This is a genomic window from uncultured Azohydromonas sp., from assembly GCF_937926365.1.
Classification (GTDB): domain Bacteria; phylum Pseudomonadota; class Gammaproteobacteria; order Burkholderiales; family Burkholderiaceae_C; genus Azohydromonas.
On record NZ_CALAOH010000117.1, the window covers coordinates 1 to 44,610 of the forward strand.

The window sequence follows — 44,610 nt, forward strand, 5'->3', positions numbered from 1 at the left end:
CCGCCCGCCCCCCCGGCCCCGCCGGTCGAGGCCCCGCCCGCGCCGCCGGCGCCGGTGCAGCGCACGGCCCCGGTGATCAACTTCTCCGGCTGTGCCAAGCCCGAATACAACGCCGCGGCGCGCCGCGCCGAGGCGCAGGGCTCGACCCTGATCAGCTTCCTCATCGACACCGACGGCCACGTGCTGGAGAGCCGCATCGACCGCTCCGCCGGCCCCACGCGCGAGCACAAGATGCTCGACCGGCTGGCGGTGGAGGCGCTGTCGCAGTGCCGCTTCAAGCCCGGCACCGTCAACGGCCAGCCCGAGCGCTCCTGGTCGCGCGTGGAGTACGTGTGGAAGCTGGTGGACTGAGCTTTCACCCGACGCGCCGCCGACCCGATTCCTACCTCTCCCCTTCGCATCCGTTCCCGAACATGCCTTCCAAGAACCGATCCTTCTGGCCCCGGCTGCTGAGCGCGGGACTGCTGGCCGTCTGCCTGCACGCCGGTGCGCAAACGGCGTCGGCCCCGGCGGCCACCGCCGCGCCCGCACCGGGCGCCGTGCAGCAGGAGAGCGTGGAGAACCCCTATGGCTTCGAAGCCATGTGGCGCCAGGGCGACTTGGTGGCGCGCGGCACGCTGCTGCTGATGCTCTTGATGTCCATGGGCAGCTGGTACGTCATCTTCACCAAGCTCGCCGAGCAGCACCGGCTGATGAAGAGCGCCGAAGCCGCGGGGCGCAGCTTCTGGAACGCCGACAGCGTGCAGGCCGGCACGCAGACGCTGCAGGAAGGCAGCGCCTTCCGCTTCATCGCCGAGGCGGGGCTCAAGGCCAGCGAGCACCACGAGGGCAAGCTCACCGAGCAGATCGACCGCCACACCTGGATCTCGATGTCGATCCAGCGCGCCATCGACAACGTCGCCAGCCGGTTGCAGGACGGGCTGGCCTTCCTGGCCACGGTGGGTTCCACCGCGCCCTTCGTGGGCCTGTTCGGCACCGTCTGGGGCATCTACCACGCGCTCACCGCGATCGGCATCAGCGGCCAGGCCAGCATCGACAAGGTGGCCGGCCCGGTGGGCGAGGCGCTGATCATGACCGCCATCGGCCTCGCGGTCGCGGTGCCGGCGGTCATGGGCTACAACTGGCTGATCCGGCGCAACAAGGCGGCCATGGAGCGGGTGCGCGGCTTCGGCAGCGACCTGCACAGCGTGCTGCTGGCCGGCAAGCGCTGACCGCTGCGGAGCGCGGCCATGGCCATGGGCGTGGCGCCGCAGGACGGCGGCGACGAGGACGCGGTGATCGCCAGCATCAACACCACGCCGCTGGTGGACGTGATGCTGGTGCTCTTGATCATCTTTCTGATCACGGTGCCGGTGGTGACGGCCAGCATCAAGCTGGAGCTGCCCAAGGAGCGCAACCAGCCCACGCAGACCAAGCCCGAGAACGTCGTGCTGGCGGTGGACCGCGACGGTGCCCTGTACTGGGGCCTGGAGCCGCTGAGCGTCGCCGAACTGCAGGCGCGGCTGCGCGCCGTGGCGGCCAGGGACCCGCAGCCCGAGGTGCACATCCGCGGCGACATGGCCGCGCGCTACGAGGCCGTGGGCCGGCTGGTGGCGGTGTGCCAGAAGGTGGGCATTCGCAAGGTCGGTTTCATCACCGAGCCGACGCCCACGGGCGGGCGCTGAACCCGGCCCCAGGAGGAGACGCCGATGGCGATGCAGTTTCGCGACGACGGTGACAACGACGGCCTGATGGCCGAGATCAACACCACGCCGCTGATCGACGTGATGCTGGTCTTGCTGATCATGTTCATCGTCACGATCCCGATCCAGACCCACGCGGTGAAGATGGAGCTGCCGGTGGCCGCGCCCTCGGCGCCGCCCACGCCGCCGACCATCGTGCGCATCGACGTGGACGCCGCCGGCAGCGTGAGCTGGAACGGCGAGACGCTGGACCACGCGGCGCTGGAGGCCCGGCTGGGCGCCGCTGCGGCGCAGACGCCGCAGCCCGAGCTGCACCTGCGCGCCGACCGCGCCGTGCCCTACGCGGCGGTGGCCGGCGTGCTGGCCGCGGCGCAGCGCCAGCGCGCCACACGCATCGCGCTGGTGGGCAATGAGCAGTTCCTGCCCTGAGCCGCCGCGCTTTCAACCCGAACACCCCGACGAGATTGACCCCTATGTCTCTTCCCTCCTTCATCCAGCCCATCGGCGACGGCGTGTACGCCATCGACACCGGCTTCCAGCGCGAGGGTTTCGATGCCGCCTGGCTGCTGGTGCAGGATGGCCGCGCCGCCTTCATCGACACCGGCACCAACTTCGCGGTGCCGCGGCTGCTGGGCGCGCTGGAGGCGCTGGGTTTGCAGCGCGAGGCGGTGGAGATGGTGATCCCGACACACGTGCACCTGGACCATGCCGGCGGCGTGGGGCAACTGATGCAGGAGCTGCCCGCGGCCACGCTATGGGCGCACCCGCGCGGCGCGCGCCACCTGATCGACCCGCGCGTGCTGTACCAGGGCGCGCTGGCCGTGTATGGGCAGGAGGAGATGGACCGCTCCTACGGCCGCCTGGTGCCCGTGGACGCCGCGCGCGTGAAGACCACCGAGGAAGGCATGGCGCTGAACCTGGCCGGCCGCACGCTGCGGGTGCTGGACACGCCGGGCCACGCCCGCCACCACCACTGCCTGTGGGACGAGGCCAGCCGCGGCGTGTTCACCGGCGACACCTTCGGGCTGAGCTACCGGGAGTTCGACGTGGACGGGAAGGCCTGGATCTTTCCGACCTCCACGCCGGTGCAGTTCGAGCCGGGGCCGCTGTGCGAATCGGTGAACCGCATCGCGGCGCTGAAGCCCGAAAAGCTCTACCTCACCCACTTCGCCGCCGTGAGCGACGTGCCGCGGCTGCAATCGCTCTTCCTGGAACTGCTGGATGGGATGGTGGCGCTGGCGCACCAGGTGCCGGCGGGGGCCGGGCGGCATGAGGGGCTGAAGGCGCGCCTGTTCGACCTCTACCTCGGCAGCTTGCGGGCGCATGGGTGTGCGCTTTCGGACGCGCAAATCCATCAATTGCTGGAAATGGACCTGGAGTTGAATGCGCAGGGGATTGAGGTTTGGTTGGAGAAAGAGGCCAAGGGAGCAGGTTGATAGGCGACGCCCTGCATTTGCTTTCATGTATTTTCGGCCTTTCAGCCCCATTTCCCTGACCAATTGAAGCTTTCTCGTCACACCGGCGCAAGCCGGTGTCCAAAACCACCGGACTGCATTCTGACTTGGGTGGGCAACAGCTTTTGGTGACGTTACTGTTAGCCATCCTCAATTCTGGAGCTGGATTATTCCATGCTGGATTCCCTTGTACGCATTCTCGCCACTTGCGGCACAGGGCACGCCGTGATGCCCCCGACCGAGTTCTATAACGAGGGTTGGATGCTGAGACTCGTACTCGACTATGTGAGCCGACAGGACAAACATACTTCTCCGCTGTCATTCGCACCCGGGGCTGGCTGGTATTCAGAGGCACTCCTGCCCTCCCGCTTCCTGCGCACTTCTCGCTTCGTAATCGCACCGGCCTCTCGTATCGACATGAAGCTGTTCGACAGCTCGGTAACCAGGGAGAGTATTGAAAACAAGGTGCGCCGTCGTGTTGCCGCCTACGAAGGCAGTCAGGACGCATTCCTAGAAGTCTTCCTGCCCCTTATTGCCCGCATCCGGCTCGCAGTGTTGTCATGGGAAAGCATCCTGGACAGCTTTCCGCTGGACGACGACACAAACGGACTTGGGCACTTCTACCAGCAGTGCCTACGATTCAATCTGCCTGACCAATTACCTATCAAATAATCATTGTCGCCAGCAGTTGGCGCTTGACAGAGCTGCCGAATCCGAGCACTCGCCTACAACGCAGGAACGTGTAAGTCCTTGGAAACAGAATCCCGCCGACCCGGAATACACCCTCGCTCGGAATCCCATGAATTACGGATCTCTGAAATATAAGTTATCCGCATTCGCAGTACCGAAGTATTTGTTTTAAACTTTCCTGGCGTTTTGGAAATGGTCGCAAGAGGCCTGAAACCATTGAAGGCCAAATCAGGCTCGTATGCCAGCTGGGGCCATTGCAACTGGGGGCGTCCCCAGCCCTTTTCACCAGCCTCTCCAAACCCCTTCCTGCCAGCGCCTAGACTGGCCTTTCCGATCCATCACGGGAGGCAATGGACATGGCAGACATCGGCTTCGGCCTGGATGAACGGGTGTTCGTGGTCACGGGCGCGGCGCAGGGCATTGGCGCGGCCTGCGCGCGGCGGCTGGCGGCGGACGGGGCGCGCGTGGCGCTGTGGGATCTCAACGACGCCGCCGGCGCCGCGCTGGCGGCCGAACTGGGCAGCGAGGACGGGCGCGCGCTCTACCAGCGCTGCGACGTCGCCAGCGCCGACGAGGTGCAGGCCGCCATGGCGGCGACGCTGACCTTCTTCGGGCGCGTGGACGGGCTGGTGAACAACGCCGGCATCTTCCGCGCCGCGGAGTTCCTGGACATCACGGAGGCCGACTGGGACGCCGTCATCGGTGTCAACCTCAAGGGCGCGTTCCTGGTCGGCCAGGCCGTGGCGCGCGAGCTGGTACGCCAGGGCACGGGCGGCGCGATCGTCAACATGAGCTCGGTCAACGGGCGCACCGCCATCCCGACGATCGCCAGCTACAACGCCAGCAAGGGCGGCATCGACCAGCTCACGCGGGCGATGGCGCTGGGACTGGTGCGGCAGCGCATCCGCGTCAACGCGGTGGCGCCGGGCACCATCGCCACCGAGCTGGCGCGCCAGGCGGTGCTCACCAGCGAGGAGGCTAAGGCACGCATCCTCAGCCGCACGCCCATGGGCCGCCTGGGCGAGCCCGACGAGGTGGCGGACACGGTGGCGTATTTGCTGAGCGACGCGGCCAGCTACGTCACGGGCGAGATCGTCGTGGTGGACGGCGGGCGCATGGCGCTGAACTACACGATGCCGCCGATGCCCGCCTGAGGGCCGGGGACGGGAGCCGGCTGGCACACTCGCCGGCTTCCTTTGCAACACCAGAGCAGGACTCTCCGATGCGACTCCTCCACACCATGCTGCGCGTGGGCAACCTGCAGCGCTCCATCGACTTCTACACGCAGGTGCTGGGCATGGAGCTGCTGCGCACGACGAAGCGGCCCGAGCAGCAGTACGACCTGGCCTTCGTCGGCTATGCCGGCGGCAACCCGGGCCAGGCCGAGATCGAGCTGACCTACAACTACGGCGTGGACCAGTACGAGCTGGGCACGGCCTACGGCCACATCGCCATCGGCGTGGAAGACGTGGCCGCCACCTGCGCCGCGGTGCGCGAGAAGGCCGCGGCGCTGGGCGGCGCCATCACGCGCGAGCCCGGCCCGGTCAAGGGCGGCAGCACCGTCATCGCCTTCATCACCGACCCGGACGGCTACAAGATCGAGTTGATCCAGCGCGGCACCTGAAGGCTCACGCCCTCAACGCCTGCGCCTCCCGCGCCAGCTGCGTGATGCGCGCCCAGTCCCCCGCCGCCACCGCATCGGCCGGCGTGAGCCAGGAGCCGCCGCAGACCTTCACGTTGGGCAGCGCCAGGAAGTCCGGCGCGTTCTGCGGCGTCAGGCCGCCGGTGGGGCAGAAGGCCACGTCCGCGAAGGGACCGGCCAGCGCCTTGAGCATCGGAATGCCGCCCGCCGCCGCCGCCGGAAAGAACTTCAGGAAGTTGAAACCGTCGATGTTGGCGGCCATCACTTCCGAGGCGGTGGAGACGCCGGGCAGCAGCGGCAGGCCGATCTCCCGGCACTCCAGGCCGATCTCCGAGACATAGCCCGGCGTGACGGCGAACTGGCAGCCGGCGTCGCGCGCGGCGCGGGCGTCGGCCACCGAGCGCACGGTGCCCGCGCCCACGATGGCATCGGGCACCTCGCGCGCGATGGCCTCCATGCACTGCAGCGCCACCGGGGTGCGCAGCGTCACCTCCAGCACGCGCACGCCGCCTTCGACCAGCGCCTGCGCCATCGGCACGGCGTCTTCCAGGCGCTGCAGAACGATCACGGGAATGACCGGCCCGAAACCGGCCAGTTCGATGGGGTTGGTTACAGCCATGTGCAGGCGCCCTCCTCGGCGCTGTTGACGTTGCGGCGCATGCCGCCGAAGAGCTCGCGGCCCAGGCCGTGGGCGTTGTCCACGGCCTGCTCCGGAGAGATGGTTTCGGGCTGGCGCGCAGCCCAGGTGGTGTCGTCGATCAGCACTTGCAGCGTGCCGGCCTCGGCGTCCAGGCGGATCAGGTCGCCGTCGCGCACCCGCGCCAGCGGACCGCCGTCCAGCGCCTCGGGCGTGACGTGGATGGCCGCGGGCACTTTTCCGGACGCGCCACTCATGCGCCCATCGGTGACCAGCGCGACCTTGAAGCCTTTGCCTTGCAGCACCGCCAGCGGCGGCGTCAGCTTGTGCAGCTCGGGCATGCCGTTGGCGCGCGGGCCCTGGAAGCGCACCACGGCGATGAAATCGCGCTCCAGCTCGCCGGCCTTGAAGGCGTCCATCAGCGCCTCCTGCGAGTCGAACACCCGCGCCGGGGCCTCGACCACGTGGCGGTCCTGCGGCACCGCCGAGACCTTGATCACCGAGCGGCCCAGGTTGCCCGTGAGCAGCTTCAGCCCGCCGGTGGCGGAGAACGGCGCGCCATGGGTGCGCACCACGGCCGGGTCGATGGGCGACGGCGGCAGCGCGCTCCAGGCCAGCCGGCCGCTCTCGCGCACCGGCACTTGCGTGTAGGCGCCGATGCCGCCCTCGGCCACGGTCAGCACGTCCGGGTGCAGGCAGCCCGCCTCCAGCAGCTCGCGCAGCACGAAGCCGGGGCCGCCGGCCTGCTGGAACTGGTTCACGTCGGCACTGCCGTTGGGATAGACCCGCGCCAGCAGCGGCACCACGGCGGAGAGCTCGGCGAAGTCGCTCCAGTCGATGCGGATGCCCGCCGCGCGCGCCACCGCCACCCAGTGGATGAGATGGTTCGTGGAGCCGCCCGTGGCCAGCAGCGCCACCATGGCGTTGACGATCACGCACTCGTCCACCTGCTCGCCGATGCGCTGCTGGCGCTGCACCAGCGACAGCGCGGTGCGCACCGCCTCGCGGCTGAGGTCCTCGCGCAGTCCGTCATGCGGGTGGATGAAGGCGGCGCCGGGCACGTGCAGGCCCATGGCCTCCATGAGCATCTGGTTGCTGTTGGCGGTGCCGTAGAAGGTGCAGGTGCCGGGGCCGTGGTAGGCGGCGCTCTCGGCCTGCAGCAGCGCCTCGCGCCCCACCTGCCCCTGCGCGTACTGCTCGCGCACGTGCGACTTCTCGGTGTTGGACAGGCCGCTGCTCATGGGCCCGGCGGGCACGAAGACGCAGGGCAAGTGGCCGAAGTGCAACGCGCCGATCAGCAGGCCCGGGACGATCTTGTCGCAGATGCCCAGCAGCAGCGCCGCGTCGAAGACGTCGTGCGTCAGCGCGATGGCGGTGCCCATGGCGATGGTGTCGCGCGAGAACAGGCTCAGCTCCATGCCCGGCGTGCCCTGCGTGACGCCGTCGCACATCGCCGGCACCCCGCCGGCCACCTGCAGCGTGGCGCCGTTGCGGCGGGCCTCGTCACGCAGCAGCGCGGGGTAGCTCTCGTAAGGCTGGTGCGCCGAGAGCATGTCGTTGTAGGCCGTGACCACGCCGATGTGCGGCGCGCGCTCGGCCACGATGCGCAGCTTGTCGTTGCCCGGCAGCGCGGCGAAGGCATGCGCGACGTTGGCGCAGCCCAGGCGGTCGCTGCCGCGCTTGCGCTCGGCCAGGCGCCGCACGCGCGCCAGGTAGGCGCCGCGGCTGGCCGCACTGCGTTCGCGAATGCGGTCGGTGATGTCGAGGATGGCGGTCTTCATGGGCGTAGCAGCGTCATGTAACTCAGTTACTCATTCTGAAGTAACTGAGTTACAGCGTCAATGGGTCCGGACCCAGGGGCCGGCAAGCGCTGCACCCGCTACGCTCGCCGGCATGGACCCGACGCTGCTGCAAGAAAGCCTGCAATTGCGCGATCCGCTCGCGCTGCTGCGGCAGACGCTGCGGCAATGGGATCGCGGCGACCTGTGGGTGTTCGGCTACGGCTCGCTGATCTGGCGCCCGGAGTTCGATGCCGAGGAGCAGCGCCCGGCGCAGGTGCATGGCTACCACCGGGCGCTGCGCATGCGCTCGCGCGTCAACCGCGGCACGCCCGAGCGGCCGGGGCTGGTCTATGCGCTGCTGCCCGGCGGCTCCTGCCGCGGCGTGGTGTACCGCGTGGCGCAGCCGCGGGTGGAGGAGGAATTGACGCGGCTGTGGGCGCGCGAGATGCCCACCGGCGTCTACGACCCGCGCTGGCTCAAGTGCCACACGCCGGGCGGTTCGGTGCGGGCGCTGGCCTTCACGCTGAGCCGGCGCAGCCCCAGCTACACCGGGCGGCTGACGGAGGAGGAGTTGCTGGAGGTGTTGCGCCACGCGCGCGGGCGCTTCGGCAGCACGCTGGACTACCTGCTGCACACCGCCACCGCGCTGCGCCGCCACGGCATGCCAGACCGCGAGAGCGAGAAGCTGCTGGCGCTGGCGCGCCGGCATCGGCTGATCGAAGGCGGCTGAGGCAAGAAACGGCCGCCTGCATGAGGCGGCCTTCAAGCCCTGCAAGGGCTGCAGGGACGAGCCGGCGAGCCCGCCCCGAGAGGATCAAAAGGCCGGCGGCGCCGGCGCCCAGGCGCGCGGACCCGGCGGCGGCGCGGCTTGCTGGGCCAGGTCCTGCAGCGATTCCAGGTCCAGCTGCGTGCCGGGATCGTCCACGTCCACGCCGCAAGACGGGTAGCGCGCCACCAGGCGGCGCGCGCCGCTGTCGTCGGGCAGTTGGACCAGCTCCGAGTACAGCTCCGCGGCGAAGCCCACCGGGTGGCCGCGCCGGCCCGCGTGCTGGGCGTAGGCCACCGCGTGCACGCGCAGCGCCTGCGCCACCGCCACCAGCGTGCCGGGCTGCACCAGCGGCATGTCGGCCGGCAGCACCACCCAGCCCGACGCGCCGGGCCGCGTGCCAACACCAGCCGCAATGCAGTCACACAAGCTTGGCACTGCCGTGCCGCCATCGGGCCGCTTCACCTCGGGCAGGACCACCACGTCGCGCGCGGCCACGTGGGCGCGCGCGCTGGCTTCGAGCCTGGGCGTGGTCACCACCAGCACCGGCAGCTCGCTGGCCACCACCTGACGCAGCGTGGCATCGAGCATGTCGGGGTCGTCAAGCTGGCGCGGCGCGCGCAGCGGACCGTAGAAGCGGCTGCCACGACCGGCAGCCAACACGATCACCGTGGGGCAGAACGCCATATCGAGCACCATCTTTGACCTCCACGAACACCTCCGGGTGCCCAAGGGCGGCAGTCTCGTTGCAGCGCAACAAAAATCAAAGTGGGAACTGTCCCTAGGGCGCACCGAGTAAGAGATCCCCCGAGATACCGGGTTTATCCTTGGTCCATGGACACCCGACTCGCCGACCTGCGCAAGAGCTATGAGCGCGCCGAACTCGATGAAGAAGCCTCCCTGGCCGATCCGCTGCGGCAGTTCGAGCTGTGGCTGAAGCAGGCACTGGAGGCGCAACTGCCCGAGCCCAACGCCATGACCGTGGCCACCGTCGGGCCCGACGGCCGGCCTTCCACGCGCGTGGTGCTGATCAAGGGCTGCGATGCGCGCGGCATCGTCTGGTACACGAACTACGACAGCCGCAAGGGCCGCGAGCTGGCGCACAACCCCTTCGCGGCGCTGCAGTTCCACTGGGTCGAGCTGGAGCGCGTGGTGCGCATCGAGGGCCGCGTGGAGAAGACCAGCGCCGAGGAGTCGGACGCCTATTTCAACTCGCGCCCGCTGGATTCGCGCCTGGGCGCCTGGGCCTCGCCGCAGAGCGAGGTCATCAGCGGCCGCGCGGTGCTGGTGGCCAATGCCGCCAAGGCCGGCGTGCGCTTCGGCCTGAACCCGCCGCGTCCGCCGCACTGGGGCGGCTACCGGCTGGTGCCCGACCGCTGGGAGTTCTGGCAGGGCCGCAAGTCGCGCCTGCACGACCGGCTGCGCTACCGGCTCCAGGACGGCCAGTGGGTGCGCGAGCGTCTGGCGCCGTAGGTTCACGAAACCGTTCGGGCTGAGCCTGTCAAAGGGCTCAGGGCGAACGGGGCATGCAGCTCAGGCAGCCTTCACCCGCCATTTAAAAGTCTTCCTGAACTTCTCCACCTTGGGCGCCACCACGAAGGCGCAGTAGCCCTGCCCGGGGTGGTTGGCGAAGTAGTGCTGGTGGTAGTCCTCGGCACGGGAGTAGTTGTCTTCGGGCATCAGCTCCGTGACCACGCGCCCGCCCAGCGCCTCGTTCACCTCGGCCAGCACCTCGCGCGCCACGGCCGCCTGCGCCTCGTCGTGGGTGTAGATGCCGGAGCGGTACTGCGGCCCCACGTCGTTGCCCTGGCGGTTGCGCGTGGTGGGGTCGTGGATGGTGAAGAAGATCTCCAGCACCTCGCGCAGCGGGATGCGCTGCGGATCGAAAGTGACACGCACCACCTCCGCGTGGCCTGTGTCACCTTGGCACACCTGCTCGTAGCTCGGCCGCGTCACGTGGCCGTTGCTGTAGCCGGACTCCACCGCCAGCACCCCATCGACCAGCTCGTACACCGCCTCCAGGCACCAGAAGCAGCCGCCGCCCAGGGTGATCGTCTCGGACGCCATGTGCGCCTCCTTTCGCATGCGGCCGCCCAGCGCGGCCGCGACGCGCGGATTCTGCGGCGCGGCCGATCAGCCCTTCGGCCGCGCAGGTCGAAGCGCCGGGCGGCCCGCGCCGCGGCTCAGGGCTGCTGGTAGGTGATGCGGTAGAGCGCGCCGGCGTAGTCGTCGGACACCAGCAGCGAGCCGTCCTTCATCACCGCCACGTCCACCGGACGCCCGCGCAGCGTGCCGGTCTCGCCATCCAGCCAGCCGCTGGCGAAGACCTCGGTCTTGTCGGCCGTGCCATCGGGCTTGAGCGAGGTGAAGAGCAGTTGCGCGCCGTTGGGCTTGGTGCGGTTCCAGGAACCGTGCTGGACCGAGAAGAGGCCGCCCTGGTACTTCGCCGGGAACTGCCGGCCGGTGTAGAAGACCAGCCCCAGGTCGGCCGCGTGCGCCTCGGTCAGCACCTGCGCGGGCGTGACGTTGGACGGCAGCGGGTCCTTGTCGTACTGGTGCTCGGTGATGCGCGTCTTGCCCTGGATCCACGGGTAGCCGAAGAACTGGCCCGCCTTGGTGGCGCGGTTGATCTCTCCGTTGGGAATGTCATCGCCCATGCCGTCGGTCTGGTTGTCGGTGAACCAGAGCGTGCCGTCCTTGGGGTTGAAGTCCATGCCCACGGAGTTGCGCACGCCCGTGGCGAAGACCTCGCGCTTGCTGCCGTCGAGCTCCATGCGCACGATGCCGCCGATGCCCCACTTGTTGTAGAGGTCGAGCTTCTCGCGTGGGGGCACGTTGAAGGGCTGACCCAGCGTGACGTAGAGCTTCTTGTCCGGGCCGATGCGGCAGGTGCGCGCGCCGTGGTTGAAGGACTCCTCCTCCACCGGGATCAGCCCACCCTGCGGCACCACCTCCGCCACCGCCACGTCGGGGCCCTCGTAGAAGAATTCGGCCGCGGGGAAGTTCAGCACCCGGTTGTGCTCGGCGACGATGAGGAAGCCGTCCCGGGTCCAGCACACGCCGTTGGGGTTCTTGAAGTTCAGGCTGGGCGCGAAGGGCTTCACCTCGTCGGCCATGCCGTCGGAGTTGCGGTCCGTGACCGCCCAGACGGTGGTCTTGCGCGTGCCCACGAACAGCATGTTGGTGGTGGGCGCAACGGCCATGTGGCGCGCATCGGGCACGACGGCGTAGAGATCGATCCTGAAGCCCGGCGGCAGCTTCACGCGCTTGAGGTTCTCGCGGATGGCGTTGGCGTTGCGCCCTTCCTGCGGCACCGGCGGGATGTTGAGGTCGGTGCCCGAAACCTTGAACTGCTTGAGTTTGTCGATGTTGGCCGGCGCGGCAGGTGCTGCGGGCTGCGCCCTTGCGACGCCGGCCAGCAGCAGCGCGCCGGCCAGCAGGCCCAGGGCAAACGGTCGATCGAGGTGCTTCACAGGCTTGTCTCCTTCACCGTTGAGCCGTTGCCGCCGCAACGGGGGCGGCACGGCCTGTCCGGCGCCGCCTCGGCGCCGGCTCGCGCCACTGTGGGCGCGGCCCTGACACGGAGGCAGATGGGGCAAGTCCCTAGGGCGCGCCGGCCCGGATGGGGCAAGCGTGCCGTTTCAGCGCAGCGACAGCTCCACCTGTGGCGCCCAGGGCGCCGCCTTCTCGCCCTCGGCCTTGGTCTGGTGCAGCCGTGGCGCGGCCACGAACAGCCGCTCGCCCGGCACGCCATGGGCGATGAGCGCGTCGCGCACCGCCAGCGCGCGCTGCACCGCGAGCTGGCGCGCGCTGTCCTCGGTGACGGCGATGGCCGCCAGCAGCCGCTGCTCCATCTCGGCCGCCGGCAGCTCGCGCGCCAGGCCGATGAAGTTGCGCGGCTTGTTGGGCAGCGGCGTGTCGGCATAGATGCGGCGCAGCAGCGCCTCGCGCTCGGCAGCGGTGGGTGGCGGCAGCTCGGCCTGCGCCGCCGCGCCGGCGCGCAGCGCCTGCCTGCGCTGCTCGGCGCGGATGCGCGCCTCCAGCTGTGCGCGGCGGATGGGCTCGGCCTCGGCTTGCGGGTCGGCTTCGCCGGTGATGGTGGTCTGCAGCTCGGGCTTGTCCTGCAGCGCCTGGGCCGCCTTCTGCAGCACGTCACGTCCGGCCTCGGCCGGCAGCGCGCTGCCGGGGTCGAAAGCCACGCGGCTGAGATCGGGGCCGTTGGCACCGGCCAGCAGCGCGAAGGGCGAGGTCACGGCCTTGATCAGCAGGTTGCCGATGAGGCGCAGGATCACGCCGCCGATGCTGAACTGCGGATCGTTGAGGCTGCCACTGACGGGCAGGTCCAGGTCGATGTTGCCGTGGCGGTCCTTGAGCAGCGACACCGCCAGCAGCACCGGCAGCTTGGTGGCGCTGGGCGACTCCACGCGCTCGCCGAAGGTGAGCTGGTTGAGCGTGAGGCGGTTGCGCGCCTGCAGCCGGCCCTCGTTGTCGATGCGGTAGCCGACGTCCACGCTGAGCTTGCCGCGCTCGATGGCGTAGCCGGCGTACTTGCCGGCGTAGGGCGACAGCGGCGGCAGCTCCAGCCCGGTGGCGCGGGCTTCGATGTTGAGCTCCGGCGGGTTGTTCAGCGGGTTGAGCGTGCCCTGGATGTCCAGCACCGCGCTGCCCGCGGCCCGGCCGCGCAGCGACAGCGGCGCCAAGCCCGGGCTGTCCGAACGCAGCGGCCCCAGCGTGCCGTTGAGCTCGGTGAGCTCGGCGCTGTAGTTGGGACGGACGAAGCGGTCGTTGAAGTCGATGCGGCCGTTGAGCAGCGTGGTGCTGCCCAGCACCAGGTCCATCGGCAGCTCGCGCGTGCGCGCGGGCAGCGGCTCGCTGACCACCACACCGCCGGGCGCAGAGGCGGACGCGGGGGCGGAAGCGGGGGCGGACGCGTCCGCCGCGGTTGCCGGGGCGGCCAGCACGCCCGGGGCTGCGGCGACGTCGGTGTCGAGCACGGGGCGGCCACGCAGGTCCTGCAGGTTGAATCGGCCCTGCTCCGTCACCACCAGCCGGGCGAAGAAGTCCGACAGCGTCGTGGCCTGCAGCTCCACGCGCGGCTTGGCGCCGGGCTGGACCGAGGCATTCAAGCCCTTGAGCGCCAGCGACTGCCAGCTCAGCAGCTCGTCGTCCTCGGTCTGCCCGCGCGAGGCGACCACGTGCACGCCGCCCAGCAGCGCGTCGCCGCGCAGCTGCACGCGCGGCCCGTCCGCGCCGAGCGCGAGGCTGAGCTCGCCGTCGAAGCCGGCTTCTCCGTGCAGCAGGTGCAGCGGCAGTGTGCCACCGGCGTAGGCCTGCAGCAGGTGCACCGGCAGCCGCTCGATGCGCCAGCGCCCGTCCAACGCCAGCGGCTCCAGCTGCAGCCGGCCGTTCCACTGCAGGCGGCCGGGCGTCTTGTCCTCCGGGTCGATGAGCTGCAGTCCCAGGCTGGCACGCCGCGCGCCGCCGGCCAGGGGCCACTGCAGGTCCTGCAGCGCCAGCCGCAGCTTGCTCAGCTCCAGCGCCACCGGCGCCTGCGGTTGCGGCTGCGCGTCACGCCAGCGCACGCGGCCGTCGTCGATCTGCAACTGGCCCAGCCGCACGCGCCAGCCGGGGCTGGCCACCGCGCCGTTGCGCGTCGGCGCCGGCGGGGACGCGGCCGGCGTATCCGCGGCCGACGGGAACCAGGACACGGCGTTGAGCCGGCCATCGGCATCGCGCGCGAGCTGCAGCGCGGGCGCCTGCAGGCGCAGCCGGCCAACCTCCACCGCCTGGCCCGGCAGCGCGACGCGCACGTCCTCCAGCGCCAGCGCGTCCCAGGCCGCCAGCGGTGGCGCGGCTGGCGCGGCCGGGTCCAGCAGGCGCAGACGGTCCAGCCGCGCCTGCGCCAACTCCACCGTCTGCAGCCCGGCGGGCGTCCAGCCCAGCTGGCCCTGCACGCCCAGCTGGCCCTCCGGCAGCGGACGCAGCGCCTGCGCCAGCAGCGGCGCCAGCGGGCGCAGCGGCAGCGCCTTCAGATCGAAGTTCAGCGTGCCGCCCTCGGCCGCGGCTTGGCCCGACAGCTTCAGCTCCCCGGCCGGGGCGTCGGCGCCGCCCTCCTCCGGCCGCAGCCGCGCCGAGGCCTCGAAAGGCATGGCGGCCTGCAGCGGCCATTGCAGCTCGCGCGCCTGAGCGTCGAGCGCCTCCACGCGCCAGCGCAGCTTCAGCGCGTCGTCGCGCCAGTGCAGCGCCGCGCCCTTGATCTCCAGCGCCTGCGCCGACACTTTCCATGCGGCCTCGGACGCCGTGCCATCCGCCGCACCCGAGGCGGCCTTGGCGCTCTCCTTGGCGGGTTTCGCCGCCGCGACCTCGGAGCCGCCCAGTGCCAGCAACAGCTGCCCTTGCGCATCCCGCCCGGCGTGCAGGTCGAGCCCGTCCAGGCTGACGGGGCCGAGGGCGATGCGGCGACGCAGCGGCTGCGAAGGCTGGATCTCGACCTGCAGCGACTTCCAGCCCAGCAGCGGCTCGCCGCGGCCGTCGGCCAGCGCCAGATCCTGCGCCCGCAGCCGGCCCTGCACGTCCAGCTCCGGCGTGCCGTCGTCGGCCAGGCGGAAGCGCAGTTGCAGTTGCGTGCCGAACTGCCCGCGCTCCAGCTTCAGGCCGCCGGGCAGGTAGGGGCTCAGGGACGCGAGATCTAGCGCCTCCAGGCGCAGCTCCAGCGTGCTGTCGCGGTGGCGCGAGAAGGGCGTGGTGCTGGCGCCGCTGTCGAAGCGGCTGCCGTCGAGCACGAAGGCCAGGCGCGGCTGCACCTGCGTCTCCACGTCCGCGGGCAGGCTGGAGATGAAGGGCAGCTCCAGCTGCAACTCGCTCAGCTCGTGGCGCACGCCGCGCGTCTCGTCCTGGTAGAGCAGCTCGCCGCGCTCCAGGCGCAGGTTGTGCAGCGCGAAGCGCGGCGGTGGCGTGTCGCCACTGGGTTCGGCCTGGGGTTGAGCGCTCAACCGCTGCAACATGTCGTCGAGGTCGGTGCCGCCGTCTGCACGGCGCGTGATGCGCAGCCGTGGCGCGGTGACCTCGATAGCGCTGAGCACCGGGGCGCGCCACCACAGCGAGCTGGCCTCCAGGTTGAGCAGCAAACGCTCGATCTGCGCCTGCGGTGCCGGCGCGGCGGCGCCCTCGGCCTGCGGCGCGGCGGTGCCGGCCAGCGTGATGCCCTCGACGGTAAGCCGCAGGTTCCAGGGCGTGAACCGGATGCCGTCCACGCGCAGCTCGCGGCCCAGCAGCTCGCTGCCGCGCTGCTGCAGTTGCCACTTCAACAGTGGCGGCAGCGCCAGCGCGCCCAGCAGCCACAGCACTCCCAATGCGATTACCAGCGCGGCGAGCCATCGCGCCGCACGCTTGCCCTTGAACATCCGTGTTTTGCTGATCAGTGCGGGCGGCCTGCGCACAATGCGCGCCACCCGGGGTGAGGGAACAACCAATGAACGAGATTGTGATGCGGCTGGGCCTGGAGGCCTGGAAGCCGGCGCTGGGCACGCTGCTGCTGCCGCCCGTGCCGGCGCTGTTGCTGGTGCTGTTGGGCTTCAGGCTGCGCCGGCACTGGCTGGGCACGCTGCTGATGGGCGTGGCGGTGCTGGCGCTGTGGCTGGGGGCGTGCGCGGGGGCGGCGGAATGGGCCCGGCACCGGCTGCTGGCGCCCCCGCCGGCCGTGAGCCCGGCTGCGCTGAAGGCGCTGCGGCCGGCACAGGCCGCCATCGTCGTGCTCGGCGGCGGCAGCGAGAACCAGGCGCCGGAATACGGCACGTCCAGCTTGAGTCCGTGGTCGCTGGAGCGGCTGCGCTACGGCATCTGGCTGTCGCGCGGCAGCGGCCTGGGGCTGGGTTTCAGCGGCGGCGTGGGCCACGCGGGCCTGCCCGGAGAGGCCGAGGCCACGGTGGCGGCCCGCATTGCGCGCGACGAGTTCCACCATCCGCTGCGTTGGGTGGAGAACGGCTCGCGCGACACGCGCGAGAACGCCGCGCGCACGCTCGCGCTGTTGCGGACGCAGGGCATCACCGACATCGTGTTGGTGACCCAGGACTGGCACATGCCGCGCGCGCAGCGCGCCTTCGAGCAGGCCGCCGCGGCGGCCGGCATGGCCTTGCGCGTGACGCCGGCGCCGGTCGGCTTGGCGCCGCGCATCGAGCATCCGCTGCTGCGCTGGCTGCCCAGCAGTGAGGGCTTCACGCTGATGCGCCAGGTGCTGCGCGAGCGCATCGGCCTGCTCATGGGCGCCTGAGGCGGCCCCAAAAAAGCGAACCCCTCCGCGCCAGGGCGCGGAGGGGACGGGCGATTGCCATCGCCGTTGGGGCTCCGGAGGTAGGCGGTCCGGGGCTCCTGTTGCGCAGAAGACTGCGCCACTTGCATGAACCTGCCGCAGCAGGCGAGGCAAAGTTAACGCAGGGCCGGGGCCGCTACAAGTTTGGCGACGGCTGCGGCAGGGACATCACGCGCCGGGGCCGCGAGACATGAGACGCTCAAAAAGTGCGTCCATTCGAGACTGCACCGCGGGCTCCATGGTGATGGTGCGGCCCCACTCGCGCTGGGTCTCGCCGGGCCACTTGTTGGTCGCATCCAGCCCCATCTTGCCGCCCAGGCCACTCACGGGCGAGGCGAAGTCCAGGTAGTCGATTGGCGTGTCCGATACCAGCGTCGCGTCGCGCACCGGGTCCATGCGCGTGGTGATGGCCCAGATCACGTCGCGCCAGTCGCGGATGTTCACGTCCTCGTCCGTGACCACGATGAACTTGGTGTACATGAACTGGCGCAGGAAGCTCCACAGCCCGAACATGAGCCGCTTGGCGTGGCCCGGGTAGGCCTTGCGGATCGAGATGACCGCCAGGCGGTAGCTGCAGCCTTCGGGCGGCAGGTAGAAGTCCACGATCTCCGGGAACTGCTTCTGCAAGATGGGCACGAACACCTCGTTCAGCGCCACACCGAGCACCGCGGGCTCGTCGGGCGGCTTGCCGGTGTAGGTGGAGTGGTAGACCGGGTCGGGCCGCTGCGTGAGCCGGTCCACGCGGAACACGGGGAACCAGTCCTGCTCGTTGTAATAGCCGGTGTGGTCGCCGAAAGGGCCTTCGAGCGCATGCAGGTAGCCACCGCGCTCCTTGAGCGGCACGCCGTCCTCGCTCACGCCCTCGTAGCCCGGCTCGGCCGTGGGGATGTGGCCTTCCAGCACGATCTCGGCGCTGGCCGGCGCCTGCAGCTTCAAGGCGCCCTCGCCCACCGAGGTGTCCGCCAGTTCCGTCCGGCTGCCGCGCAGCAGGCCGGCGAACTGGTACTCCGACAGCGTGTCCGGCACCGGCGTGACCGCGCCCAGCAGCGTGGCCGGGTCAGCGCCCAGCGCCACCGCGATCGGGAACGGTTGCCCCGGGTTGGCGCGGGCGAACTCGCGGAAGTCCAACGCGCCGCCGCGGTGTGCCAGCCAGCGCATGATCAGCTCGCGCCGCCCGATGAGCTGCTGGCGGTAGATCCCCAGGTTCTGGCGCGTGCGCGGCTGCGCTACCGATTGCGGTCCGCGCGTGATCACCAGACCCCAGGTCAGCAGCGGGCCGGCGTCGCCGGGCCAGCACAGCTGGATCGGCAGCCGGTGCAGGTCCACCTCGTCGCCCTGCAGCACCTGCGCCTGGCACGCGGGCGAAGACACGCGTGCGGGCTTCATGTCCCACAGCGCCTTGGCCATGTGCAGTAGCCGCCCGGCGTCCTTGAGCCCGCGCGGGGGTTCGGGCTCCTTGAGACTAGCCAGCAACCGGCCGATCTCGCGCAGCTCGGAGGTGTCCTGTGCCCCCATGCCCAGCGCCACGCGGCGCGGCGTGCCGAAGAGATTCGCCAGCACCGGCATATCGTGGCCAGTGGCTTTCTCGAACCACAGCGCCGGACCACCGGCCTGCAGCACGCGGTCGCTCAGCGCCGTCATTTCCAGCCGGGGGGACACCGGTTCTCTCACGCGACGCAGCTCGCCCAAGCGTTCAAGTTGCACGACGAAGTCCCGCAAGTCGCGGTATTTCATTACCTATAGCTATTAAAGAGTGGTTTGATATTCTTGACCGGTTATTTGAACCGTTCCTAGAATGAGTCCACCTGGCGGAGACCAGGGTTGTCCCGATCCCCTATTCAGGGGGAACGCTGCCTTGCAGCCCGTGGCGTCCATGGTGCTACGGAGAAGGGCCCGACCGGTGCGGGGGCCTGCTGCCGAACCATTATCGCCGCCGCCCCCGTGGCGTCCGGGACGCCCCACGCTGGGCGCTCGGACGACGCGCCGGTTGGACGAAAGGAGAGCAATGACAGCGCTTGTCATGTTGCGCGCTCTGCGCGCCTCGGTCGCCGTCTTCCTGCGCGACGTCTTTTCCGGGCTGCTTCAAGTCAGCCACAACACCCTGGCCTTGCTGGGCCTTACGGTCGTGGCGGTGCTGGCCTTCGCCGGCAGCCACGCCGACCTGCGCCACGAGGTCGAACGCGCAGCCCTGGGCTGGCTGCAATCCCGCCACGAGGCCCGCGCCGAGCGCGAAGGAGACCTGCTGGTGACGCTGTCCGATCCGCAGGGCGTGGCCCGCGCCACGGCGACCGACCCGAAGGAGCTCGACCGCCAGCAGGCGGCCGTGGCCAAGTGGCTGTCGCGCCGCTACCGGGTGGCGCCCGAGCCGATCAGCCGCCTGGTGCAGGAAGCGTGGCAGGTGGGGCAGAAGGCCGGGCTGGAGCCCACGCTGATCCTGGCGATCATGGCCGTGGAGTCCAGCTTCAATCCCTTCGCCCAGAGCGCCGTGGGCGCGCAGGGGCTGATGCAGGTGATGACGCGGGTACACGACGACAAATACGAGCGCTTCGGCGGCACGCTGGCTGCCTTCGACCCGGTCACGAACCTGCGCGTGGGCGTGCAGGTGCTCAAGGAATGCATCGCCCGCGCCGGCGGCGGTCTGGAAGCCGGGCTGCGCCACTACGTCGGCGCGGCCAATCTTCCCGAAGACGGTGGCTACGTGAGCAAAGTGCTGACGGAGCAGCGCTATCTGCGCCAGGTGGCCAGTGGCCGCGGCGTGCCGGTCAACGCTCCGACGCCGGCCGTGCGTCCTGCACCCACCAACGTCAACGCGGCCGAGCAGACCGCCGCTGCGGCGAGCGACCAAGTAATCGCGCTGCGCTGAAGCGCGCGCCGCGAGCGCCCCATTTCGACGGCCCTTCGGGGCCGTCCTCGCAATCGGCGTCACGCCTGCGCTTGGTCTCCGCACAAGGGCTTCAGGCTGCTGCCCAGGCAGTTGTGCGGCGAGCTGAAGCGCAATGAACCCTTCCTGCTTCCAACCCGCTGCACCTGCGGCGCTTTTTTGCCTCCCGAAAGCAAAAAGCCCTTGACGAGATCACTCGTCAAGGGCTTGCATTGGTAGGCGCGATTGGACTCGAACCAACGACCCCCACCATGTCAAGGTGGTGCTCTAACCAGCTGAGCTACGCGCCTGTCGTTCGCTGAAGCCGCTATTCTATACGCACTTTTGTCAGCTGCGCAAGCAGCTCTGGCGAAAAATTTGAAGAATTTGCTTCAACCTGCTTTCTGAGTTCCACCGAGGACGGGAGCGGGCGCGGTTCGATGACTTGATGCCCCGCTCCGCACCCGCCCTCAACGCTTGCGCTCAGCGCCGCGCTGCGCGCCGCACACCGCCGATGCGCTGCACTTGGCGCAGCACCTGCGCCAACCGCGCCGCGTCGTTGACTTCGACGGTGATGTTCATGCGCGTGCTGCCACCGTGCACGTCGCGCACCGACTGCATCTGCATATCTGTGACCTTCATCTTCTCCTTGGCGAAGAGCTCGGAGATGTCGCGCAGCAGCCCGGGGCGGTCGGCAGCTTCCACGGTCACACCCACCGGGTACAGCGCAGTCTGGTTGCCGTGCGGCTTGCCCCACGCTACGGCAATGACGCGCTCGGGCGCCTGCTGTGCGGCATGGCGGAAGTTCACGCAGTCGGCCCGGTGCACCGCTACGCCCTTGCCTCGGGTGACGAAGCCGGCGATGGCATCCGGCGGCGCGGGGCGGCAGCAGCGCGCAAGGTTCGTGAGCAGCGATTCCACGCCCACCACCAGCACGCCGCCGCGCGGCCCGCCGGCGGGTGCGGTGGCGCGCTTGGTAACCAGCTCCTCCACTGGCGGCGCCGGCTCGGCCGGGCGCAGCAGCTGCTCGATGTTGCGCAGCGAGTACTCGTCCTTGCCCACCACCTCGAAGAGTGCATCGGCACTCTTGAAGCCCAGCCGCGAGGCCAGGTCTTCGAGCTTGAGCGCCGTGCGGCCCTCACGCTGCAGCAGCTTCTCCACCGCTTCGCGCCCGCGCGCGATGGTGTCGCGCTGCGCCAGCGCGTTGAACCAGGCGCGCACCTTGGAGCGCGCCCGCGGGCTGGCGAGATAGCACAGCTCCGGATTGAGCCAGTCCAGCGATGGGCCGCCTTCCTTGGTCGCGCTAACCTCCACCGTCTGCCCGCTGCGCAGCGGCGTGTTCAGCGGTATCAGCGCCCCATCCACGCGCGCGCCGCGGCAGCGATGGCCGAGGTCGGTATGCACCGCGTAGGCGAAATCCACCGGCGTGGCACCGGCGGGCAGCTCCACCACGGTGGCCTGCGGCGTGAAGACATAGATGCGGTCATCGAAGGCGCCGGGCTCGCCGGACTGAACGAAGTCGCGCTCCCAGGCCAGCAGCTGGCGCAGCACGGCCTTGCGCGCCTCGGCCACGCGCTCCTCGAACTCGCCCGCGGCGCTGACGCCGGCGTAGCCGCGCGCGCCCGCCTCCTTGTAGGCCCAATGCGCCGCGACGCCGTACTCGGCATGCTCGTGCATGGCGCGGGTGCGGATCTGCACTTCCACCGGCCGGTCCTCGTCATCGAGCACCACCGTGTGCAGCGACTGGTAGCCGTTGGGTTTTGGTTTGGCGATGTAGTCGTCGAACTCGCCTTCCAGCGGCCGATAGCGCTCATGCACGCGCGCCAGCGCCGCATAGCACTGCGGCACGTCGTCCACCACCACGCGCAGCGCGCGCAGGTCCAGCACGCGCTCGAAGCCCAACCGCTTGCCCTGCATCTTTTTATAGATGCTGTAGATGTGCTTGGGCCGCCCCTGCACAGTGGCGTGGATGCCGACCTCGGCCAGCTCCTGCGCCAGCTCGGCACGGAAGCGTTCCACACCCTGCTCGCGCTCGCTGCGCTTCTCGTGCAGCAGCGTGGCGATGCGCTTGTACTCGGCCGGCTGCAGGAAGCGGAAGGCCAGGTCCTCCAGTTCCCACTTGATCTGCCAGATGCCCAGCCGATTGGCCAGCGGCGCGAACACCTGCTGCGACTCCAGCGCCAGGTCGTGCGGACATGACAGCTTGCTCGCGGCGTACCAGCGCAGCGTCTGCAGCCGCGAGGCCAGGCGCAGCAGCACCACGCGCAGGTCGCGCGAGAAGGCCAGCAGCATCTTGCGCACGCGCTCGGTCTGCAGCGCGCGCGCGGGCTCCTCTACGCGCGCCTGGCGCGCTGCGCGCTGGATCTGCACCAGCTGCCGCGCGTGGCTCACCAGCCCAGCATAGGACGCACCGAAGGCCTTCTCCAGCACCTCCTCGGGCTTCTGCAGGTAGTCGCTGGCATAGACCAGGTAGACCGCCGCCTGCATTGCGGGTGCCGCGCCGATGCTGCGCAGCACCGCGCACACGCCGTCCGCGTGCGCAAGCACGTCCTCGCCGGTGTCCAGATGGCGCTGCCACAGCAGCGGCTCGGCAAAGGCCCGCGCGCGCTGCAGCGCCAACAGCCCGGCATCCTCGGCCGACAACGTCCCTTCGGCGGAAGCCGGCAAGTCCGGCAGCTCCGCCAGCTCAACGATGGTCGCCGGCCGCGCCGTAACCCATTCGGACTGCAGGCTTCTCATGGGGACAACAGGAAATCGCGTACGACTTCCACCTGATCGGGCTGCACCAGCATCGGGGCGTGGCCCACGCCCTCGAACTCGACCAGCTTCGCGCGCGGGCCGCGCTGCGTCATCGCCTGCGCAGCGGCATGCGACAGCAGGTCCGACTCCGCGCCGCGCAGCAGCAGCACCTGGCAGCGCAGCGCTTCATAGGCATGCCACAGCGCCGCATTGCCGGCCGCGACCGAATCCGGCGTGACTGCCTTGAACACCTCGGCGATGCTCAGGTCGTAGTGCAGCGTGAAGCCCGAGCCCTCGACCTTGAGCTGCGGCCGGCACAGCGCCAGCCACTGCTCGGCCGTGTGCGGACCGAAGCTCTCGGAGACGGTGTGCAGGAAATCCGCCGCCTCCTGCTCGGTATCCCAATGGCGTTTCTCGCCCACGTAGTCGCCGATACGCCGCAGACCCTCGAACTCCAGGGACGGGCCGACGTCGTTGAGCACCATGCGCCGCAGCGGCGCGTTGGCCAGCGAACCCAGCCCCATGCCGATGAGCCCGCCCATGGACGTGCCCACCCAGTCGATCTCGCGCGCATCTAGCCGCGCCAGCAGGTTGACCATGTCCGAGACGTAGAAGGGCACGCTGTAGCCGGCCGGGTCGCGTAGCCAGTCGGAGTGGCCGCGTCCGAGCACGTCCGGGCACACCACGCGGTATTCATGGCACAGGGCACGCGCGAGGGTGTCGAAGTCGCGCCCCTGGCGCGTGAGGCCATGCACGCACACCAGCACGCGCTCGTTGGTCGGGTCGCCCCACTCCCAGCACGCCATGCGGTACAGCGCGCCGGGGCGCAGGCATGGCACGTGAATCAGCCGCGGCGAATCGTTCATGATGGCTCCCGTTTGTCTTTGAACCATCGTATCAACCCAAGGAGGCTATTCATGCTCAAGGCAAAGACCGCCCTCGTCACCGGATCCACCAGCGGCATCGGACTGGGCATCGCCAAGTGCCTGGCGCAGCAGGGCGCCAACATCATGCTCAACGGCTTCGGCGACAGCGAGGCGGCGCTGGCCGAGGTGCGCACCCTGGGCACCCGGGTGTCGTACCACGGCGCCGACATGAGCAAGCCTGCGGAGATCGAGGCGATGGTAAGGGCGGCTGAGGCCGAGTTCGGCGCAGTGGACATCCTGGTTAACAACGCCGGCATCCAGCATGTGGCGGCGGTGGAGGATTTCCCAACGGAGAAGTGGGACGCCATCCTGGCCATCAACCTGAGCTCGGCCTTCCACACCACGCGGCTGGCGCTGCCGGGCATGAAGCAGCGCGGCTGGGGCCGCATCATCAACCTCGCCTCCGTGCACGGCCTGGTGGCCTCGGCGCAGAAGTCGGCCTACGTGGCGGCCAAGCACGGGCTGGTGGGCTTCACCAAGTCCGTGGCGCTGGAGACGGCCACCACGCCCGTGACCGTCAACGCCATTTGCCCGGGTTGGGTGCTGACGCCACTGGTGGAAAAGCAGGTGCAGGCCCGCGCACAGGCCGACGGCGTGGACTTCGAGGAGGCCAAGCGTCGCCTGCTGGGCGACAAGCAGCCCTCCATGCAGTTCACCACCGCCGAGCAACTCGGCGAGCTGGCGGTGTTCCTGTGCTCGCGCGCGGCCGACAACATCCGCGGCGTGGCCTTCAATGTCGACGGCGGCTGGGCCGCTCAATAAATGAAGCCGGCGCGCGACGCGCCGGCTCCAAGGCGTCCGGTCCGCCCTTAATCACTCACTCCATCTGGATCGAGCCGGTGACCATGGCGTTGACCTGTCCGCGCCCCGGCTCCACCGGCAGCGCCTCGTCGGCCGCCGACGCGGCCATGGCCTTGGCGCGCAACACCGGCACCGGCGGCATCGGCGCATCGGTGTTGAGCTGCGCCTCGCGCAGGCTCCAGCGGTTGAAGCCGAACTGGCGCGTGACCTCATCGGCGCGCTTCTTGTAGCGCTCGATCGCGCGCGCGCCGACCTCGGACTCAACCTGCTCCCGCGCCTCGCGCGAGAGCGAATAGCCCACTCGCGCGATGCTCATTGTGCTGATGCGCGGCGCCAGTTGCGCGATGACCGTCATGTCGCGGCCCTCCACGGTCAGCTCCGTGCTGCCCTGCCAGCCGCTGATGCCGCCCTTGGGGTTGTAGCGCGGGTAAACCGACAGGTTGCCCGCGCGCACCTCGACCTGCCCGGGCTTGGCCACCTTGCGCGCTTCGGCCAACGCGGCGTCCAGCGCTTGGCGCAGCGCCGACTGCACCACCGAAGCGTCGCTGCCCTCGCGCGTGGTGCTGAAGCTCAGCGTCAGCCAGTCGTTGGGCACGTCCATGCTGGCGGTGGCGCTGAGCGTGAGCACGCGCTGCGGCGCCGGCAGCAGCGGCTGCGACTGCGACTGCGCCAGCGCTGGGCTCAAGGCCACAAGGCACAGCCAGGAGGCGAGGACAAAATCTCTCATCATGTGGGAACACTCCAAGAAAGGGGGTAGAAAATCGCATCGCAGGATGGCGGCACGACACTCTGTAACGCTTCTGGGGCCGTTCCGGAGGCCGAAAGAGTTGTAACAGAGGTGCGAAACGCGCCGAAACCCCAGCGTCAACTTGTTCACAATGCCGCCGTTACAAATAGGGAGTCCGTTATGAACACCCCTGCAAACCCTCGTCCGGACCGTGTCGTCGTTGTCGATGACGACGCCCGCATCCGCGATCTACTGCGCCGCTATCTGACGCAGGAAGGTTTTGAGGTTCTGCTGGCCGAAGACGCCAAAGCGCTCAACCGCGTGCTCACACGCGAAACCATCGACCTCATCGTGCTGGACCTGATGCTGCCCGGTGAGGACGGCTTGTCGATCTGCCGGCGCCTGCGCGCCGCCAACGATTCCACGCCCATCATCATGCTCACCGCCAAGGTGGAGGACGTGGACCGCATCGTCGGCCTGGAAGTCGGCGCCGACGACTACCTTCCTAAACCCTTCAACCCGCGCGAGCTGCTCGCGCGCATCCATGCTGTGCTGCGCCGGCGCCCCGCCCTGGAAGCGCCGGGTGCGCCGTCCAAGGAGCCGCAGGTCGTGAACTTCGGTCCCTTCGAGTTCGACCTCTCGCTGCGCCGCCTCACCAAGGACGGCGAGCAGATGGCGCTGACCACGGGCGAGTTCTCGATGCTCAAGGCGCTGGTGCGACATCCGCGCCAGCCGCTGTCGCGCGACAAGCTGGCGCAGCTGGCGCGGGGCCGCGAGTTTGAGCCCTTCGACCGGAGCCTGGACGTGCAGATCTCGCGCCTGCGCAAGATGATCGAACCCGACCCGGCGCAGCCGCGCTACATCCAGACGGTCTGGGGTGTGGGCTATGTCTTCGTCCCCGATGGCGCAAGCTGACATCGGTCCATCCACGCCCGAGGCCGAGGGCACGACGCGGCAGCCCCCGGCCCCGTCCTCCAAGCAAGACAGCCTGCGCCGCCGCCTGCGCCGGCTGCTGCCGCGAACCACCACTCGGCGCCAGCGCCAGTCCCTGGCGCTGAGCCTGTTCTGGCGCACCTTCTTCCTGTTGGCACTGCTGCTGGGTGGCGGCATCTTCGCCTGGGTGCAGACGCTGCGCGCGCTGGAACTGGAGCCGCGCGCGGTGCAGTCGGCGCAGCAGATCGCCAGCCTCGTCAACCTCTCGCGCGCGGCGCTGCGCTACTCCGACAGTATCCACCGCGTCGCCGTTGTCAAGACGATGAGCGAGGAGGAGGCGGTCAAGGTCCTGCCGCGCGAGCCCGGCCACCGCTGGGAACCCTTCGAAACCGACCGCTTCACGCGCCGCATCGGACGCGAGCTGCGTGCGCGGCTGGACGAGGACACCATCCTTGCCCGCAGCGTCAACGGCGTGGACGGCCTCTGGGTGGGCTTCACCATCGAGAAGGACGCCTACTGGCTGCAGGCCGAGGCCACGCGCGTGTACCCGCTCACCGGCGGCACCTGGTTCGTCTGGGTGGGCATCGCGTTCATCGCCACGCTGCTGGGCTCGGCCGCCATCGCCCGGCTGATCAACCAGCCGCTGCGCGACCTGTCCTTCGCCGCCAGCCGCATCCGCGAGGGCGAGTACGAGTCGCAGCTCGACGAGAACACGCTCACCAGCGAGATCCGCGAGGTGAACATGGGCTTCAACCGCATGGCGCGCGAGCTCGCCAAGGTCGAGGAAGACCGCGCCGTGATGCTCGCCGGCATCTCGCACGACCTGCGCACCCCGCTAGCGCGGTTGCGGCTGGAGGCCGAGATGAGCGTGCAGGACGAGGAAGCGCGCCGCAACATGGCCATGGACATCGACCAGCTCGACGCGATCATCGACAAGTTCATGGACTACGCCCGCCCGGGCGACGCGCCGCTGGTGCCAGTGAACCTGTCGGCGCTGATCGAGCGCGAGGCATCCGCCTTCCGCGACCCCACACAGATCCGCATCAGCGCCCGCGTGGCGATCGACCTGATGGTGCTGGCCGACGACACCGAGCTCGGCCGCGTCTTCGCCAACCTGTTCGAGAACGCGCGCCGCTACGGCCGCAGCGAGGGCGGCGGCCCCGCGCTGGTGATGGTGAGCTACACGCGCAGCGGCCCCTGGGTGATCGTCAGCGTGCGCGACCACGGCCCCGGCGTGCCGCCGGCACGCCTGGCCCAGCTCACCACCCCCTTCTACCGCGGCGACACCGCCCGCACCGCCGCCACCGGTGCCGGCCTGGGCCTGGCGATCGTCGATAAATCGCTGCAGCGCATGGGCGGCCGGCTGGAGTTGGCGAATGCGCCCGAAGGCGGGCTCATCGCGCATGTGCGGCTGAAGCGGGCGCCGTGAGCCCGCACCTGGCGCGCCGGCCCGCGGCTCACGCCGCCCGGCGCCAGGCCTTGCACAGCAGGCACACCGCCCGCGCCTCGATCGCCCGCTTCTCCCCTACCGGTCCCAGCTTCTCCGCCGTCTTGGCCTTGATGTTGACGCGCGCCGGCTCGATCCCGAGCACCTGCGCGATGCGCTCGCGCATGGACTGGATGTGCGGCGCGAGCTTCGGCGCCTGGGCCACGATGGTCGAGTCCACGTTCACGATCTCCCAGCCCTCGGCCCGCACCCGGCGCGCGGCCTCGGCCAGCAGCACGGCGGAATCGGCGCCCTTGAAGGCGGCATCGGTGTCCGGGAAGTGGCGCCCGATGTCGCCCAGCCCCGCCGCGCCCAGCAGCGCGTCGGTGAGCGCGTGCAGCAGCGCATCCGCGTCCGAATGGCCCAGCAGCCCGTGCGTGTGCGGCACGGTGATGCCGCCCAGCACCAGCGGACGGCCCTCCACCAACTGGTGCACATCCCAGCCCTCGCCAATGCGCAGCGCCGGGATCACCGCACGCCTCCGTTCGGCTCGGCGGCGGCAGGCGCCAGGGAAACATTGGATGCGGGCGTCATGGTCTGCAGCAGTCTTTCCGCCAGCCCGAAGTCGGCCGGCCAGGTGAGTTTGAAATTCTCCAGCGCCCCCGGCACCAGCCGCGGGCGCAGGCCCAGCGCCTCGATCGCGCTGGCCTCGTCGGTGACGGCATCGCCCGCCTCGGCCAGCGCGCGGCGCAGCAGCCCGATGCGGAACATCTGCGGTGTCTGCGCCGCCCATTTCGCTTGCCGGTCGATGGTGGCGGCGACACGCCCGTCCTCTTCCTGCTTGAGCGTGTCGGCCACCGGCAGCGCCAGCAGCCCACCCACCTCGTCCTGCTCACAGGACTCGATCAGGTTCACCACCCACTCCGGCCGCACCAGGCAGCGCGCCGCGTCGTGCACCAGCACCCAGTCGTCGGACGCGGCGCCGCGCGCAACCAGTTCTTCCAGCCCGGCCGCCACGGTCGCGGCGCGGGTGGCGCCGCCGCGGCGGGCAGTCCAGATGTGCCTATCGCCGCGCCAGCCCGGCACGGCAGCATCGAAGTGGTCGTCGTCGGGCGCCAGCACCACCAGCGTGGCTGTCAGGCGCGGCACGCGCGAGAGCGCGTGCAGGGTGTGAGACACCAGCGTGCGGCCGGCGATGGAAACGTACTGCTTGGGACGGTCGGCGCCGGAGCGGCTGCCGGTGCCGGCGCAGGGCACGAGCGCATAGCAGCGCGGCGCTGGCCCATGAACGAGGGAGGTCATCGGGTGCGGATTCTAGAATTTGCCCCCCGCCCGCCCGGGCGCGTCCCCTGCTGCAAGCCCCCTCACGATGCAACTGCCCGCCATCGCCCCCGGCAAACGATTCACGCTGCCGCACCCGCCGGGTTCGGCCGACGCGCTGCTGCTGGCACGCCACGCACGCCGGCTCGCCAACGCGAAGCAGCTCCTGGGCATCGTGACCGCCGACCCCGCCGACGCGCCGCGCCTGGCCGACGAACTGGTGTTCTTCGAGCCGGGACTGCGCGTCGCCGTGTTTCCGGACTGGGAAACGCTGCCCTACGACAGCTTCAGCCCGCACCAGGACCTGATCTCCGAGCGTCTGGCCACGCTCTGGCGCATCCTGCAGAAGGACGTGGACGTGGTGCTGCTGCCCGCCACCACCGCGCTGGCCCGCCTCGCGCCGCCCTCCTTCCTGGCCGCCTACACCTTCCACTTCAAGCAGAAGCAGAAGCTCGACGAGGCCTCCCTCAAGGCGCAACTCACGCTGGCGGGCTACCAGCACGTCAGCCAGGTGGTGTCACCGGGCGAGTACGCCGTGCGCGGCGGCCTCATCGACCTCTTCCCCATGGGCTCGGCCGTGCCCTACCGCGTGGACCTGTTCGGCGACGAGGTGGACTCCATCCGCACCTTCGACCCCGACAGCCAGCGCAGCCTCTACCCCGTGCCGGAAGTGCGGCTGCTGCCCGGGCGCGAGTTCCCGATGGACGAGGCCGCGCGCACCGCCTTCCGCGCCCGCTGGCGCGAGCGGCTGGAAGGCGACCCCACGCGCTCGCGCATCTACAAGGACATCGCCGCCGGCGTCGCCAGTGCCGGCATCGAGTACTGGCTGCCGCTGTTCTTCGACCAGGTCGCCGACATCTTCGAGTACCTGGGCGCCCAGGCCGCGCTGGTGCTGCACGGCGAGGTCGATGCCGCGCTGCAGCGCTTCTGGACCGACACCCGCGAGCGCCACCGCTTCCTGCAGCACGACGCCGAGCGCCCGCTGCTGCCGCCCGAAACCCTCTTCCTGCGCGTCGAAGATTTTTATGGCCGCGCCAACACGCACGCCACGCTGGCGCTGCGCGGCACGGAGGAAACCGACTGGGCCCGCCCGGCTCCCGACGTTAGCGTGGACCGCGGCGCGACGGAGCCGCTGGCGCGGCTCGAAGCCCACCTGCGCGAAACCGGCGCGCGCGTGCTGCTGGTGGCCGAGAGCGAGGGCCGGCGCGAAAGCCTGCTGGACCTGCTGCGCGACCACCGCATCGACGTGCCCAGCGTCGCCACGCTGGCCGAGTTCGAGGCCGGCGACGAAAAAGTCGCCATCACCGCCGCGCCGCTGGCCGCCGGCTTCTTCTGGCACGAGCCGGCCGAGGGGCGGCAGCTGGAGTTCCTGACCGAGACCGAGCTCTTCGCCGCCGCGGGCGGCGGGGCACGGCGCCGGCGCAAGCAGGAGCAGGTCAGCAACGTCGATACCCTCATCAAGGACCTCTCCGAGCTCAAGGTCGGCGATCCGGTGGTGCATATGAGCCACGGCATCGGGCGCTACCAGGGGCTGCTGAACATCGACCTGGGCGACGGCCCCTCGGAGTTCCTGCACCTGGAGTACGCGGACAAGGCCACGCTGTACGTGCCGGTGTCGCAGTTGCAGCTGATCAGCCGCTACACCGGCGTGAGCCCGGACGAGGCGCCGCTGCACAAGCTGGGATCGAACCAGTGGGACAAGGCCAAGCGCAAGGCCGCCGAGCAGGTGCGCGACACCGCTGCCGAGCTGCTCAACCTCTACGCCCGCCGCGCCGCGCGCGAGGGCCACGCCTTCCGCTTTTCGCCGCACGACTACGAGGCCTTCGCCGCCAGCTTCGGCTTCGAGGAGACGCCGGACCAGCGCGCCGCCATCCATGCGGTGATCCAGGACCTGATCTCGCCGAAGCCGATGGACCGCCTGGTGTGCGGCGACGTGGGCTTCGGCAAGACCGAAGTGGCGCTGCGCGCCGCCTTCGTGGCCGTCACCGGCGGCAAGCAGGTCGCGCTGCTGGCGCCCACCACGCTGCTGGCCGAACAGCACTACCAGAACATCAGCGACCGCTTCGGCAAGTGGCCGGTGCGCGTGGCGGAGATGAGCCGCTTCCGCTCCGCCAAGGAGATCAAGGCGGCGATGGCGGGCCTGGCCGACGGCACCATCGACATCGTCATCGGCACCCACAAGCTGCTGAGCGCCGATGTGAAGTTCAAGCGCCTGGGCTTGTTGATCATCGACGAGGAGCACCGCTTCGGCGTGCGCCACAAGGAGGCGATGAAGGCCATGCGCGCCGAGGTGGACGTGCTCACGCTCACCGCCACACCGATCCCGCGCACGCTGGGCATGGCGCTGGAGGGATTGCGTGACCTGTCCGTCATCGCCACGGCGCCGCAGCGGCGGCTCGCGATCAAAACCTTCGTGCGCGGCGAGAGCCAGGGCGTGATCCGCGAGGCGGTGCTGCGCGAGCTCAAGCGCGGCGGGCAGGTGTACTTCCTGCACAACGAGGTCGAAACCATCGAGGCGCGCCGCGCCAAGCTGGCCGAACTGCTGCCCGAGGCGCGCATCGCCGTGGCGCACGGCCAGATGCCCGAGCGCGAGCTGGAGCGCGTGATGCGCGACTTCGTGGCTCAGCGCCACAACCTGCTGCTGTGCTCGACCATCATCGAGACCGGTATCGACGTGCCCAGCGCCAACACCATCGTCATCAGCCGCGCCGACAAGTTCGGCCTGGCGCAACTGCACCAGCTGCGCGGGCGCGTGGGCCGCAGCCACCACCAGGCCTATGCCTACCTACTGGTGCCCGACGTGGAAGGCCTGACCAAGCAGGCCGCGCAGCGCCTGGAGGCGATCCAGGCCATGGAGGAGTTGGGCAGCGGTTTCTACCTCGCCATGCACGACCTGGAGATCCGCGGCGCCGGCGAGGTGCTGGGCGAGAACCAGAGCGGGAACATGCAGGAGGTGGGATTCCAGCTCTACAACGACATGCTGTCCGAGGCGGTGAAGGCGCTGAAGGCCGGGCGCGAGCCGGACCTGCTCAGCCCCTTCGGCGCCACCACCGAGATCAACCTGCACGCTCCCGCGCTGCTGCCGGACAGCTACTGCGGCGACGTGCACACGCGGCTGAACCTTTACAAGCGCCTGGCCACCGCGGAGAAGGCCGAGGCCATCGACACGCTGCTGGAAGAGGTGACGGACCGCTTCGGCAAGCTCCCGCCGCAGGGCCAGACCCTGTTCGACACGCACCGCCTGCGCGTGCTGGCTAAACCCTACGGCGTGCTGAAGATCGACGCCGCGCCGGCGGCGATGGTGATCAGCTTCCGGCCGGATGCGCCCATCGATCCCATGCGGATCATCGAACTGGTGCAGAAGAACCGGCACATCAAGCTGGCGGGCAACGACAAGCTGCGCATCGAGCGCGCCACGCCCGAGCCGCGCGACCGCGCGCAGTTCATCCGCGACGTGCTGCGCTCGCTGGGAACGCCGGTGCGGGCAGAGGCGTGAGCGGGGCAGCCCGGATAATCACGGGTTTTGCCTGACCGACGCTCCGCCTCCATGTCCTCCGCTCCCCTTGCCTTCGCCCCCGGCCTCACTGTCCGCGGCTTCGCGCCGCCGCTGCAGCTGCGCGACTTCGGCCTGATCGCCTTCGACATGGACTCGACGCTGATCAACATCGAGTGCATCGACGAGGTCGCCGACGCCGCCGGGCGCAAGGCCGAGGTGGCGGCCATCACCGAGGCCTCCATGCGTGGCGAGATCACCGACTTCAAGGAAAGCCTGCGCCGCCGCGTCGCCATGCTCCAGGGCGTGCCTGAAGGGTTCCTGCACGAGGTGTTCGAGCAGCGCCTGAAGCCCAACCCCGGCGCCAAGGCGCTCATCGACGCCTGCCGCGCCGCGGGACTGAAGACGCTGCTCGTCTCCGGCGGCTTCACCTTCTTCGCCGAGCGCGTGTGTTCGCTGCTGGGCATCGACGACGCGCGCTCCAACGTGCTGGAGATCGTGGACGGCCACCTCACCGGGCGCCTGGTGGACCAGGACTGGGGCGACATCTGCGACGGCGCCGAGAAGCGCCGCATGCTGCTGGCCACCTGCGAGCGGCTGGGCATCCCGCCCTCGCGCGCCATCGCCATGGGCGACGGTGCCAACGACCTGCCCATGATGGGCGCCGCCGGCCTGTCGGTGGCCTACCACGCCAAGCCCAAGGTGCGCGAGCAGGCCATGGTCTCCATCGAGGAAGGCGGCCTGGACCGTCTGCTGGAGGTGGTGCGGCCCTGAAAACGGCGGCGAAATGATCCGCCCCTGCGATGCGGGACAGGACCGCGCGCCCCGACATGGCGGGTGCGGCTCAACGCATACCCACCTGCGCCACTGAAACCCCCACCAGCGCCACGAACAGCAGCAGCGACACCCCTTTCCAGAACGCCACCGGATGCCGCTCGATCAGCGCCGGCCGGCGCTGGTGCAGGAATTCCGGGCTGGGGTGGTGCAGGTCGTGCACGAATTCGTCCACGTCGCCCTGGCGCTGCGCCGGGTCGGGTTGCACCGCCTTGCGGATCGCCTCATCGATCCATGCCGGCAACTCGGGCCGGATTTCCCGCAGCGGGGCATAGACCAGTTTCTTCTGCGCCGCGCGGTTGCGTGTCTTGGCAACCTCCAGCCCGTAAGGCAATCGCCCGCTCAGCATCTGGTAGGTAAGTACGGCCAGGGAAAACAGGTCCGCGCGCGGCGTGCCCTCTTCCCCCAGGAAATATTCGGGTGCCGTGTATTGGGCGGTACCCGGAACCTCATGGCCGCGGGCCGACGCGCCTCCATCCACGATGCCCGCCACCCGCGCCGCGCCGAAATCGATGATCTTCACCGTGCCCGTGGCGTCGATCAGCACGTTTTCCGGCCTCAAATCCTGGTGCAGCATTTCCAGCCGATGAAAGGCCCGTAGCCCCCGGGCGATTTGCGCCACCAGGGCGCGCACGGTATCCAGCTCCGGCCGCGGGTGGTCGATCATCCACTGCGCCAGCGTGCAGCCCTCCACATATTCCATCGCCACGAACAGGTGCCGGCGTGGACGCGTCATGGCGCAAGGCTTCAATACATGGGCGCTGTGGATGCGGCGGGCGATCCATTCTTCGAGCAGAAAGCGCTCCCTGTAGGCCGGGTCGGACTGCAGGTCGATGGATGGGGTTTTGAGCGCCACCAGCGCCTGGGTTTGCTCGTCCTGCGCCAGGTAGATATGGCTGCGGCTGCTGCCGTGGATTTCGCGCAGGATGCGATAGCCGTCCAGCACCATGCGCGGCTCCATTATCGGCGGGGCTGGCAATTCCACCGCCTGCTGCCGCAGGTCGCCAGCCTGCGGATCGGGCAATTGCTCCACCCGCAGCAGCTGCACCGTCAGATTGTCCGGGCTTCCGCGCCGGTGCGCTTCTTCAGCCATATGCCGGGCTGCCACGTCCAAGCTGGGAGCGGCGGCCACGGCCGCCAGGATGAATTCCGGCGCCACGTGCTCGTAAACGCCATCGGTGGCCAGCAGAAAGGTATCGCCCGGCTCCAGCGAGAAGCTGCGGTAATCCACCTCCAGGTATCCACCGATGCCCAGCGCCCGGCCCAGATAACTCTCCTGGGAAGAAATACGAACCCGGTGGTCCTGCGTCAACTGCTCCAGCGCCTGGGCGTGCATTTTATAAACGCGGCAGTCGCCGACGTGGAACAGGTGTGCCGTGGTGGATTTCAGAACCAGCGCGCTCAGCGTGCAGACATGGCCGCGGTCCTTGTCGTAGCGACCCTGCCCTTGCTGGGTCTGCGCGTAAAGCCAGGAATTGGTGGCGGCCAGCACGCGCTCCACCGAGGTTTTGACGGACCAGGCGTCGGCCGTGCAGTAATAGTCCTCCAGCAGGCTGCGCACCGCCGTCTGGCTGGCCACCTGGCTGAATTCGCTGCTGCTGATGCCGTCGGCAATCGCCACCACCACGCCCTTGCTCGCCCGCTGCGGCTCGCGCGGCAGGCAGGCGCCGTGAAAATCCTGGTTCGTGGGCTTGCGGCCTTTGTCCGAATACTGGCCGATGGCGACCTGGAGTTGTGCTTGCATAAAAAACAGCCTCAACCCGGAGCGGGCTGAGGCTTCATGCGTGGGGTGCGGAATATTTCTTCTGATGAGCGATCAAGCCAGCTTGCGCTTCGGAGCGGTTTTGATGTGGGTGGCGTACAGCGTCAAGCCGGTGAAGGCCAGGCCGCCCACCATGTTGCCCAGCACGGTGGGAATCTCGTTCCAGATCAGATAATCCATGATCGAGAAATTACCACCCAGCAGCAGCCCCGTGGGGAACAGGAACATGTTCACCACCGAATGCTCAAAAGCCATGGCGAAGAACAGCATGATGGGCATCCACATCGCGATGACCTTGCCGCCCACGGTGGTGGAAATCATGGCGCCGACCACGCCGGTGGACACCATCCAGTTGCACAGCATGCCGCGCACGAAAAGCGTCAGCATGCCCCAAAAGCCGTACTGGGCATAACCCAGCGTGCGAGATTCGCCGATCACGCCAATGGTGTGGCCCACCTTGCTGGGCTCAGTCTGGAAACCGTTGGTGAAGACGATGGACATCAGCACCGCCACGGTCAACGCTCCCAGGAAATTCCCCAGGAACACGATGCCCCAGTTCTTGAGCACACCTTTGAGCGTGACCCCCGGCCGCTTGTCGATCAGTGCCAGCGGCGTGAGCACGAACACACCGGTGAGCAGGTCGAAACCCAGCAGGTACAGCATGCAAAAACCCACCGGGAACAGCATGGCGCCGAAAATCGGCGAACCCGTCTGCACCGACACGGTCACGGCAAACACCGCCGCCAGCGCCAGGATGGCGCCGGCCATGTAGGCCCGGATCAGTGCATCACGCGTCGCCATGTGAATCTTGGATTCACCGGCATCGACCATCTTGGTCACGAATTCAGAAGGGACGAGATAAGCCACGGTACTTCCTCAGGTCGTTCAATGATTCTCAAAGTACCGGCTCAGGCGCCGATGCAGACCATGTCGCCCTGCAGGCGCACGGGATAGCTCTTCACAGAGTTTTCGGGCGCCTCCAGGCATTCGCCGGTGGCGAGGTCGAAATGCTGCTTGTAGATGGGCGAGGCCACGACGATGCGCGCCCCCAAGTTGCCCACCAGCCCACGCGATAACACGCTAGCCTGGGAATTGGGATCGAAGTTGTCGATGGCGTAGAGGCGTTGCACGTCGTCCTCGACGCGGAATACGGCCACGTGCCGCTCGCGCACCAGGGCACAGACGCCGGTATTGGGCACGATGTCCTCGACGGCACACACGGGGGTCCAGGTGGTATTTTCCATGTCGTGTTTCCTCAATTATTCGGATTCGTGGCTCAAGCCGTCTCGCTCGCCGCGGCATTTTCGGAGCGGTTGGACAACTGCTCCCATTTCTCCTCCGGGGTGGCCGGGCGGATCTGGCCGCGCTCCTGGATGAAAATCACGTTGCGGTCCCCCTGGTCGCTGTTGACGAACTGGCGGAAACGCTTGCGGGTTTCGGGCGTGGTGACCGCACTCTTCCATTCGCACTGGTAGGTATTCACCACGTGCTGCATGTCGGCTTCCAGTTCCGCGGCAATACCCAGCTTGTCGTGGAGCACGACCTGCTTCAGATAATCCAGCCCGCCTTCGAGGTTGTCACGCCACACGCTGGTGCGCTGCAGCCGGTCCGCGGTGCGCACGTAGAACATCAGGAAACGGTCGATGGTGCGGATCAAATCGGCCTTGGACAAATCGGAGTCCAGCAATTCGGCGTGACGCGGCTTCATGCCACCGTTGCCGCACACATAAAGGTTCCAGCCCTTTTCCGTGGCGATCACGCCCACGTCCTTGCCCTGGGCCTCGGCGCATTCACGCGTGCAGCCCGAAACCCCAAACTTGATCTTGTGCGGCGCACGCAACCCTTTGTACCGATTCTCAAGCTCCACAGCCAGGCCGACGCTGTCGTCCACGCCATAACGGCACCAGGTCGAGCCTACGCAAGATTTCACCGTGCGCAGCGACTTGCCATAGGCATGGCCGGATTCGAAGCCGGCGGCAATCAGTTCTTCCCAGATCAGCGGCAACTGCTCGATGCGGGCACCAAACAGGTCCACGCGCTGGCCGCCGGTGATCTTGGTGTAGAGGCCGTATTTCTTTGCCACCTGTCCCACGGCAATCAGGCCGTCCGGCGTGACTTCGCCGCCAGCCATGCGTGGCACGACGGAATACGTACCGTCCTTCTGGATGTTGCCCAGGAAATAGTCGTTGGAATCCTGAAGGCTGGCGTGCTCCTTCTTCAGCACGAATTCGTTCCAGACCGAGGCGAAAATGCTGCCGGCCACCGGCTTGCAAATGTCGCAACCCAGTCCCTGGCCATGCTTGTCCAGCAGTTCCTCAAAGGTCCTGATCTTGCCGACCTTGATGAGGTGGAACAACTCCTGGCGCGAATAGGCAAAGTGCTCGCACAGGTGGTTGTTCACCGCCATGCCGAGTTTCTTCATCTCGGCTTTCATCACCTGCGTTACCAGCGGCACGCAACCGCCGCAGGTCATGCCAGCCTTGGTGCAGCTTTTCAACTCGCCGATGCTGTTCACGCCCCTGGCCACGGCCTGGCACAGCATGGCCTTGGTCACGCTGTTGCACGAGCAGATCTGCGCGGAATCCGGCAACGCATCCGCGCCCAAGCTGGGTTTGGCTTGACCGTCGGACTGCGGCAGGATCAGGAATTCCGGGTCCTTGGGCAATTCGATGCGGTTGAGCATCATCTGCAGCAGGGTGCCGTATTCGGCGGCATCGCCCACCAGCACCGCACCCAGCAGTTGCTTGCCGTCCTCCGACACGACGATTTTCTTGTAGACCTGCTTGCGCTCGTCGGTGAATTGGTAGGCGCGGCTGTTCTTCGTATTGCCCAGGGCGTCTCCCACGCTGGCGACGTCCACGCCCATGAGTTTCAGCTTGGTGCTCAGATCGGCGCCGTTGAAATCAGCCGCCTCGCCGGCCAGCGTTTTCGCGACCACGCGCGCCATGTCGTAGCCCGGGGCCACCAGGCCGAAGACCTGGCCGTTCCAGGAGGCACATTCGCCGATGGCGAAAACGTCCGCGTCGCTGGTGCGGCACTGGTTGTCGATCACGATGCCGCCGCGCGCACCGATATTCAGCCCGCACTGGCGCGCCAACTCGTCACGCGGACGGATGCCGGCGGAAAACACGATCATGTCGGTTTCCAGGTGCGTGCCGTCGGCAAACACCATGCGGTGCCGGGCGTCTTCGCCGGCGATGATTTCCACCGTGCTTTTCTGGGTGTGCACCTGCACACCCAAATCCTCGATCTTGCTGCGCAGCACGCGTCCGCCGACGTCGTCCACCTGCACCGCCATCAGGCGCGGCGCGAATTCGACCACGTGCGTCTGCAGTTTCATGTCGCGCAGGGCCTTGGCGCATTCCAGGCCCAGCAAACCACCGCCCACCACCACGCCGCTCGCGGAGCGGCGGCCGCATTCGAGCATCGCCTCCAGGTCCTCGATGGTGCGGTAGACGAAGCAATCCTCGCGCTCCTTGCCCGGAATGGGTGGCACGAAGGGATAGGAGCCGGTGGCGATGACGAGTTTGTCGTAGGGCAGCACGTCGCCGCTGGACACTGTCACCGTCTTGTTTTCGCGGTCGATGGCGGTGGCGCGGGCATTGAGCTTGAGCAGCAGGTTGTCGCGGTCGAAGAAGCCGGGGGGCACCAGCGACAAATCCTCCGCGGCCTTGCCGGTGAAGAATTCGGACAGGTGCACGCGGTCATAAGCCGGACGCGGCTCCTCGCACAGCACGGTGATTTCCGCGTGGTGAATGCCGGCGTCGAACAGGCTCTCCAGGAATTTCTGTCCCACCATGCCGTGGCCGATAACGAGGATCTTCATGGGCTTCTCGATGCGAGGGTTTCAAGTGCACCCGCCCGGGGCGGGCACTGCGAAAAGGAAATAAAGCCCCGGGCGCACCCAGTTCCGCAAACAGGCCATGCAGCGGCCTGACAACCCATGCGGCCGGTCATGCAGGGAATTGGGGGGTTCGGGGATTGCAATGCCTCGCGTCGTCGTGACGCTGCGGCAGGCGCACGTCGTTGTGGCCTGGGGACTGGCCGGCTGGAAAATGCCGCGCCCCGGTGCATTGCGTTGAGAGTGCTCAACCTTTCGCAATAGCCATGCCAATAGGATTCAAGGGGGAGAACCCTAGGAAATTGGCCTCAAGTGCACCAATGCTGCCCGCGGCGCACCAATGCGACGCAAGCGGCGCCCGCGCAGTCGGCGGGGCACGCACGAACATGGCGCCGTGCGCTTGGTCGCAACCGAAGACGCCGCACCCGCGCACCGGGCTCTTCTCGAAGAGCGCTGGCCGGCCCTGCTCGGGAGGTTATCGAAGGCGCCGAATCGTGGAATCCGTCACGTTCTGACGGTGAGGGTCTGTATAAAACCGAAAGATTCGTTCCCGAAAAACTTTGTGAGAATCGGGAGCTCGTCCCGTTGGTCCGACCCTTCATTTGCTTGCCGGCAGGTCATGCGCGCAAAGGCTCTTTTCGCATTTCGCAGCGGAGGCCCGTCATTTCCATGAGCCAAAAACATCGGCCCTTCCTTCTGCGGGATCTGCACTTTCCCAAGTACCTGTGGGCCCTCACGGCGGTGTACGGCCTGGCCACCTTCGGGCACTGCGTGCACAACGCCGAGTTCCTGGCCTATTACCCGAACATGCCGGAGGGGATGACGCACGAGGTCGTCTATCTGGCGTGGATGGGACTGAGCGTGGTCGGGCTGGCCGTCGTGCCCTTTTACATGCTGGACCTGGGCGTGATGGCGGCCTTCGTCCTGGCGCTGTACGGCCTGCTGGGGCTGTCGGGCCTGGGGCACTATTCCCTGGGCGCGCTGGAGGAGCACACGCTGGTGGCCAACCTGCTGATCATGTTCCAGGGACTCAGCGGCCTGGCGCTGGCCGTCCGTGCGATGCGAGAAACCATCAAGCAGGCGCACCGGCACGCGCACCGCGGCGCCTACGGCACGCCGGTCGAACACGACCCCCGGCTGTCCAACCGCTGACCGGGGCCCGCGTGGGCCTCAGCGCCGAGCCGCCATCGGCTCGCCCAGCTTGATGAAGTGCAGCGGCTTCCAGCTGGGATTCCATTTCAGCCCGCGCTGCGGGAACAGCATCACCACGGTGGAGCCGAGCAGGAAGCGGCCCATTTCCTGACCCTGCCGGAGCTCGATGGGCTCGCCGTCGCGGTAGCTCCATTCACGCACCTGGTCTGGGCGCGGCGGGTTGACCACGCCGTGCCACACGGTGGCCATGCTGCCCACGATGGTGGCGCCCACCAGCACCAGCACCCACGGGCCGTGCGCGCCCTCGAACACGCACACCACGCGCTCGTTGCGCGCGAACAGCCCGGGCACGCCGCGCGCGGTCACCGGGTTGACGGAGAAGAGGTCGCCGGGCACGTGGACCATGCGCACCAGGCGCCCGTCGCAGGGCATGTGGATGCGGTGATAGTCCTTGGGGCTGAGGTACAGGGTGGCGAAGCTGCCGTTCTCGAAGGTCCGCGCCAGCGCCGCGTCGCCGCCCACCAGGGCCGTGGCGCTGTACTCGTGGCCCTTGGCCTGGAAGATCTGGCCCTGGTTGATGTCGCCGAACTGGCTCACCGCGCCGTCCACCGGGCAAATCAGGTCCGCCACCGCCAGCGGCCGCGCGCCGGGCTTCAGGGGCCGGGTGAAGAACTCGTTGAAGCTGCGGTAGCTGGCGATGTCGGGGTTGACCGCCTCGGACATGTCCACGCCGTAGCGCTTGACGAACCAGCGAATGATCCGCGTGGTCGCCGCTCCGCCCTCCCACGAGGCAACCCGCCCTCCGAACACGGTCATCGCGCGCTTGGGCAGCAGGTACTGAACGAGGACGGAGAGGCGGTCGATCAAGGCAATGGTCCGTTGGCGGGCAAACCGGAAAGTGTAGCGAGGGGTTTCGGCTGGCCTGGGAGCAGGCTTCAGGCCTGCCTCAGCTCGACAGCTGCCCCCACGCCTTGTCCAGCCGCTTCACGCTCACCGGCTGCGGCGTGCGCAGCTCCTGGGCGAAGAAGCTCACGCGCAGTTCCTCCAGCAGCCAACGGTATTCGTCCAGCCGCGCGTCGTGCTGGCCCTTCAGCTCGGCCAAGCGGCGCAGGTAGCGCTGCTCCAGCGGGCGCAGCTCCGACAGGCGCTGCGCGTCGCGCGCGGGATCGGCGCGCCACTTGTCCAGCCGCAGCACCACGGCTTTCAAATAGCGCGGCAGGTGCTGCAGCGCCGTCCAGGGCGTGCGCGCGATGAAGCGTTTATCGACCAGCCGCTGCAGCTGCGCCTGGATGTCGTCCGCCGCTTCCTTGGGCAGGTTGCGCGCGTCCTTGAGTTTGCGCAGGGCGGCGGCGTACTCGGCCAGCACCAGGCCGGCCTGGCGGGCGACTTCCTGAGCGATGAGGTTCAAGCGGCTGCGGCCCTCGTCGATGCGCCGTTTGAAACTCGCTTCGTCGGTGGGCAGCGGCTCGCCCAGGAAGGCACGGTCCAGCGCCACGTCGATGATCTGCGCGCGCAGCTCTTCCTGCGTGCCCAGCGGCATGAACTGGACCGCCATCTTCTGCAGGTCCGGGATGTTCTTCTCCAGGTATTTCAAGGGCTCGCGGATCTGCAGCGCCACCAGCCGGCGCAGCCCGGCGCGGTGCCTGGCCGCCGCGACCTCGGGCTCGTCGAACACCTCGATCTCGACGTGCGCGCCCTTGTCGATCAGCGCCGGGAAGCCCACCAGCGTCTGGCCGCCCTTTTTCAACTCCATCAGCTCGGGCAGCTCGCCGAAGGTCCAGGCGGTGTAGCTCGCGGGCGTGGCCGGCGCGGCCTCGGCCGCCGGTGCCTTGGCGGACTGGCGCTCGACGCGCAGCGCCTGGCCCTGGTTCGCCGCCGGCGCGGGCGCCGGTGCCCCGGCGGCCGGCTCCGACACCTTCTGCACCTTCAGCGCCGCGAGCTTCTGGAAAGCCGAGCGCGCCTGGCCGCCCAGCTCCGCCTTGAGCGTGGGCAAGTGCCGCCCCATGCCGAGCTGGCGCCCGTGCTCGTCCACGACCTTGAAGTTCATGAACAGGTGCGGGCTGAGCATGTCCAGCTTGAAGTCCGCGCGCTGCACGGCCAGCTGGGTGCGCTCGCGCACGAATTTCAGCAGCGCCTCGGTCAGGCCGCCCTGCGCGAAAGGCGTGAGCTCCACGAACTCCGCCGCGGCTTCGGGCAGCGGCACCAGCCGCGCGCGCGGGCGCTGTGGCAGGCTCTTGAGCAGCGCCTGCACCTTGGCCGGCAGCATGCCGGGCACGAGCCACTCGCAACGGTCCTCGCTGACCTGGTTGAGCGCGTAGATGGGCACCGTCACCGTCACGCCGTCGCGCGGGTCGCCGGGCTCGTGCAGGTAGGCCGCGGCGCAGTCGATGCCGCCCAGGCGGATCACCTTCGGGAAGGCTTCGCTGGTGACGCCGGCGGCCTCATGCCGCATCAGCTCTTCCTTGCTGATCTGCAGCAGCTTCGGATCGGCCCGGCCCGCGTGGCGGAACCAGCGCTCGAAGCTGGCGCCGCTGTGCACGTCGGCGGGCAGGTGCCGGTCGTAGAAGGCGTAGATCAGCTCCTCGTCCACCAGCACGTCCTGGCGCCGCGACTTGTGCTCCAGCTCCTGCACCTGGCGCACCATCTTCTGGTTGTGGGCCAGGAACGGGAGCTTCGTGTCCCACTCCCCCGCCACCAGCGCCTGGCGAATAAAAATCTCGCGCGCGCCCATCGGGTCCAGCTTGGCGTAGTTCACGCGCCGGTTGTGGTAGACGACGATGCCGTAGAGCGTGGCGCGCTCCAGCGCCACCACCTCGGCGGCCTTCTTCTCCCAGTGCGGGTCCAGCAGCTGCGTCTTGAGCAGGTGCCCGGCGATGCCCGGAATCCACTGCGGCTCGATGGCGGCAATGCCGCGGCCGAACAGCCGCGTGGTCTCGACCAGCTCCGCCGCGACGATCCAGCGCCCGGGCTTCTTGCTCAGGTGCGCGCCCGGATGGCGCCAGAACTTGATGCCGCGCGCGCCCAGGTACCAGTCGTCCTCGTCGCTCTTGAGGCCGATGTTGCCCAGCAGCCCGGCCAGCATGGACAGGTGCACCTGCTCGTAGGTCGCGGGCCCGTCGTTGAGCCGCCAGCCGTGCTCGGCCACCACCGTGTGCAGCTGCGAGTGGATGTCGCGCCACTCACGCACGCGGCGCGGGCTGATGAAGTTCTCCCGCAGCAGCGCCTCGTGCTTGCGCGCCGAAAGCCGGTGCGCCGTGCCGTCGCCGCCGCGCGAGGTCTCCAGCCACTTCCACAACTTCAGGTAGCCGTTGAACTCGGACTTCTCGTCGTCGAAGGGCTTGTGGCGCTGGTCCGCGGTCTGCTGCTGCTCCAGCGGGCGGTCGCGCACGTCCTGCACGCTCAGCGCGCTGGCGATCACCAGCACTTCCGTCAGGGCGTGGCGCTGGCGCGCCTCGATGATCATGCGGCCGATGCGCGGGTCCAGCGGCAGCTTGGACAGCTCGTGGCCGATGGGCGTGAGCTCGTTGCGGTCGTCCACCGCGCCCAGCTCGGCCAACAGCGCGTAGCCGTCGGCGATGGCCTTGCGCGGCGGCGGCTCCAGGAACGGGAAATCCTCCACCGTGCCCAGGTGCAGGCTCTTCATGCGCAGGATCACCCCGGCCAGCGAGCTGCGCAGGATCTCCGGATCGGTGAAGCGCGGCCGGCCGGCGAAGTCGGCTTCGTCGTAGAGCCGGATGCACACGCCGTTGGACACGCGCCCGCAGCGGCCGGCGCGCTGGTTGGCGGCCGCCTGGCTCACCGGCTCGATCTGCAGCTGCTCGACCTTGTTGCGGTAGCTGTAGCGCTTGACCCGCGCCAGGCCCGAGTCCACGACGTAGCGGATGCCGGGCACGGTCAGCGAGGTCTCGGCCACGTTGGTGGCCAACACGATGCGCGGGCGCGCGCCGGTCTCGAACACGCGGTCCTGCTCCTGCTGCGACAGCCGCGCGAACAGCGGCAGGATCTCGACGCCGGGTGGATGGTGCTTGCGCAGGTGCTCCGCGGCCTCGCGGATCTCGCGCTCGCCGGGCAGGAACACCAGCACGTCGCCCGGGCCCTGGCGCCAGAGCTCGTCCACCGCGTCGGCGATGGCGTCGTTGAGGTCGAAGTCCTTGCCGTCCTCGAAGGGCCGCCAGCGCTGCTCCACCGGGTACAGGCGGCCGGAGACGTGGATCACCGGCGCCGGCCCCTTGGCCGATTCGAAGTGCTTGGCGAAGCGCTCGGCGTCAATGGTGGCCGAGGTGACGATGATCTTGAGATCGGGCCGCCGCGGCAGCAGTTGGCGCAGGTAGCCCAGCAGGAAGTCGATGTTGAGGCTGCGCTCGTGGGCCTCGTCGATGATCAGCGTGTCGTAGGCGCGCAGGTCCGGGTCGCCCTGGGTCTCCGCCAGCAGGATGCCGTCGGTCATCAGCTTCACCGAGGCGCCGGGCTGCAGCCGGTCCTGGAAGCGGACCTTGTAGCCCACCACGTCGCCCAGCGGCGAGTTCAGTTCCTGCGCGATGCGCTTGGCCACGCTGGAGGCGGCGATGCGCCGCGGCTGCGTGTGGCCGATGAGCCGCCCGCCGTTGCCCCGGCCGCGGCCCAGGGCCAGCGCGATCTTGGGCAATTGGGTCGTCTTGCCCGAGCCGGTCTCGCCGCTGACGATGATCACCTGGTGCTCGCGCATCGCGCGCGCGATCTCGTCGCGCCGGGCGCTGACGGGCAGGCTCTCCGGGAAGGTGATGGGCGGGATCGGCGTGGCCGGGCGTGGGGCGGCCGGGGCGCGGGCGGCGCCGGGCGCCGCTTCGCCGCGGCGGG

At 69.0% G+C, this 44,610-nt stretch carries 36 protein-coding genes and 1 tRNA gene; 18 read left to right on the top strand and 19 right to left on the bottom strand.

The annotated features are described in order from the left end of the window. The 8 genes from Q0741_RS11980 to gloA all read left to right on the top strand — a co-directional run. The coding region (locus Q0741_RS11980; RefSeq protein WP_298233435.1) for an energy transducer TonB at positions 1 to 351 on the top strand (351 nt) is incomplete at its 5' end. A gap of 62 nt (positions 352 to 413) precedes the next feature. Continuing rightward, a complete protein-coding gene (locus tag Q0741_RS11985; RefSeq protein WP_298233436.1) occupies positions 414 to 1,211 on the top strand; it encodes a MotA/TolQ/ExbB proton channel family protein in 798 nt (265 codons plus the stop codon). 18 nt (positions 1,212 to 1,229) lie between these two features. Further along, positions 1,230 to 1,664: a biopolymer transporter ExbD gene (locus tag Q0741_RS11990; RefSeq protein WP_298233437.1), complete on the top strand. Its 435-nt coding sequence runs from the start codon at positions 1,230 to 1,232 to the stop codon at positions 1,662 to 1,664. 24 nt (positions 1,665 to 1,688) lie between these two features. After that, entirely contained in the window at positions 1,689 to 2,111 is a 423-nt protein-coding gene (locus Q0741_RS11995; protein ID WP_298233438.1) for a biopolymer transporter ExbD, read from the top strand. 44 nt (positions 2,112 to 2,155) lie between these two features. Next, complete coding sequence (locus Q0741_RS12000; RefSeq protein WP_298233439.1) at positions 2,156 to 3,118, top strand: MBL fold metallo-hydrolase; 963 nt, start codon at positions 2,156 to 2,158, stop codon at positions 3,116 to 3,118. A gap of 192 nt (positions 3,119 to 3,310) precedes the next feature. Next, complete coding sequence (locus Q0741_RS12005; protein WP_298233440.1) at positions 3,311 to 3,808, top strand: hypothetical protein; 498 nt, start codon at positions 3,311 to 3,313, stop codon at positions 3,806 to 3,808. Between the two features lie 374 nt (positions 3,809 to 4,182). Next, positions 4,183 to 4,980, top strand: coding sequence for an SDR family NAD(P)-dependent oxidoreductase (locus Q0741_RS12010; protein ID WP_298233441.1), 798 nt, complete (start codon positions 4,183 to 4,185; stop codon positions 4,978 to 4,980). Positions 4,981 to 5,048: 68 nt separating this feature from the next. After that, positions 5,049 to 5,450: a lactoylglutathione lyase gene (gloA, locus tag Q0741_RS12015; protein WP_298233442.1), complete on the top strand. Its 402-nt coding sequence runs from the start codon at positions 5,049 to 5,051 to the stop codon at positions 5,448 to 5,450. A 4-nt stretch (positions 5,451 to 5,454) separates the two neighbouring features. Here gloA and eda read toward each other — a convergent pair whose 3' ends face one another. Next, entirely contained in the window at positions 5,455 to 6,087 is a 633-nt protein-coding gene (gene eda, locus Q0741_RS12020) for a bifunctional 4-hydroxy-2-oxoglutarate aldolase/2-dehydro-3-deoxy-phosphogluconate aldolase (protein ID WP_298233443.1), read from the bottom strand. After that, on the bottom strand, positions 6,078 to 7,886 hold the full coding sequence (gene edd, locus Q0741_RS12025) for a phosphogluconate dehydratase (protein WP_298233444.1): 1,809 nt from the start codon (positions 7,884 to 7,886) through the stop codon (positions 6,078 to 6,080). Before edd ends, eda begins: the two co-directional genes overlap by 10 nt. 112 nt (positions 7,887 to 7,998) lie before the next feature. Here edd and Q0741_RS12030 point away from each other — a divergent pair, with 112 nt between their 5' ends. Next, the gene (locus tag Q0741_RS12030; protein WP_298233445.1) at positions 7,999 to 8,616 is read left to right on the top strand and encodes a gamma-glutamylcyclotransferase; all 618 of its coding nucleotides are present in this window, start codon (positions 7,999 to 8,001) and stop codon (positions 8,614 to 8,616) included. Positions 8,617 to 8,700: 84 nt separating this feature from the next. Here the strand turns inward: Q0741_RS12030 and Q0741_RS12035 are convergent, their stop codons facing one another. Next, the gene (locus Q0741_RS12035; protein WP_298233446.1) at positions 8,701 to 9,351 is read right to left on the bottom strand and encodes an NTP transferase domain-containing protein; all 651 of its coding nucleotides are present in this window, start codon (positions 9,349 to 9,351) and stop codon (positions 8,701 to 8,703) included. A 135-nt stretch (positions 9,352 to 9,486) separates the two neighbouring features. On the opposite strand from Q0741_RS12035, the gene pdxH reads away from it, so the two are divergent. Beyond that, on the top strand, positions 9,487 to 10,125 hold the full coding sequence (gene pdxH, locus Q0741_RS12040) for a pyridoxamine 5'-phosphate oxidase (protein ID WP_298233447.1): 639 nt from the start codon (positions 9,487 to 9,489) through the stop codon (positions 10,123 to 10,125). A gap of 60 nt (positions 10,126 to 10,185) precedes the next feature. Here the strand turns inward: pdxH and msrA are convergent, their stop codons facing one another. From msrA to Q0741_RS12055, 3 genes are all read right to left on the bottom strand, one after another. Further along, complete coding sequence (gene msrA / locus Q0741_RS12045; protein WP_298233448.1) at positions 10,186 to 10,719, bottom strand: peptide-methionine (S)-S-oxide reductase MsrA; 534 nt, start codon at positions 10,717 to 10,719, stop codon at positions 10,186 to 10,188. A gap of 116 nt (positions 10,720 to 10,835) precedes the next feature. Continuing rightward, positions 10,836 to 12,077: a PQQ-dependent sugar dehydrogenase gene (locus tag Q0741_RS12050; RefSeq protein WP_298233468.1), complete on the bottom strand. Its 1,242-nt coding sequence runs from the start codon at positions 12,075 to 12,077 to the stop codon at positions 10,836 to 10,838. Positions 12,078 to 12,293: 216 nt separating this feature from the next. Then, positions 12,294 to 16,055 (bottom strand): DUF748 domain-containing protein, encoded by a 3,762-nt coding sequence (locus Q0741_RS12055; protein ID WP_298233449.1) that lies wholly within the window; start codon positions 16,053 to 16,055, stop codon positions 12,294 to 12,296. Positions 16,056 to 16,123: 68 nt separating this feature from the next. Between Q0741_RS12055 and Q0741_RS12060 the strand changes: the two genes are divergently transcribed. Next, on the top strand, positions 16,124 to 16,921 hold the full coding sequence (locus Q0741_RS12060) for a YdcF family protein (RefSeq protein WP_298233450.1): 798 nt from the start codon (positions 16,124 to 16,126) through the stop codon (positions 16,919 to 16,921). 207 nt (positions 16,922 to 17,128) lie between these two features. On the opposite strand, the gene Q0741_RS12065 is transcribed toward Q0741_RS12060, so the two are convergent. Continuing rightward, positions 17,129 to 18,694, bottom strand: a complete 1,566-nt coding sequence (locus Q0741_RS12065; RefSeq protein WP_298233451.1) for a UbiD family decarboxylase domain-containing protein — start codon at positions 18,692 to 18,694, stop codon at positions 17,129 to 17,131. Positions 18,695 to 18,980: 286 nt separating this feature from the next. On the opposite strand from Q0741_RS12065, the gene Q0741_RS12070 reads away from it, so the two are divergent. After that, a complete protein-coding gene (locus tag Q0741_RS12070) occupies positions 18,981 to 19,823 on the top strand; it encodes a lytic transglycosylase domain-containing protein (RefSeq protein ID WP_298233452.1) in 843 nt (280 codons plus the stop codon). 231 nt (positions 19,824 to 20,054) lie between these two features. On the opposite strand, the gene Q0741_RS12075 is transcribed toward Q0741_RS12070, so the two are convergent. From Q0741_RS12075 to Q0741_RS12085, 3 genes are all read right to left on the bottom strand, one after another. Next, positions 20,055 to 20,131: transfer RNA gene (locus tag Q0741_RS12075), tRNA-Val, on the bottom strand. A 172-nt stretch (positions 20,132 to 20,303) separates the two neighbouring features. Beyond that, positions 20,304 to 22,559: a bifunctional (p)ppGpp synthetase/guanosine-3',5'-bis(diphosphate) 3'-pyrophosphohydrolase gene (locus Q0741_RS12080; RefSeq protein ID WP_298233453.1), complete on the bottom strand. Its 2,256-nt coding sequence runs from the start codon at positions 22,557 to 22,559 to the stop codon at positions 20,304 to 20,306. Continuing rightward, positions 22,556 to 23,425 (bottom strand): alpha/beta hydrolase, encoded by an 870-nt coding sequence (locus Q0741_RS12085; protein WP_298233454.1) that lies wholly within the window; start codon positions 23,423 to 23,425, stop codon positions 22,556 to 22,558. Before Q0741_RS12085 ends, Q0741_RS12080 begins: the two co-directional genes overlap by 4 nt. A 51-nt stretch (positions 23,426 to 23,476) precedes the next feature. Here Q0741_RS12085 and Q0741_RS12090 point away from each other — a divergent pair, with 51 nt between their 5' ends. After that, positions 23,477 to 24,247, top strand: a complete 771-nt coding sequence (locus tag Q0741_RS12090) for a 3-hydroxybutyrate dehydrogenase (RefSeq protein WP_298233455.1) — start codon at positions 23,477 to 23,479, stop codon at positions 24,245 to 24,247. Positions 24,248 to 24,302: 55 nt separating this feature from the next. Here Q0741_RS12090 and Q0741_RS12095 read toward each other — a convergent pair whose 3' ends face one another. Then, complete coding sequence (locus tag Q0741_RS12095; RefSeq protein ID WP_298233456.1) at positions 24,303 to 25,013, bottom strand: SIMPL domain-containing protein; 711 nt, start codon at positions 25,011 to 25,013, stop codon at positions 24,303 to 24,305. A 180-nt stretch (positions 25,014 to 25,193) separates the two neighbouring features. Between Q0741_RS12095 and ompR the strand changes: the two genes are divergently transcribed. Then, on the top strand, positions 25,194 to 25,928 hold the full coding sequence (gene ompR, locus Q0741_RS12100; RefSeq protein WP_028999127.1) for a two-component system response regulator OmpR: 735 nt from the start codon (positions 25,194 to 25,196) through the stop codon (positions 25,926 to 25,928). Beyond that, complete coding sequence (locus Q0741_RS12105; RefSeq protein WP_298233457.1) at positions 25,900 to 27,375, top strand: sensor histidine kinase; 1,476 nt, start codon at positions 25,900 to 25,902, stop codon at positions 27,373 to 27,375. The genes ompR and Q0741_RS12105 overlap by 29 nt, the downstream gene beginning before the upstream one ends. Positions 27,376 to 27,403: 28 nt before the next feature. On the opposite strand, the gene ispF is transcribed toward Q0741_RS12105, so the two are convergent. Continuing rightward, positions 27,404 to 27,904, bottom strand: coding sequence for a 2-C-methyl-D-erythritol 2,4-cyclodiphosphate synthase (gene ispF, locus Q0741_RS12110; RefSeq protein ID WP_298233458.1), 501 nt, complete (start codon positions 27,902 to 27,904; stop codon positions 27,404 to 27,406). Continuing rightward, positions 27,901 to 28,674: a 2-C-methyl-D-erythritol 4-phosphate cytidylyltransferase gene (gene ispD / locus Q0741_RS12115; RefSeq protein ID WP_298233459.1), complete on the bottom strand. Its 774-nt coding sequence runs from the start codon at positions 28,672 to 28,674 to the stop codon at positions 27,901 to 27,903. Before ispD ends, ispF begins: the two co-directional genes overlap by 4 nt. 67 nt (positions 28,675 to 28,741) lie before the next feature. On the opposite strand from ispD, the gene mfd reads away from it, so the two are divergent. Then, positions 28,742 to 32,188: a transcription-repair coupling factor gene (gene mfd, locus Q0741_RS12120; protein WP_298233460.1), complete on the top strand. Its 3,447-nt coding sequence runs from the start codon at positions 28,742 to 28,744 to the stop codon at positions 32,186 to 32,188. Between the two features lie 51 nt (positions 32,189 to 32,239). Further along, positions 32,240 to 32,959, top strand: a complete 720-nt coding sequence (serB, locus tag Q0741_RS12125; RefSeq protein ID WP_298233461.1) for a phosphoserine phosphatase SerB — start codon at positions 32,240 to 32,242, stop codon at positions 32,957 to 32,959. A gap of 70 nt (positions 32,960 to 33,029) precedes the next feature. Here serB and Q0741_RS12130 read toward each other — a convergent pair whose 3' ends face one another. The 4 genes from Q0741_RS12130 to nirB all read right to left on the bottom strand — a co-directional run bounded on the left by Q0741_RS12130 (position 33,030) and on the right by nirB (position 38,607). Then, positions 33,030 to 34,763 (bottom strand): bifunctional protein-serine/threonine kinase/phosphatase, encoded by a 1,734-nt coding sequence (locus Q0741_RS12130; protein ID WP_298233462.1) that lies wholly within the window; start codon positions 34,761 to 34,763, stop codon positions 33,030 to 33,032. A 72-nt stretch (positions 34,764 to 34,835) separates the two neighbouring features. Further along, positions 34,836 to 35,648, bottom strand: coding sequence for a formate/nitrite transporter family protein (locus Q0741_RS12135; RefSeq protein ID WP_298233463.1), 813 nt, complete (start codon positions 35,646 to 35,648; stop codon positions 34,836 to 34,838). Between the two features lie 41 nt (positions 35,649 to 35,689). After that, complete coding sequence (nirD, locus tag Q0741_RS12140; RefSeq protein WP_298233464.1) at positions 35,690 to 36,025, bottom strand: nitrite reductase small subunit NirD; 336 nt, start codon at positions 36,023 to 36,025, stop codon at positions 35,690 to 35,692. A gap of 32 nt (positions 36,026 to 36,057) precedes the next feature. Continuing rightward, positions 36,058 to 38,607 (bottom strand): nitrite reductase large subunit NirB, encoded by a 2,550-nt coding sequence (nirB, locus tag Q0741_RS12145; RefSeq protein ID WP_298233465.1) that lies wholly within the window; start codon positions 38,605 to 38,607, stop codon positions 36,058 to 36,060. A gap of 684 nt (positions 38,608 to 39,291) precedes the next feature. Between nirB and Q0741_RS12150 the strand changes: the two genes are divergently transcribed. Then, positions 39,292 to 39,774: a hypothetical protein gene (locus Q0741_RS12150; protein ID WP_298233466.1), complete on the top strand. Its 483-nt coding sequence runs from the start codon at positions 39,292 to 39,294 to the stop codon at positions 39,772 to 39,774. An 18-nt stretch (positions 39,775 to 39,792) separates the two neighbouring features. Here Q0741_RS12150 and asd read toward each other — a convergent pair whose 3' ends face one another. Together asd and hrpA are read right to left on the bottom strand one after the other, a co-directional pair. After that, entirely contained in the window at positions 39,793 to 40,641 is an 849-nt protein-coding gene (gene asd, locus Q0741_RS12155) for an archaetidylserine decarboxylase (RefSeq protein WP_298233467.1), read from the bottom strand. A 79-nt stretch (positions 40,642 to 40,720) separates the two neighbouring features. Then, complete coding sequence (hrpA, locus tag Q0741_RS12160) at positions 40,721 to 44,545, bottom strand: ATP-dependent RNA helicase HrpA (RefSeq protein WP_298233469.1); 3,825 nt, start codon at positions 44,543 to 44,545, stop codon at positions 40,721 to 40,723. Positions 44,546 to 44,610 lie beyond the last annotated feature (65 nt).

Excerpts from the sequence above, each read along its gene's own strand:
- Q0741_RS12005 (WP_298233440.1), top strand. The coding sequence starts at position 3,311 with ATGCTGGATTCCCTTGTACGCATTCTCGCCACTTGCGGCACAGGGCAC.
- Q0741_RS11995 (WP_298233438.1), top strand. The coding sequence starts at position 1,689 with ATGGCGATGCAGTTTCGCGACGACGGTGACAACGACGGCCTGATGGCC.
- edd (WP_298233444.1), bottom strand. The coding sequence starts at position 7,886 with ATGAAGACCGCCATCCTCGACATCACCGACCGCATTCGCGAACGCAGT.
- Q0741_RS12035 (WP_298233446.1), bottom strand. The coding sequence starts at position 9,351 with ATGGTGCTCGATATGGCGTTCTGCCCCACGGTGATCGTGTTGGCTGCC.
- Q0741_RS12095 (WP_298233456.1), bottom strand. The coding sequence starts at position 25,013 with ATGAGAGATTTTGTCCTCGCCTCCTGGCTGTGCCTTGTGGCCTTGAGC.
- pdxH (WP_298233447.1), top strand. The coding sequence starts at position 9,487 with ATGGACACCCGACTCGCCGACCTGCGCAAGAGCTATGAGCGCGCCGAA.
- Q0741_RS12150 (WP_298233466.1), top strand. The coding sequence starts at position 39,292 with ATGAGCCAAAAACATCGGCCCTTCCTTCTGCGGGATCTGCACTTTCCC.
- Q0741_RS12070 (WP_298233452.1), top strand. The coding sequence starts at position 18,981 with ATGTTGCGCGCTCTGCGCGCCTCGGTCGCCGTCTTCCTGCGCGACGTC.
- Q0741_RS12085 (WP_298233454.1), bottom strand. The coding sequence starts at position 23,425 with ATGAACGATTCGCCGCGGCTGATTCACGTGCCATGCCTGCGCCCCGGC.
- gloA (WP_298233442.1), top strand. The coding sequence starts at position 5,049 with ATGCGACTCCTCCACACCATGCTGCGCGTGGGCAACCTGCAGCGCTCC.
- Q0741_RS12000 (WP_298233439.1), top strand. The coding sequence starts at position 2,156 with ATGTCTCTTCCCTCCTTCATCCAGCCCATCGGCGACGGCGTGTACGCC.
- Q0741_RS12065 (WP_298233451.1), bottom strand. The coding sequence starts at position 18,694 with ATGAAATACCGCGACTTGCGGGACTTCGTCGTGCAACTTGAACGCTTG.
- Q0741_RS12105 (WP_298233457.1), top strand. The coding sequence starts at position 25,900 with ATGTCTTCGTCCCCGATGGCGCAAGCTGACATCGGTCCATCCACGCCC.
- msrA (WP_298233448.1), bottom strand. The coding sequence starts at position 10,719 with ATGGCGTCCGAGACGATCACCCTGGGCGGCGGCTGCTTCTGGTGCCTG.
- ompR (WP_028999127.1), top strand. The coding sequence starts at position 25,194 with ATGAACACCCCTGCAAACCCTCGTCCGGACCGTGTCGTCGTTGTCGAT.
- eda (WP_298233443.1), bottom strand. The coding sequence starts at position 6,087 with ATGGCTGTAACCAACCCCATCGAACTGGCCGGTTTCGGGCCGGTCATT.
- Q0741_RS12080 (WP_298233453.1), bottom strand. The coding sequence starts at position 22,559 with ATGAGAAGCCTGCAGTCCGAATGGGTTACGGCGCGGCCGGCGACCATC.
- Q0741_RS12090 (WP_298233455.1), top strand. The coding sequence starts at position 23,477 with ATGCTCAAGGCAAAGACCGCCCTCGTCACCGGATCCACCAGCGGCATC.
- Q0741_RS12055 (WP_298233449.1), bottom strand. The coding sequence starts at position 16,055 with ATGTTCAAGGGCAAGCGTGCGGCGCGATGGCTCGCCGCGCTGGTAATC.
- nirD (WP_298233464.1), bottom strand. The coding sequence starts at position 36,025 with ATGGAAAATACCACCTGGACCCCCGTGTGTGCCGTCGAGGACATCGTG.
- mfd (WP_298233460.1), top strand. The coding sequence starts at position 28,742 with ATGCAACTGCCCGCCATCGCCCCCGGCAAACGATTCACGCTGCCGCAC.
- nirB (WP_298233465.1), bottom strand. The coding sequence starts at position 38,607 with ATGAAGATCCTCGTTATCGGCCACGGCATGGTGGGACAGAAATTCCTG.
- Q0741_RS12060 (WP_298233450.1), top strand. The coding sequence starts at position 16,124 with ATGAACGAGATTGTGATGCGGCTGGGCCTGGAGGCCTGGAAGCCGGCG.
- serB (WP_298233461.1), top strand. The coding sequence starts at position 32,240 with ATGTCCTCCGCTCCCCTTGCCTTCGCCCCCGGCCTCACTGTCCGCGGC.
- Q0741_RS12010 (WP_298233441.1), top strand. The coding sequence starts at position 4,183 with ATGGCAGACATCGGCTTCGGCCTGGATGAACGGGTGTTCGTGGTCACG.
- Q0741_RS11985 (WP_298233436.1), top strand. The coding sequence starts at position 414 with ATGCCTTCCAAGAACCGATCCTTCTGGCCCCGGCTGCTGAGCGCGGGA.
- ispD (WP_298233459.1), bottom strand. The coding sequence starts at position 28,674 with ATGACCTCCCTCGTTCATGGGCCAGCGCCGCGCTGCTATGCGCTCGTG.
- Q0741_RS12130 (WP_298233462.1), bottom strand. The coding sequence starts at position 34,763 with ATGCAAGCACAACTCCAGGTCGCCATCGGCCAGTATTCGGACAAAGGC.
- Q0741_RS12030 (WP_298233445.1), top strand. The coding sequence starts at position 7,999 with ATGGACCCGACGCTGCTGCAAGAAAGCCTGCAATTGCGCGATCCGCTC.
- Q0741_RS11990 (WP_298233437.1), top strand. The coding sequence starts at position 1,230 with ATGGCCATGGGCGTGGCGCCGCAGGACGGCGGCGACGAGGACGCGGTG.